General features: G+C 69.5%; 49 protein-coding genes (1 of these 49 cut by a window edge). 23 read left to right on the forward strand and 26 right to left on the reverse strand.

The genetic code is table 11. The features are described from left to right. The first annotated feature begins 44 nt into the window (after window positions 1-44). From LXT21_RS00905 to rpoZ, 4 genes are all read left to right on the forward strand, one after another. On the forward strand, window positions 45-1670 hold the full coding sequence (locus LXT21_RS00905; protein ID WP_254036191.1) for an AmpG family muropeptide MFS transporter: 1626 nt from the start codon (window positions 45-47) through the stop codon (window positions 1668-1670). 94 nt (window positions 1671-1764) lie between these two features. Further along, window positions 1765-3402, forward strand: a complete 1638-nt coding sequence (gene pgm / locus LXT21_RS00910; RefSeq protein ID WP_254036192.1) for a phosphoglucomutase (alpha-D-glucose-1,6-bisphosphate-dependent) — start codon at window positions 1765-1767, stop codon at window positions 3400-3402. Beyond that, window positions 3399-3749, forward strand: coding sequence for a DoxX family protein (locus LXT21_RS00915; protein WP_254036193.1), 351 nt, complete (start codon window positions 3399-3401; stop codon window positions 3747-3749). The genes pgm and LXT21_RS00915 overlap by 4 nt, the downstream gene beginning before the upstream one ends. 119 nt (window positions 3750-3868) lie before the next feature. Then, window positions 3869-4105, forward strand: a complete 237-nt coding sequence (gene rpoZ / locus LXT21_RS00920) for a DNA-directed RNA polymerase subunit omega (RefSeq protein WP_254036194.1) — start codon at window positions 3869-3871, stop codon at window positions 4103-4105. Window positions 4106-4118: 13 nt separating this feature from the next. Here rpoZ and LXT21_RS00925 read toward each other — a convergent pair whose 3' ends face one another. The 3 genes from LXT21_RS00925 to LXT21_RS00935 are packed head-to-tail and all read right to left on the reverse strand — an operon-like array spanning window position 4119 to window position 5903. Then, window positions 4119-4598: an NUDIX hydrolase gene (locus LXT21_RS00925; RefSeq protein WP_141325491.1), complete on the reverse strand. Its 480-nt coding sequence runs from the start codon at window positions 4596-4598 to the stop codon at window positions 4119-4121. A 45-nt stretch (window positions 4599-4643) separates the two neighbouring features. Continuing rightward, window positions 4644-5285, reverse strand: a complete 642-nt coding sequence (locus LXT21_RS00930) for a hypothetical protein (RefSeq protein WP_254036195.1) — start codon at window positions 5283-5285, stop codon at window positions 4644-4646. A gap of 18 nt (window positions 5286-5303) precedes the next feature. Continuing rightward, window positions 5304-5903, reverse strand: a complete 600-nt coding sequence (locus tag LXT21_RS00935) for a hypothetical protein (protein WP_254036196.1) — start codon at window positions 5901-5903, stop codon at window positions 5304-5306. 416 nt (window positions 5904-6319) lie between these two features. Here LXT21_RS00935 and groES point away from each other — a divergent pair, with 416 nt between their 5' ends. The 6 genes from groES (at window position 6320) to LXT21_RS00965 (ending at window position 12447) form a co-directional block, all read left to right on the forward strand. Continuing rightward, entirely contained in the window at window positions 6320-6610 is a 291-nt protein-coding gene (groES, locus tag LXT21_RS00940; RefSeq protein ID WP_013941457.1) for a co-chaperone GroES, read from the forward strand. Window positions 6611-6646: 36 nt separating this feature from the next. After that, window positions 6647-8290, forward strand: a complete 1644-nt coding sequence (groL, locus tag LXT21_RS00945; RefSeq protein WP_046714963.1) for a chaperonin GroEL — start codon at window positions 6647-6649, stop codon at window positions 8288-8290. Between the two features lie 148 nt (window positions 8291-8438). Then, a complete protein-coding gene (grxC, locus tag LXT21_RS00950) occupies window positions 8439-8696 on the forward strand; it encodes a glutaredoxin 3 (protein WP_046714964.1) in 258 nt (85 codons plus the stop codon). A gap of 100 nt (window positions 8697-8796) precedes the next feature. After that, on the forward strand, window positions 8797-9213 hold the full coding sequence (locus LXT21_RS00955) for a hypothetical protein (RefSeq protein ID WP_254036197.1): 417 nt from the start codon (window positions 8797-8799) through the stop codon (window positions 9211-9213). Window positions 9214-9814: 601 nt separating this feature from the next. Beyond that, window positions 9815-11200: a sigma 54-dependent Fis family transcriptional regulator gene (locus tag LXT21_RS00960; RefSeq protein ID WP_323394078.1), complete on the forward strand. Its 1386-nt coding sequence runs from the start codon at window positions 9815-9817 to the stop codon at window positions 11198-11200. A 38-nt stretch (window positions 11201-11238) separates the two neighbouring features. Beyond that, window positions 11239-12447: a hypothetical protein gene (locus LXT21_RS00965; protein ID WP_254036198.1), complete on the forward strand. Its 1209-nt coding sequence runs from the start codon at window positions 11239-11241 to the stop codon at window positions 12445-12447. A 139-nt stretch (window positions 12448-12586) separates the two neighbouring features. Here the strand turns inward: LXT21_RS00965 and smc are convergent, their stop codons facing one another. Then, on the reverse strand, window positions 12587-16186 hold the full coding sequence (gene smc, locus LXT21_RS00970) for a chromosome segregation protein SMC (RefSeq protein WP_254036199.1): 3600 nt from the start codon (window positions 16184-16186) through the stop codon (window positions 12587-12589). 338 nt (window positions 16187-16524) lie between these two features. On the opposite strand from smc, the gene LXT21_RS00975 reads away from it, so the two are divergent. Continuing rightward, the gene (locus LXT21_RS00975; RefSeq protein ID WP_254036200.1) at window positions 16525-17235 is read left to right on the forward strand and encodes a TapB family protein; all 711 of its coding nucleotides are present in this window, start codon (window positions 16525-16527) and stop codon (window positions 17233-17235) included. A 128-nt stretch (window positions 17236-17363) separates the two neighbouring features. Here LXT21_RS00975 and LXT21_RS00980 read toward each other — a convergent pair whose 3' ends face one another. Together LXT21_RS00980 and LXT21_RS00985 are read right to left on the reverse strand one after the other, a co-directional pair. Continuing rightward, the gene (locus LXT21_RS00980) at window positions 17364-18791 is read right to left on the reverse strand and encodes a hemolysin family protein (RefSeq protein WP_254036201.1); all 1428 of its coding nucleotides are present in this window, start codon (window positions 18789-18791) and stop codon (window positions 17364-17366) included. A gap of 3 nt (window positions 18792-18794) precedes the next feature. Further along, window positions 18795-19610 (reverse strand): tetratricopeptide repeat protein, encoded by an 816-nt coding sequence (locus LXT21_RS00985; protein ID WP_046714968.1) that lies wholly within the window; start codon window positions 19608-19610, stop codon window positions 18795-18797. A gap of 63 nt (window positions 19611-19673) precedes the next feature. Between LXT21_RS00985 and LXT21_RS00990 the strand changes: the two genes are divergently transcribed. Next, the gene (locus tag LXT21_RS00990) at window positions 19674-20873 is read left to right on the forward strand and encodes a CapA family protein (RefSeq protein WP_254036202.1); all 1200 of its coding nucleotides are present in this window, start codon (window positions 19674-19676) and stop codon (window positions 20871-20873) included. Between the two features lie 8 nt (window positions 20874-20881). Here LXT21_RS00990 and LXT21_RS44720 read toward each other — a convergent pair whose 3' ends face one another. After that, window positions 20882-21004: a hypothetical protein gene (locus LXT21_RS44720; protein ID WP_013941470.1), complete on the reverse strand. Its 123-nt coding sequence runs from the start codon at window positions 21002-21004 to the stop codon at window positions 20882-20884. Window positions 21005-21168: 164 nt separating this feature from the next. Between LXT21_RS44720 and prfA the strand changes: the two genes are divergently transcribed. From prfA to LXT21_RS01010, 4 genes are all read left to right on the forward strand, one after another. Continuing rightward, the gene (gene prfA, locus LXT21_RS00995) at window positions 21169-22263 is read left to right on the forward strand and encodes a peptide chain release factor 1 (RefSeq protein WP_254036203.1); all 1095 of its coding nucleotides are present in this window, start codon (window positions 21169-21171) and stop codon (window positions 22261-22263) included. Further along, window positions 22260-23141 (forward strand): peptide chain release factor N(5)-glutamine methyltransferase, encoded by an 882-nt coding sequence (gene prmC, locus LXT21_RS01000; protein ID WP_254036204.1) that lies wholly within the window; start codon window positions 22260-22262, stop codon window positions 23139-23141. The genes prfA and prmC overlap by 4 nt, the downstream gene beginning before the upstream one ends. Before the next feature lie 14 nt (window positions 23142-23155). Beyond that, window positions 23156-24427 carry a UDP-N-acetylglucosamine 1-carboxyvinyltransferase gene (gene murA, locus LXT21_RS01005; protein WP_254036205.1) on the forward strand — a complete coding sequence of 424 codons (1272 nt, stop codon included), beginning with the start codon at window positions 23156-23158 and terminating at the stop codon, window positions 24425-24427. A 140-nt stretch (window positions 24428-24567) separates the two neighbouring features. Continuing rightward, window positions 24568-24957, forward strand: a complete 390-nt coding sequence (locus LXT21_RS01010) for a zf-TFIIB domain-containing protein (protein ID WP_141329949.1) — start codon at window positions 24568-24570, stop codon at window positions 24955-24957. Window positions 24958-24987: 30 nt separating this feature from the next. Here the strand turns inward: LXT21_RS01010 and LXT21_RS01015 are convergent, their stop codons facing one another. Next, window positions 24988-25818: a discoidin domain-containing protein gene (locus LXT21_RS01015; protein ID WP_254036206.1), complete on the reverse strand. Its 831-nt coding sequence runs from the start codon at window positions 25816-25818 to the stop codon at window positions 24988-24990. 161 nt (window positions 25819-25979) lie between these two features. Between LXT21_RS01015 and LXT21_RS01020 the strand changes: the two genes are divergently transcribed. After that, entirely contained in the window at window positions 25980-27947 is a 1968-nt protein-coding gene (locus LXT21_RS01020; protein ID WP_407666947.1) for an ABC transporter substrate-binding protein, read from the forward strand. Then, window positions 27944-28714, forward strand: coding sequence for a DUF695 domain-containing protein (locus tag LXT21_RS45295; RefSeq protein WP_254036208.1), 771 nt, complete (start codon window positions 27944-27946; stop codon window positions 28712-28714). The genes LXT21_RS01020 and LXT21_RS45295 overlap by 4 nt, the downstream gene beginning before the upstream one ends. Before the next feature lie 13 nt (window positions 28715-28727). Here the strand turns inward: LXT21_RS45295 and LXT21_RS01030 are convergent, their stop codons facing one another. The 9 genes from LXT21_RS01030 to LXT21_RS01070 all read right to left on the reverse strand — a co-directional run bounded on the left by LXT21_RS01030 (window position 28728) and on the right by LXT21_RS01070 (window position 38427). Further along, window positions 28728-30269 carry a DOMON domain-containing protein gene (locus LXT21_RS01030; RefSeq protein WP_254036209.1) on the reverse strand — a complete coding sequence of 514 codons (1542 nt, stop codon included), beginning with the start codon at window positions 30267-30269 and terminating at the stop codon, window positions 28728-28730. Between the two features lie 3 nt (window positions 30270-30272). Next, on the reverse strand, window positions 30273-31496 hold the full coding sequence (locus LXT21_RS01035) for a DOMON domain-containing protein (protein ID WP_254036210.1): 1224 nt from the start codon (window positions 31494-31496) through the stop codon (window positions 30273-30275). Window positions 31497-32001: 505 nt separating this feature from the next. After that, a complete protein-coding gene (locus tag LXT21_RS01040) occupies window positions 32002-32787 on the reverse strand; it encodes an endonuclease/exonuclease/phosphatase family protein (RefSeq protein ID WP_254036211.1) in 786 nt (261 codons plus the stop codon). A gap of 91 nt (window positions 32788-32878) precedes the next feature. Next, window positions 32879-33529: a DUF1826 domain-containing protein gene (locus LXT21_RS01045; protein WP_254036212.1), complete on the reverse strand. Its 651-nt coding sequence runs from the start codon at window positions 33527-33529 to the stop codon at window positions 32879-32881. After that, complete coding sequence (gene zigA / locus LXT21_RS01050) at window positions 33529-34773, reverse strand: zinc metallochaperone GTPase ZigA (protein ID WP_254036213.1); 1245 nt, start codon at window positions 34771-34773, stop codon at window positions 33529-33531. The genes LXT21_RS01045 and zigA overlap by 1 nt, the downstream gene beginning before the upstream one ends. Beyond that, entirely contained in the window at window positions 34770-34934 is a 165-nt protein-coding gene (gene rpmG, locus LXT21_RS01055) for a 50S ribosomal protein L33 (RefSeq protein WP_046714983.1), read from the reverse strand. Before rpmG ends, zigA begins: the two co-directional genes overlap by 4 nt. A gap of 104 nt (window positions 34935-35038) precedes the next feature. After that, window positions 35039-35446, reverse strand: coding sequence for a hypothetical protein (locus LXT21_RS01060; protein ID WP_254036214.1), 408 nt, complete (start codon window positions 35444-35446; stop codon window positions 35039-35041). A gap of 54 nt (window positions 35447-35500) precedes the next feature. Beyond that, entirely contained in the window at window positions 35501-36922 is a 1422-nt protein-coding gene (locus tag LXT21_RS01065; RefSeq protein WP_254036215.1) for a sigma-54-dependent transcriptional regulator, read from the reverse strand. After that, on the reverse strand, window positions 36919-38427 hold the full coding sequence (locus LXT21_RS01070) for a HAMP domain-containing sensor histidine kinase (RefSeq protein ID WP_254036216.1): 1509 nt from the start codon (window positions 38425-38427) through the stop codon (window positions 36919-36921). The genes LXT21_RS01065 and LXT21_RS01070 overlap by 4 nt, the downstream gene beginning before the upstream one ends. Before the next feature lie 233 nt (window positions 38428-38660). Here LXT21_RS01070 and LXT21_RS01075 point away from each other — a divergent pair, with 233 nt between their 5' ends. Both LXT21_RS01075 and LXT21_RS01080 read left to right on the forward strand, forming a co-directional pair. After that, window positions 38661-40403: a SulP family inorganic anion transporter gene (locus tag LXT21_RS01075; protein WP_254036217.1), complete on the forward strand. Its 1743-nt coding sequence runs from the start codon at window positions 38661-38663 to the stop codon at window positions 40401-40403. 106 nt (window positions 40404-40509) lie between these two features. After that, entirely contained in the window at window positions 40510-41664 is a 1155-nt protein-coding gene (locus LXT21_RS01080; protein WP_254036218.1) for a hypothetical protein, read from the forward strand. Here the strand turns inward: LXT21_RS01080 and LXT21_RS01085 are convergent. Next, window positions 41652-44171 carry a P-loop NTPase fold protein gene (locus tag LXT21_RS01085; RefSeq protein ID WP_254036219.1) on the reverse strand — a complete coding sequence of 840 codons (2520 nt, stop codon included), beginning with the start codon at window positions 44169-44171 and terminating at the stop codon, window positions 41652-41654. The genes LXT21_RS01080 and LXT21_RS01085 overlap by 13 nt on opposite strands. Window positions 44172-44973: 802 nt before the next feature. Between LXT21_RS01085 and LXT21_RS01090 the strand changes: the two genes are divergently transcribed. Beyond that, window positions 44974-47718 carry a YncE family protein gene (locus LXT21_RS01090; protein ID WP_254036220.1) on the forward strand — a complete coding sequence of 915 codons (2745 nt, stop codon included), beginning with the start codon at window positions 44974-44976 and terminating at the stop codon, window positions 47716-47718. Window positions 47719-47721: 3 nt separating this feature from the next. Here the strand turns inward: LXT21_RS01090 and LXT21_RS01095 are convergent, their stop codons facing one another. From LXT21_RS01095 to LXT21_RS01130, 8 genes are all read right to left on the reverse strand, one after another. Continuing rightward, on the reverse strand, window positions 47722-49140 hold the full coding sequence (locus LXT21_RS01095; RefSeq protein ID WP_254036221.1) for a hypothetical protein: 1419 nt from the start codon (window positions 49138-49140) through the stop codon (window positions 47722-47724). Window positions 49141-49264: 124 nt separating this feature from the next. Further along, window positions 49265-49636: a hypothetical protein gene (locus LXT21_RS01100; protein WP_254036222.1), complete on the reverse strand. Its 372-nt coding sequence runs from the start codon at window positions 49634-49636 to the stop codon at window positions 49265-49267. Window positions 49637-49690: 54 nt separating this feature from the next. Beyond that, the gene (locus LXT21_RS01105; protein WP_254036223.1) at window positions 49691-50233 is read right to left on the reverse strand and encodes an SMI1/KNR4 family protein; all 543 of its coding nucleotides are present in this window, start codon (window positions 50231-50233) and stop codon (window positions 49691-49693) included. Between the two features lie 100 nt (window positions 50234-50333). Next, a complete protein-coding gene (locus tag LXT21_RS01110) occupies window positions 50334-51485 on the reverse strand; it encodes a hypothetical protein (protein WP_254036224.1) in 1152 nt (383 codons plus the stop codon). A 294-nt stretch (window positions 51486-51779) separates the two neighbouring features. Then, complete coding sequence (locus LXT21_RS01115) at window positions 51780-52130, reverse strand: hypothetical protein (RefSeq protein ID WP_254036225.1); 351 nt, start codon at window positions 52128-52130, stop codon at window positions 51780-51782. A gap of 57 nt (window positions 52131-52187) precedes the next feature. After that, on the reverse strand, window positions 52188-52766 hold the full coding sequence (locus LXT21_RS01120) for a DUF4442 domain-containing protein (protein ID WP_254036226.1): 579 nt from the start codon (window positions 52764-52766) through the stop codon (window positions 52188-52190). Between the two features lie 652 nt (window positions 52767-53418). After that, window positions 53419-53652: a hypothetical protein gene (locus tag LXT21_RS01125; RefSeq protein ID WP_254036227.1), complete on the reverse strand. Its 234-nt coding sequence runs from the start codon at window positions 53650-53652 to the stop codon at window positions 53419-53421. Further along, window positions 53642-54349 carry a DUF899 domain-containing protein gene (locus LXT21_RS01130; RefSeq protein WP_254036228.1) on the reverse strand — a complete coding sequence of 236 codons (708 nt, stop codon included), beginning with the start codon at window positions 54347-54349 and terminating at the stop codon, window positions 53642-53644. Before LXT21_RS01130 ends, LXT21_RS01125 begins: the two co-directional genes overlap by 11 nt. A gap of 113 nt (window positions 54350-54462) precedes the next feature. Between LXT21_RS01130 and LXT21_RS01135 the strand changes: the two genes are divergently transcribed. Next, window positions 54463-55683 carry a helix-turn-helix domain-containing protein gene (locus LXT21_RS01135; protein ID WP_254036229.1) on the forward strand — a complete coding sequence of 407 codons (1221 nt, stop codon included), beginning with the start codon at window positions 54463-54465 and terminating at the stop codon, window positions 55681-55683. 27 nt (window positions 55684-55710) lie between these two features. After that, window positions 55711-56275, forward strand: partial view of a Vgb family protein gene (locus LXT21_RS01140; RefSeq protein ID WP_254036230.1) — the 5' portion only. Its footprint extends 104 nt past the window's final position; 565 of the gene's 669 nt are visible here — the first part of the coding sequence; the start codon lies at window positions 55711-55713; the stop codon falls past the right edge of the window.

Here is a 56275-nt window from a genome sequence, read left to right on the forward strand (position 1 = left end):
GACGGCCTGGGCCCCGCACGCGGCTGGTATAGAGTCCGCCGCCTATGCGCGAGCAGGGCGGCAAGAGTGGGGAGAAGCGACCGGGGACGTGGGCCAGCCTGGCCCGGGCCATGGCCTCCTGGAGGACGGCCTCCGTCACCCTGCTCTCGTTCTCCTCGGGTCTGCCGCTGGGCCTGGTGTGGATCGCCATCCCCGACTGGCTGCGCAGCATCGGCGTGGACATCCGCGTGGTGGGCCTCATCACGCTGGCGCAGGCCCCCTGGTCCTTCAAGTTCATCTGGTCCCCGCTGATGGACCGCTACGTGCCGCCCTTCTGGGGACGGCGCCGGGGCTGGATGGCGGTGGCGCAGGTGGCGCTGTTCGCCACGACCCTGGCGCTCGCGGGGCTGGGGGAACATCCCGAGGCTGCGTGGGTGGTGGGCGCGCTGGCCATGGCGGTGGCCTTCGCGTCCGCGACGCAGGACATCGCCATCGACGCGTACGCGGTGGAGGTGCTGCGCAAGGAGGAGCAGGGCGTGGCGGTGGGCGCGCGCGTGGCGCTGTATCGCGCGGCCATGTTCATCGCGGGCTCGGCGGCGATCACCCTCGCGGGCCGCGTGTCGTGGAAGTGGGTGGTCATCGGGCTGGCGACGCTGTACCTGCCCATGCTCATCATCACCCGCTTCGCGCCGGAGCCCGAGGAGCGGCTCACCCCGCCCAAGTCCCTCAAGGACGCTGTCTGGTATCCGTTCGTGGGCTTCCTGTCGCGGCACCGCGCGCTCGAAATCCTCGCCTTCGTCTTCCTCTACAAGCTGGCCGACAACCTCGGCGGCACGCTGCTCCGCCCGTTCCTGGTGGACATGGGGTACAGCGACTTGCACCGCGGCGTGGCGCTCGGGACGATTGGCCTGTTCGGCACCATCCTGGGCACGCTGGTGGGCGGCGCGTGGACGACGGTGCTGGGGCTGGGCCGCGCGCTCTGGGTGTTCGGCGTCATCCAGATTGTGTCCAACATCGGCTACGTGCTCGTCGCCCGGGCGGGTGGGCCCAACGTGTGGCTGATGTACAGCGCCATCGGCTTCGAGCAGGTGACGCAGGGCCTGGGCACGGGCGCCTTCTCCGTGCTGCTGATGCGGCTGACACAGAAGCGCTTCTCGGCCACGCAGTTCGCGCTGCTCTCCAGCCTGTTCTCCATTCCGCGCGTGGTGGCGGGGCCCATCGCCGGCTTCCTCGTGTACTCCATCGGCTGGGAGCCCTTCTTCTGGTTCACCATGGTGGGCGGCATCCCCGGCCTGCTCCTGCTCGCGCGCTTCGTGCCGCTGGGCGTGAGGGACCCGGACTTCGACGTGCAGAGCCGCCCCACCACGCGCGCCGTGAGCCGGCCGATGATGGTGGGCAGCGCGGCGCTCGCGGCCGTGGTGGGCATGGGCCTGGGGCTGGTGACGACGGCGCTGCTCACCGCGGTGCAGAACCTGCGCAAGACGCCGCAGGCGGGCTTCGACTTCGCCACGCCCTTCGGCGCGCTGTTCCAGCCCTCGGGCGTCACCGACTGGGTGACGCTGGCGAGCATCATCGTCTTCGGGTTGACGGTGGGCCTGCTCACCGCCGCCGTGCTCGCCGCGCGCTCCGGGGCCTTCTACCTGCCCGAACAGGAGGCGCCGACCTCCCCCTCCGGCGCGCCCAGCCCGTAGCAGCGGGCCTTGGGGCGGGTCTGGGTCCACCCGAGGACAGCGCGTCGAGAAGGCTGAGCAAACTGTCGGGCCGCGCGCCTATGGTGCGGTCGACATGGCCCATCCTCTCGCTGGAAAGCTCCCGCCCGAAGACCTCCTCATCGACCCCGAGAAGCTGCGCGCGCGCTACTACGCGGAGACGCCCGACGTGGGCATCCCCGAGCAGCGCGTGGCCTTCGGCACCTCGGGACACCGCGGCTCATCGGCGCGCACCAGCTTCAACGAGGCGCACATCGTCGCGGTGACGCAGGCGCTCTGCGAGTACCGCCAGCAGCAGGGCATCGACGGCCCGCTGTACCTGGGCATGGACACCCACGCCCTGTCCGCCCCCGCGCAACAGACGGCGCTGGAGGTGCTCGCCGCCCACGGCGTGCAGGTGCGCTTCACCGACGGCGCCACGCCCACGCCCGTCATCTCCCACGCCATCCTCACGTTCAACAAGGGGCGCACCACGGGGCTCGCGGACGGCATCGTCATCACCCCGTCCCACAACCCGCCCGAGGACGGCGGAATCAAATACAACCCGCCCAACGGCGGCCCCGCGGACACGAACGTCACCGCGCTCATCGAGCGCCGGGCCAACGCGCTGCTCGGCGAGGGCAACCGCGGCGTCCAGCGCACCCCGTACGAGCGGGCGCGCACGGCCCCCACGGTGAAGCCGTACGACTTCATCACGCCGTACGTCGAGGACCTGGGCTCCGTCGTCGACATGGAGGCCATCCAGGGCGCGAAGCTGAAGATTGGCGCGGACCCGCTCGGCGGCTCCAACGTGGCGTACTGGGAGCCCATCGCCACGCGCTACGGGCTGAATCTCACGGTGGTGAACCCCACCGTGGACCCGACGTTCCGGTTCATGCCGGTGGACCACGACGGCAAGATCCGCATGGACTGCTCGTCGCCGTACGCCATGGCGAACCTGGTGAAGCTCAAGGACCAGTATGACCTGGCCTTCGGCAACGACGCGGACTCGGACCGGCACGGCATCGTCACGCGCTCGCTGGGGTTGATGAACCCCAACCATTACCTGGCGGTGGCCATCCACTACCTGTTCCAGAACCGCCCCGGCTGGAAGGCGGGCACCGCGGTGGGCAAGACGCTGGTGTCCAGCGGGCTCATCGACCGCGTGGCGCAGAGCCTCCACCGCCGCGTCGTCGAGGTGCCGGTGGGCTTCAAGTGGTTCGTGGACGGGCTCCTGGCGGGCACGCTGGGCTTCGGCGGTGAGGAGAGCGCGGGCGCATCCTTCCTGCGCCGCGACGGCACGGTGTGGACCACGGACAAGGACGGCATGCTGTTGGACCTGCTCGCGGTGGAGATCCTCGCGCGCACGGGAAAGGACCCGGGCGAGCACTACCAGGACCTGGCCGCGCGCTTCGGCACGCCCTACTACGCGCGCATCGACCAGCCGGCCACGCCCGCGCAGAAGGCGGTGCTCAAGAAACTCTCCCCGGACGCGGTGAAGGCGCAGAGCCTGGCCGGCGAGCCCATCCTCCAGCGCCTCACCCGCGCGCCCGGCAACGACGCGGACATCGGCGGCCTGAAAGTCGTGGCCCAGAATGGCTGGTTCGCCGCGCGGCCCTCGGGCACCGAGGACGTGTACAAAATCTACGCGGAGAGCTTCCGCGACGAGGCCCACCTGAACGCCATCCTCGAGGAGGCCCGCGCCATCGTCGCCCAGGCCTTCGCCGGCACGTGAAGACCGTCCTGATGTACGTGCTGGGCCTCTTCATGGTGGCCGGCGGCATCAACCACTTCGTCCATCCGCGCGCCTACGTGCGGATGATGCCGCCGTACCTGCCCTGGCACGGCCCGCTCGTCTTCTGGAGCGGCGTGGCGGAGGTGCTCTTGGGGGTGGGCCTGCTCATCCCCGCCACCCGGGTGGTGTCGGCGTGGGGGCTCATCGCGCTGTTCATCGCCGTCTTCCCCGCCAACCTCCAGATGGCGCGGGAGCCCGAGCGCTTCCGGAAGATTCCCAAGGCGGCCCTCTGGGCGAGGCTCCCGCTGCAGGGCGTCCTCATCCTCTGGGCCTGGTGGTACACCTGATCCACGAAGCGCCTGTCCGCCCGGCGGCCCTGGGGTACGTCCTTCCTTGACTCCCCCCGGGGTGCTCTTTAGGTTTCAGTGTTCTCAGGTAGCCCCACCGAAATCCCGAAGGACGTTCCATGGCTCGCGTCACAGTCGAAGACTGCCTCCCCCTCGTCGACAACCGGTTCGCGCTGGTGCTGCTCGGTGCGAAGCGCGCGCGTCAGCTGATGGCCGGCGCCCGCCCCATCATCGAGCAGTCCAAGAACAAGCCCCCCGTGCTGTCGCTGCGCGAGGTGGCCACCGGCCGCGTGAAGTTCGACCGTGACGTGCGCGAGGCGCTGTCCGGCAAGTACACCCCCGACACCGCCAAGTAGTCCGCTGTCCTTCTCAGGTTCCCTTCCCCTCGGGCCCCACGGCCGGGGAAGGGGCCTCGGGCAGGAGGCCCTGGGCGCGCATCCACCGCACGGCGCGCGCGGCCACGGCCTTCTCGCCCTTGTAGCCGAGCAGGGGCACCAGCTGTCCCACCGGCACCCATCTCACCTCGTCCACCTCCACGCGCGGCCCTGGCAGCGGCCCCAGCGCGCCTTCCTGGTAACGGAAGAGGAAGAAGTGGACGCGCTTGAAGATGCGCTGCCCCCGGAACTGGTAGACGTAGCGAATCTCGCCCAGCGGCGCGACCAGCGCGGCGGTGAGTCCCGTCTCCTCGTGCACCTCGCGGCTCGCCGTCTGCTCCGGCGTCTCCCCCGGGTCCACGTGTCCCTTGGGCAGCGCCCACAGGGGACGGCCATGCGGACGGATGACGACCACCTCCCAGGTGCCGTCACTCTCCCGGATGACAATCCCGCCTGCGGACGCCTCGCGTGGCATGCCCACCTACCCTAACCGATGGCGGCGGGACGTGGGGGCCTGGACTCACCCGCCATGGGCGAAGTGGCTCAGCTTCGCCTCCGCCCCCAGCCGGTAGGCGTACCGCAGGTCCGACAGGAGCCGCTCCAGCCGCCGTCCGGCGACGTGCGTCATCATCCGCGAGCAGAACCGCCGCGACAGCCGGTTGGCCTCCTGGTACCGCCAGCGCTCCTGGGAGGACAGCCTGTCCCGGTAGGACACCCGGTCGAACAGCCGGGTGAGCAGCTCCTGGGCCCAGGCCCCCACGCCCTCGCCCCAGCGGTGCAGCAGGCACACGGCGAACTTGTCCACCTCCGCCTGGGCCTCCAGCTCCAGCAGCGACACCGTGCGCCCGTGCGCCGCGGTGTGGGCCATGTAGAGGAAGTGGCTGACGCCCTCGGCCACCTGGCAGTAGCCGGCGAGGTCCCCGTCCAGCACGTACCCCAGCGGCCCGGCCTCGTAGGGCTTGAGCCGGTCCAAGAGCGCCGGCGACAGGTACAGCGCCAGCTCCAGCGCGTCGTCCGACTCGTGGACGAGCAGCTCCTCGTCGGTGCGCCCGGTGGCGCCCAGCCGGACGGCGGCCTCCGTGTCCACCACGAAGGTCTCCGCCCGTGCCTCGCACGTGAAGCCGTAGATGGCCTCCAGGTGGTCCTGAACGCGGCCAATCATGTGGCGACCTCCCTCACGTCAGTTGGGGAGCTGTCCCTTGGGCGCCGGCATCATCCCCGCGTCCACCAGGACCCGCTCCAGCCGGTCGCTCCCCGTGCGCGCCCAGGTCTCGTAGACCTTGAGCGCCCCGCTGGGCCCCGCCTGCACCATGCCCCGCGCGGCGATCTCCTCCAGGACCTCGGCCACCGCGCGGAACTTGTCGCGCAGCTCCCGGTACACGCCCGCGAAGCCCGCGCGGGGCGACAGGTCCGCCACCTGGCCGTACGCGGTGCCGCCCATCTGGATGTAGTAGTCGGGCCCCACCACGCCGCCCTGCAGCGCGCCGGAGAAGAACCCCACGGTGTAGAGCGAGACGTCGCCCAGCCGCCGCAGCGTCTTGATGCGCGCCTCACGCTCCTGCTGGAGGGCCTGGTGGTAGAGCACCGCCAGGGGCTCGCGCGCGCGGCGGCCGTCCTCCTGGCGGTCGAACAGATTGTCGGTGCTGGCGAAGTCCGCCAGCAGGTTCACCAGGTAGAACTCCGTCACCTCTTCCAGCGTCACCCGTTGCCGCGAGGTGACCTCGTCCAGGAGCGATTTGAAGAACTCCTTCAACGACAGGGACGCCACCAGTTGACTCATCGACACTCCCTTCCCCCCGCCCAGGCCCGCGTGGCCGGCGGGAATAAGGGAACGGTAGCAACCGGCTCACCGCGTCGCAAAAGCACCCGTCAATGATTCCAGGCACTTGCGCTAGCACTCGTGACGTCCGAGTGCCAATCCGAGCCGTGCGGGCATGCGGACGGGCTCTACCTGTCACGGACGCAACGGGAGGGGAAAAAGACAGCAATGCCGGGCAGTTGGCAGCTCACGGCACGAGCAACCCGCGTCGCTTGACGGGTCATCTTCCCTGGTTATTATCCGCCGCGCCTAGGCGTTAGCACTCGCGATGTCGGAGTGCTAATGCCGCGGGCCGTCACGGCCCTTTTTCAACCCCCAGCGGCGCCGACAGTCGCCCGGAGTCCCCGGACGGTGGGCGCCCCATCAAGGAGCAGACCATGAAGATTCGTCCCCTGCAGGATCGGCTCATCGTCAAGCGGGTCGCCGAGGAGAACAAGACCAAGGGCGGCCTCTTCATCCCGGACACGGCGAAGGAGAAGCCCCTCGAGGGCAAGGTCGTCGCCGTCGGCAACGGCAAGGTGCAGGAGGACGGCAAGGTGCGTCCCCTGGACATCAAGGCCGGCGACACCATCCTCTTCAGCAAGTACGCCGGGACCGAGATCAAGCTCGACGGCGAGGAGCACCTCATCCTCCGTGAAGAGGATGTGCTCGGCGTCATCGAGAAGTAATCCCGCCCCCACCCCTTCACTCAAGGAATCCCCATCATGGCGAAGGACCTGCTTTTCGACGTGCGCGCCCGCGAGGCCATCCTCCGTGGCGTCAACATCCTGGCCGACGCGGTCAAGGTGACCCTCGGCCCCAAGGGCCGCAACGTCGTCATCGAGAAGAGCTTCGGCTCGCCCACCATCACCAAGGACGGTGTGACGGTGGCGAAGGAAATCGAACTGGAGAACAAGTTCGAGAACATGGGCGCGCAGATGGTCAAGGAGGTCGCGTCCAAGACCTCCGACGTGGCCGGTGACGGCACCACGACGGCCACCGTGCTGGCGCAGGCCATCTTCCGCGAGGGCGCGAAGCTGGTGGCCGCGGGCCACAACCCGATGGACATCAAGCGCGGCATCGACAAGGCCGTCGCGGTCATCGTGGGCGAGCTGAAGAAGCTGGCGAAGCCGACGAAGGACAAGAAGGAGATTGCCCAGGTCGGCACCATCTCCGCCAACGGCGATGCCACCATCGGCCAGATCATCGCGGACGCGATGGAGAAGGTCGGCAAGGAGGGCGTCATCACGGTGGAGGAGGCCAAAGGCCTGGAGACCACCCTGGACGTGGTCGAGGGCATGCAGTTCGACCGCGGCTACCTCTCCCCGTACTTCGTGACGGACCCGGAGCGGATGGAGGCGGTGCTGAACGACGCGCTCATCCTCATCCACGAGAAGAAGATCTCCTCCATGAAGGACCTGCTCCCCATCCTGGAGCAGGTGGCGCGCGCTGGTAAGCCGCTGCTCATCATCGCCGAGGAGGTCGAGGGTGAGGCGCTGGCGACGCTGGTGGTCAACAAGATCCGCGGCGTGCTGAACGTGTGCGCGGTGAAGGCGCCGGGCTTCGGCGACCGCCGCAAGGCCATCCTCGAGGACATCGCCACCCTGACGGGCGGCCGGATGATCGCCGAGGACCTGGGCATCAAGCTGGACACCCTGGAGCTCAAGGACCTGGGCCGCGCCAAGCGCATCACCGTCGACAAGGACAACACCACCGTCGTCGACGGCGCGGGCAGCGAGCAGGAGATCAACGCGCGCGTGAAGCAGATCCGCGCGCAGATCGAGGAGACCACCAGCGACTACGATCGCGAGAAGCTCCAGGAGCGTCTGGCGAAGCTCGTGGGCGGCGTGGCCGTCATCAACGTCGGCGCGGCCACCGAGACGGAGATGAAGGAGAAGAAGGCCCGCGTGGAAGACGCGCTCAACGCGACCCGCGCGGCCGTCGAGGAGGGCGTGGTTCCCGGCGGCGGCGTGGCCTACATCCGGTGCCTCAAGGCGCTGGAGGGTCAGACGTTCGCCGAGGGCGAGAAGTTCGGCGTGGACATCATCCGCCGCGCCGTCGAGGAGCCCCTGCGCCAGATCGTCGGCAACGGCGGCCTCGAGGGCAGCGTCATCGTGAACAAGGTCAAGGAAGGCACGGGCGCGTTCGGCTTCAACGCCGCGACGGGCGCGTACGAGGACCTGCTGGCCGCGGGCGTCATCGACCCGGCCAAGGTGAGCCGCACGGCGCTGCAGAACTCCGCGTCCGTGGCCTCCCTGATGCTCACCACCGAGGCGATGGTGGCCGAGCGTCCGAAGGACGAGAAGGACGCGCCCGCCGGCGCCGGTGGCATGGGCGGCATGGGCGGCATGGGCGGCATGGGGATGTGATTCCCCCACCCCGGCTTCGTCCGGGGTGACTGCTGTCGAAGACGGCCTCCGGTTCCTGTTCAGGGAGCCGGGGGCCGTCGTGCTTTCATGTCCCGGGTGGCGCGGGGCAGGCCCCGCCCTTACGTTTGGGAATGAAGGAGGAGACACCGTGAAGCCCGTGAAGATCTACACCACGAACTACTGTGGCTTTTGCGTCCGCGCGAAGGACCTGCTCAAGCGCAAGGGCGTTGATTTCCAGGAGCTGGACGTCACCGGAGACGACGACACGCGCGCCAAGCTCGTGGAGATGAGCGGCGGCCAGCGCACCGTGCCGCAAATCTTCATCGGCGACACGCACGTCGGCGGCTACTCGGACCTGGCCCAGCTCGACAAGGAAGGCAAGCTGGACCCCATGCTGCAAGCCTGACCGTGTGCAAGCAGGCGGGCGGGCGCCCCACCCGGGGCCGCCCACCGCCACCGTGGCTAGCTTTCCCCCATGGCACACCACCCTTTCTCGGGAGGCGGACATGGCAGGTGAAGAGCGGCAGACGGGGACCCGGGACGCGCACGAGAACGTCATCAGCACGCTGTACCACCTGCTCAAGGGCGCCTCGACGGCCGAGCAGTTCATCCGCGACGCGGAGCAGGCGGGCGACCCGGAGCTGGCGCAGTTCTTCCGCGACTGGCAGGACGAACAGCGCCACCTGGCCGAGCGCGCGAAGAACCTCCTGGGCTCGCGCCTCGCGTCCGTGGAGAAGCCCGCTGCGGAGGCCGGGAAGAAGCGCGCGTCCGGCTCCAGCAAGTCCAGCGCATCCAGCAAGACGCCGCGAGCCGGTGCTCCTGTGAATGCGGGTGTGAAGTCCGGCGGCAACGCGTCCGACGACCTGGTCGACGAGCTGTCGAAGGAGTCCTTCCCCGCCAGCGACGCGCCGGCGACGTACTGAAGTGAAGCACGGCCTCGCGTGAGCACTGGATTCGCGCGAGGCGTTCGCATTGGATGCCGGCCGTGAGTTTCAGGAACGGCCCTTCCCTCCCCGGACGATGCGAGTCGGCGCGCCTGCCCATGTGGCGGGACGCCGGACGTGCCGTGTCTTCCGGATGGGGCCCTCGGACCCACGACGTCGTGGCCTCTCCTCCCGCGCGCCTCCCCGGGCGCGCGCTGGACGAGGCCGCGCGCCATGAGCCCGACGCGTCCTGGCGCGCGACCGGTGGTGAACGTGTCCTGGTGGACACTCGCCGCCGACCCCTGACTGGCGCCCTCCCGGTGCCAGGCGCCGCCCCTCGACGCGTCCTCCCGAAGCCCATCAGCGAGGCCGTGCTCGCGCCGCATGCGAGCGCGGAACCCTTCCTCGCCATGAAGCGTCCCCCCTCGACGTTTCCCAGGTCCCGGGCCGCGATGCCCGGGTTTTCCTTCTCGCAGGAGGCTCGCTCGCAACTGCCTTCCGGGAAGAATCTTTCACTCGTGTTGCCCCCGCGAAGTGGGGGCGCGCTGATGGTGCGTCGGGCTTGCCCGCCCGGTCCCCTCGCACCTAAAGAGGACCCATGATGGAACCCAGGCCCGAGGTCACCCAGACCACCCAGACGGACAAAGACGAAGGCCGCACGACGCGCATCCCCATTCACGAGTGGACGGTGGAGGTGGTGTCGGGCCCCGACAAGGGAAAGAAGGTGACCACCCAGGATGGCCTGGTGCGCGTGGGCTCGGACCCCGCGAGCGACCTCGTGCTGACCGACACCACGGTGAGCCGCCGTCACCTGGAGGTGGAGCGCACGCCGCGCGGCCTCCTGCTGCGCGACACCGGCAGCCGCAACGGCACCTTCCTCGACGGCCGGCAGGTGCTCCAGGCGTACCTGGGGCGCGGCGACAAGGTGGAGCTGGGCAAGACGAAGCTCGCGGTGAAGGTGGCCGCCAAGCCCACGGAGGTGGAGCTGGCCGGGGCGGAGTCCTTCGGCGCGCTGGTGGGCACGTCGGAGAAGATGCGCTGGGTCTTCACGGAGCTGCGCCGCGTGGCCCGCGAGGACATGAGCCTGCTCATCGAGGGTGAGACGGGCACGGGCAAGGAGCTGGCCGCCAGGGCGGTGCACCAGCACTCGTCGCGGCGGCACGGCCCCTTCAAGGTCGTCGACTGCAACCTCATCTCCGAGGAGAAGGCGGAGCGCGAGCTGTTCGGCGGGCTGCGCGCGAGCGACCCGGAGGACAAGGAGGCCCGAGGCGTCTTCGAGGCCGCCCGCGGAGGCACGCTCTTCCTGGACGAGGTGGGCGAGCTGCCGCTGCTGGTGCAGGGCAAGCTCCTGCGCGTGCTGGACGCGCGCGAGGTGCCCTCGCTGGACGGGCAGCCGGTGCCGGTGGACGTGCGGGTCATCGCCTCCACGCACCGCAACCTGGAGGAGGACGTGCGCCAGGGCCGCTTCCGCGCGGACCTCTACTTCCGCCTGGCCGTGGCGCGCGTGCGGCTGCCGCCTTTGCGCACGCGCCGGGAGGACCTGCCGTCGCTCGCGCAGGCGCTGTCGCAGACGCTGCGGGCCAGCGTGTCGCTCACGCCCCAGACGCTGGCGCTCTTCGAGGGCTACGACTGGCCGGGCAACGTGCGCGAGCTGCGCAACGTGCTCGAGCGCGGCGCGCTCATGGAGGAGACGGGCAACACCAGCTGGCTGGACTTCCTGGCGCAGCCCTCGCGCCGCCCGGATGGGCAGCCGCCCGGCACGCACGTGGCCACGCTCGTCACCGGCATGCCGTACCACGAGGCCAAGGACCGGGTGCTGGCCGACTTCGAGCGTTTGTATTTCGCCGAGGTGATGCGCACGGTGGGCTTCGACATGAAGGCCGCCGAGCAGCGCACCGGGCTGTCCATGCAGAGCCTCTACCGCCTGCTCAAGAAGAACGGGCTTCGCCTCAAGGACCTCAAGAACGCCGAGGGCCTGGAGAAGTGAGTGCCCCCTCGCAGTCCTACCCCAGGGAGAACAACCGCATGTTGCGTCGTCTCGTCGTAGCCTCCGTCGTCTTCACCGCCGCTTGCGCCGGTCAGCAGAAGCCCGCAGAGGATGCGGCGGCCAATGGCAATGGCGGCAAGCCCGTGAGCACCGAGGAGCGCGTGCGCATCGGCAACCAGCCCGCCTTCGACGTGGCCAGCTGCTTCCCGCGTGAGCTGGACCTGCCCCCGTCCAACCAGGGCGTGCTCGTGGGCGCCATGCTCACCACCCGCCCGGAGGTGCTCGAGTGTCTGGTGAGCCCCAGCAACCGGGGCCCCGCCGAGAAGACCGTCGTGACGGTGAAGACCACCGTGACGGACACCAGCGCCACGCACGCCGTCACCGGCGACAACCTCACCCCCACCGGCCAGCAGTGCGTGCAGGGCGTGGTGGACAAGCTCGTCAAGCCGAAGCTGCTCGCCAAGGGCGCCGCGGCCGTCGAGTCCACCGCGACGTTCGAGCACGACACGGGCAGCAGCGCCTCGGTGAAGTTCGGGATGAACGACGGCTCGGACTTCTCCGGCGCGGTGCGCCTGGCCCAGCAGGAGTGGTGTGACTGCTACGCCGGCTACAAGGGCGCGACGCCGCCCGTGCTGACGTCGCACATCACGCTCGTCAAGGCGCAGCCCACGGCGGAGGTGACGTTCGACGCCTCCGGCAGCACCGAGGGTGACCAGCTGGCCGCGTGCCTCAAGACGAAGGTGCTCGCGGTGCCCGCCAAGGTGTCCACCGACAAGCTCACCTACCCGCACCGCTTCGTGCACTTCAACTCCAACGCCACCGAGGCGACGTCCTCGCTGCCCCCGCAGCTGCGCTTCTTCCAGCTCGAGGTGGTCCGCAACCAGCGCGCGGCGGACGCGGCCATCGCCTTCGGCGCCCGCGCCGCGGCGGCCGAGGCCTTCGAGGCCGTGGTGGCGAAGTACCAGAAGACCAAGGACTACAAGCTCTTCGACGAGCTGTCCGGCAAGTGCAGCAGCCTGGTCGAGGCCGCGCAGGGCTGGGTGAAGGCGCTGGAGGCCCAGCAGGTCGTGGACCAGGCCGCCGTGTCGCTGGTGCAGGAGCTGAAGACGACGGACGCCGAGGGTTGGACGCCGGTGGAGACCGCCAGCCAGGCGGCCCTCACCAACACCCAGAAGGACCTGAGCACCGCCCAGGCCCGCGTCGAGGCCGACCAGAAGGCCTGCCCGAAGAAGAACTACAAGAAGTAGCCCCAGGCACCGCCTGAAACGCACGAAGGCGCGGGTTCCCGAAAGCCGGGGCCCGCGCCTTCTGTGTTTCTGGCCTGCTGTCCAGCGCCGCCGCCAGCATGGGGGCCGGGAGGTGTCCCCGGCCCCGGGCCCCGAGCGACTACGCGCTGATCTTGTCGTCGTTGGCCGCGTGGGCCTCGCGAATCTTCACGCTGACCAGCTTGGAGATGCCCGGCTCCTCCATGGTGACGCCGTAGAGGGTGTTGGAGACCTCCATGGTCCGCTTGTTGTGCGTAATCAGGATGAACTGCGACTGGCGGCTCATCTCCTTCACCATGTCGTTGTAGCGGCCCACGTTGCCCTCATCCAGCGGCGCGTCGACCTCGTCCAGGAGGCAGAAGGGCGTGGGCTTGATGAGGAAGATGCCGAAGATGAGGCCCACGGCGGTGAGGGCCTTCTCACCACCGGAGAGCAGGTTGACGCTCTGGAGCTTCTTGCCTGGCGGCTGCGCGACGATTTCCACGCCCGGCTCGCCATTGGGTCCGTCGTTGGTGAGCACCAGGCTGGCGCGGCCACCGCCGAACAGGCGGGGGAAGATGGCCTGGAACTTCTCGTTCACCACGTCGAAGGTCTGCTTGAAGCGCTCGCGGCTGGTCGCGTCGATGCGCTGGATGGCCTCCCGCAGCTGCCCCATGGAGGCCTGCAGGTCCGTCTTCTGCGCGGTGAGGAAGTCGAAGCGCTTGGAGAGCTCCGCGTGCTCGTCGATGGCGGTGAGGTTGATCTCCCCCATCTTCTCCACCTGGGCGCGCAGGTCCTTCAGCTCCGCCTCCGTCTCCGGCGTCAGCGACGCCAGCAGGTGGTAGCGGTGCAGCTCCAGCGCCAGGTCCACCTGGTGGCGCTCGCGGATGCCGGCCGACAGGTGCTCCAGCTCCAGGGCAATCTCGCGCTCGCGCAGCGAAATCTGCGACAGCCCCTGCATCAGCTCCTCCACCCGGCCGCGCAGCTCGCGGAACTGGGTGTCCTGCTCACGCACCTCGCTGGAGGCGAGCAGGTGCGCGGCGCGGCGGGACTCCAGCCCCTCCGCGGCGACGCGGTGCTCCTCCACGCGCTGGGACAGCCCCGCCTCGGTCTCCGTGGTGCGCTTGCCCAGCTCCTCCGTGCGCGCGCCGCCCTCGGCCAGCGTCGCCTGCAGGCGCGCCACGCGCGTCTCCATCTCCCGGCGCTGGGTGACGAGGCTGTCGAGCTCCTTGCGCGCGGACTCACCGCGCTCGCTGCCGGCGGCCACCTTGATGCGCAGGCCCGTCAGGTCCGCGTTGGCGGCCTCCGCGCGCTGGCGCAGGGACTCCTGCTCACCGGCGAGCTGCTTGACGCGCTCCTCGCGGGCCTCGCGGTCCGTCTGGCCGTGGGCCACCTCGCCGCGGCTGGCCTCCTCCTCGTGGGCCAGGGCCATGTGGCTCTGCCCCAGCTGCCCGTCCTCCTGCTCCAGGGAGCGCACCCGCTCGCGCACGCGCGCCAGGTCCTCGCCCGCCTTGTGCAGGTCCTTCTCCTGGCTGGCGAGGTTCACCTCCTCGGCGTGCTGGTTCTTGGCCAGCCCCTTGAGGACGCCCTCGGTGTGCCCCATCTGCTTCTGGAGCGTGTAGTGCCGGGTGAGGATTTCGTTGTAGCGCTCCTCCACCCGCGCCACCTCGGTGGCCAGCTCCGCGATTTCGCGCTTCTTCTGGAGCGCGCCCACCGCCGCGCCCTCGCGCTCACCGCCGACGATGGTGCCGTCCTGACGGAACACCTCGCCGTCCTGCGTGACGAGCGTGACGACGGGGCCGCCCGCCTCCGAGTACGCGCGCGCCGTCGCCAGGTCCTGGACGATGACGACGTCGCCGAGCAAGAGCCGCACGACGGGCTGCAGCGCCTCCTCGCACGTCACCTCTTTCAGCGCGTGCGCCAGCACGCCCGGGCGCTCGAAGTCCGGCTCCTGCACCGGCGGCAGGACGTCCAGCGCGGGCACGGGCAGGAAGCTGCCCCGGCCCTCCGCGTGGCCCTTGAGGTACTCCACCAGCTCCACGCCCTTGTCGCGGCTCTCGACGATGACGTGCTGGAGCCGCTCGCCCAGGGCGGCCTCCACCGCGCGCTCGTAGCGCGGCGTCACCGTGAGCACGTCCGCCACGAGGCCGAAGATGCCCTGCTCCCGGGCCACCGTGCCCGCGCGCACCATGACGGCGCGCACGCCGCGGTCGAACCCGTCGTAGTTCTTCTGGATGTCCTCCAGGGACGACAGGCGGCTCCTCTTGTCGCTCAGCTCCTCGCGCAGCGCGATGACCTGGATTTCGTTCTCCGTGAAGGCCGCGCGCGTGCGCGACAGGGCGTCCTCCTCCTGCGCCTTGTGCTCGGCCAGCTCCGCGGCCAGGTGCCGGGTGTCCTCCACCCGCCTCGCCACCTCACCGCGCGCCGACTCCAGCTGCGTCTCCTGCTCGCGCAGCGCCGCCAGCTCCGCCTGCAGCTTGGCGCGGCGGCCCTCCAGGTCCGTGCGCTGACGGGCCAGGCCCACCAGGTTGCTCTCGTGGTTGGCCAGCCGGGTGGCCACGGCGACCAGGCCCGCGCGCTCCTGCTCGAGCCTGAGGGCCACTTCGGTCTGCAGCTGGGTGACGCGGCGCAGCTCCTCCTGCGCCACCTGCATCGAGACCTCGTCCTCCTTCCACGAGCCCGCGATGCCGGACAGCTCGGCCTCGCGCGCGGCCATGGCCTCGGACATCTCCGCCTGCCGCGCCAGCAGCCCGTCCAGCTCCGTGCGGGCCTGGGCCACGCGGGCCTGCGTCTCCTCCAGGTCGCGCTTGCCGTAGGACAGGTCCTGCGTGTCGCGCTGCAGCGAGCTCTCCAGCGCGTGCACCTCGGCGGCCAGGGCCTGGAGCGCCGCGGCCTCCGCGTCCAGCTCCGCGCGGCGCCGGGCGATGGTCTCCTCCAGCTCCTTCACGCGGTCCAGGCTGTCGCGCTCCTCGGTGCCCAGGTTGGACAGGCGCGACTGGAGGACCTGCTTCTCCGCGAGCAGCTCCAGGTGGCGGTGGCTGGCCGCGTGCAGGTCGATGTCCCGCATGCGCGCCTTGAGCTTCTTGTACTTCTCCGCCTTCTTCGCCTGACGCGACAGCGCGTCCAGCCGCTTCTCCAGCTCGCTGGTGATGTCGGTGACGCGCAGGAGGTTGGCCTCGGTGGCCTCCATCTTCCGCTCGGCGGCCTTGCGGCGCGCCTTGTACTTGGTGACGCCCGCGGCCTCCTCCAACAGGTGCCGGCGGTCCTCCGGCTTGCTGGAGACGATGAGGCCCACGCGGCCCTGCTCGATGATGGAGTAGGCCTTGGTGCCCACGCCCGTGCCCAGGAACAGCTCGGTGATGTCGAGCAGGCGGCACAGCGTCTTGTTGATGAGGTACTCCGAGTCCCCGTTGCGGAACAGGCGCCGCGTGACGGTGATCTCCGAGAAGCCCTGGTACTGGGGCGCCAGCTGGTCCGTGTCGTCCACCAGGAAGGTCAGCGACACCTCCGCCATGGACAAAGGCGGCTTGTTCTCCGAGCCGTTGAAGATGACGTCCTCCATGCCACGGCCACGGAGGTTCTTCGCGCTCTGCTCACCCATCACCCAGCGGATGGCGTCCACGACGTTCGACTTGCCGCAGCCGTTGGGGCCGACGATGCCGGTGACGCCTTCGTCGAACGTGAAGACGCTGCGCTCCATGAAGGACTTGAAGCCAGTGATGTCCAACCGCTTGATACGCATGCCAGCGGGCTCCCGGGAGACGCGCGAGGTACTGAGTGAAAAGTGAGCGCGAGGCCTAGAAATCGGCCTCGGAACGATTTCTCCGAGGACTACCAGCCGCCTCCCAGGCGATCAAGCGTGACCATGCCACGCGTGGCCATACGTTCGGCTGCTTGCCCTTCGGTCGGACGGGAGTCGGCCAGGAAGGTCCTCTCTCGGACTTGCACCCTGGGCGCCCCACCCTACCTTCCCATTGACTTTTCCGGAGGTTGCATACGTTCCAGCCCTTTCTCGCCATGACGCTCCTCATGGGAGCGTCTCCTACGCCGGAGGTAGCACCCCGGTCTGACACTCCAGCAGTGGAGGCGGTTGCCCCCTGCCCCAACCCGTACTTCCCCCTCGAGGAGGGGCTGACGCTCACCTACCGGGCGGGCAGGTCCTCGCAGATGGTGCTGAGCACGCACGGCGTGACGCCCACGCCGGAGGGCCTGTCCGGCAAGGTGGCCGTGAAGCTCAAGGGCCGACAGGGCGAAACGGATGCAACCTGTAGCAGCCTGGGCATGAACACGGGCCTGGGCGGCCTGGAGGGTACGCTGCTGTCGGCGTCCGGCATGGATGTCCAGGTGGTGAGCTCCGAGGGCGTGGCCGTGCCCGCGCCGTCGACCATGGTCCTGGGCGGCACCTGGAAGAACAGCCTGTCGGTGAAGCTCCAGCCTCCGGTGGGCAAGACGGGCGGCATCCGCCCCATCATCGCGACCACGTTCGACAAGGAGTCCACGGTGGTGGGCGAGGAGGAGGTCACCGTCGCGGCCGGGACGTTCAAGGCCCTGAAGGTGAAGAACATCGTCACCGCGCGCGCCAGCCGCCCCGGCTCCGAGGGCCGCTCCATGGAGAGCTACATCTGGTTCGCGCCGGGCGTGGGCATCATCAAGTTCGCCACGCCGGAGAGCACTGACCTGGAGCTGCTCAAGATTGACCGGCCCCAGCCCGCACAGGCCAAGGCCTCCGGCCAGGAGAAGCGGCCCGTGAAGAAGGCCGCGGCCGACAAGAAGGGCTCGTCCGCGCCCTGAGCCCCGCGGCGGGACAGGGAGCGCCAAGGCAGCACGGCCCGCGTCGCGAATGAACGACGCGGGCTGTTGCGCGGGGAATCAACGCCCTCGCCACGCGAGGGCCCGACGTCACGACCGAGCGCCGAGGCTCAGGCGGACTCGCCACCCGAGCTGGAGGACGTCGGGGGCGTCTCACCCGAGGCGCTGGCGCCATCCGCCGGTGAGGCCGGCGCGGAGCCATCCACGGACGTCCTGGACGCGGCGCGGGACTGGGGCTCCACCACCACGCGCACCACGCGGGGCCCGTCCACCTCCTCCACGAGGATGCGCCACATGTCGAGCCGCAGCGAGTCGCCCTTCTCCGGCACCCGCCCCAGCTTCGACATCAGGAAGCCGGCGATCGTCGTCACCTCGCCCTCTTCGTCCTCGTCCAGGTCGAAGCTGACGTCCAGCCGCTCCTCCAAGTCATCCAGCTGCGCGGTGCCGGGCAGCTCGAAGCGTCCACCGGGCAACGAGCGCACCTCCTCCACCCGCCGGCCCAGCTCCGCCACGTCGCCCACCACCTCCGCCACCACGTCCGCGATGGTGACCAGGCCCGACGTGCCGCCGTGCTCGTCCACCACCAGCGCCGTCTGACGACGCCTGCGCCGGAACTCCGCGAGCAGCTGCTCCAGCGTCGCGTTCTCCGGGATGAACAGCACCGGCCGCTGCACCTGCGCCAGGCTGCGCAGCTCGCCGCGCGACAACAGGAAGAAGAGGTCCTTGGCGTTCACCACGCCCTCGACCTCGTCCAGGTTGCCCCGGCACACCGGCAGCCACGTGTGCCCCGCGGCGCGCGCGTCCGCGATGCACTTCTCCAGCGGCTCCTCCACGTCCAGGAACTTCACCTGGTTTCGCGGCACCATCACCTGCCGCGCCGTCTTCTGCGCCATCTCCAGCGCGCGCTCGAGCAGCTCCGCGCGCGCCGTCGTGATCGCGCCCGCCTGCGCCGAGCTGTGGAGGATGACGAGCAGCTCGTCCTCGCTGTGCGCCTCGTGCGCCTCGCCCACCGACTGCAACCCCACCACCCGCAGCACCCACGCCGCCAGCCCGTTGAGCAGGACGATGGCCGGGTAGAACAGCAGATAGAAGGCCCGCATCGGCAGCGCCACCGCGAGCGTCGTCGCCTCCGCGCGCTGGATGGCCAGGCTCTTGGGCGCCAGCTCCCCGAGCACGATGTGCAGGAACGTGATGATGCTGAAGGCGATGACCACCGACGCCGTGTGCGCCACCGTGGGGCTCGCGCCCTCGGGCACCACCCGCGTCAGCACCGGCTCCAACAGCTTCGCGAAGGCGGGCTCACCCAGCCAGCCCAGCCCCAGCGACGCCAGGGTGATGCCGAACTGGGTGGCGGACAGGTACGCGTCCAGTTGCTCCACCATCTTCAGCGCCTGCGTGGAGCCCGGCTGCCCCTCGTCCACCAGCGCCTGCAGCCGCGTGGCGCGAACCTTCACGATGGCGAACTCGGTCGCCACGAAGAAGCCGTTGGCGAAGACCAGGAGGATCGCCAGCCCCAGGAACACCCATTCCATGCCCATGGCTCAGAACAAGGCTTCGAAGTCGGTGTCGCCCTTGAGGGCGTCGAACATGGGGTCCGTCGACAACCACCCCATCACCTTCTGCCGGTCCGCCGTGAGCGCCGACTTCAGGTACTGCACCGCGTCCTTCGGCCGCCCCCACAGGGCATACAGCGCGGACAGGTTGTAGTTGAGCAGCAGGTCCTCGGCGTTGAGCGCCCGGGCCCGCTCGTACGCGCGCTCGGCCTCCGCGTAGAAGCCCTTCTGCGCGTAGCAGATGCCCAGGTCCAGCTGGGCCTCGAAGTTGTCCGGCTCCAGCCGCACCACGTCCTTGAGCAGCGTGATGGCGGAGCGGTAGTCGCCCTCGTCCATCATCAGCGCCGCCAGTTCGTGCCGGGGGAACGCGTCCTGCGGGTCCAGCTCGATGGCCGCCTGCAGCTCGCGCATCGCCTCCTCGACGCGGCCCTGGTCCGCGTAGGTGAGGCCCAGGTTGAGGTGCGCGTCCGGGTACTCGGGGTCCAGCTCGATGGCCTCCTTGTACTCCTCCACCGCCATCTCCCCCGCGTGCGTGGAGAGGAAGCAGGCCAGGTTGTAGTGCGCCGTGGCGCTCTCCGGCTCCAGCTTCAGGGCGGTGAGGTACTCGGTGAGCGCCTCGCGGAAGAGCTTCTTCTCCGCGTAGACGGTGGCCAGGTTGTCGTGGGCGTGGGCCGAGCTGGGGTCCAGCTCGATGGCCTTCTTGAACTCCTTGATGGCCTCGTCCAGCCAACCCCGGTCCGCCAGCTCGATTCCGCGAGTGTTGTGCTCGTCGGAGAGCGCGATGTTGTCCTTTTCCCGGGCCATGAGAGCGCGGGGCAATCTACGCGCCGCGCAAACACAGGTGCAAGGTAGAGTTTCCCTCCGCCCATGCGCCACGTCGCCCTGCTGCTCCTCCTGTTCTCCGCCTGTCATCCACGCCCCGTCCCGGTGACGGTGGACCCCACCCCCACCGCCCCGGCCCCGCCCCCTGGGGACGCTGGGCCCCCCGCCGCCCTGGCGCCCCCCTCCCCGCCCGCCGTCACCCGGCCCATCACCCTGCTGTTCGGCGGGGACGTGACGCTCGGCCACAACCACCAGAAGTTCTTCGACGACGAGCTGGCCAAGGGCCGCCCCCGGGACGAGCTCTTCGCCTACGGCTTCAAGGAGGTCCGGGCCCTGGGGGACGCGGCGGACCTCTTCGTCATCAACCTGGAGTGCCCCTTCACCGAAGGGGGCGAGAAGCTGCCCAAGAACTTCAACTTCCGGGCCCGCCCGGAGCTGGTGGGCGCGCTCACCGCGGGCGGCGTGGACGTGGTCAGCCTGGCCAACAACCACCTGATGGACTACGGCGCCCAGGGGCTGCTCGACACCCTGGCGACGCTGGAGGCCGCGCGCATCCCCTACTTCGGCGCCGGGCGCACCCTGGCCGAGGCGCGCCGCCCCGCCATCGTCACCGTGGGCGGCCTGCGGGTGGCCTTCCTGGGCTACTTCTTCCTGGGCGAGCGCAACATCGAGCCGCCGGAGGTCTACGCCACCGACACCACGCCGGGCGTCGCGGGCCACTTCTCCGACGTGGACGTGATGGAGCGGATGCTGCGCGAGGACATCACCGCGGCGAAGGCCCAGGCGGACGTCGTGCTGCCCTACTTCCACTGGGGCCGCGAGGGCACCCAGGTGCTGGAGCCCTACCAGGTCCGCCTGGCGCACGCCGCCATCGACGCGGGCGCGTCGGGCGTGCTGGGCAGCCACCCGCACGTGCTCCAGGGCATGGAGCTCTTCCAGGGCAAGCCCGTGGTGTACTCGCTGGGCAACTTCGTCTTCGGGGGCAACTGGAACCCGCGCGACAAGCGCAGCGCGCTGTGGAAGGGGACCTTCGGTCCGGAGGGCTACCTCAAGAGTGAGGTGCTGCCGCTGCGCACGGACCGCTTCCCGGAGCTCCCCTTCCAGCCGGTGCCCGTGACGGGGCCGGCGGCCGAGGAGGTGCTGCGACTGCTGGCCGAAAGCTCACGCTCCCTGGGGAGGATGCTCCCCGAGTTGGAGCCGTGGGCCGGGCCGACTCCCTCCCCCGCGACGGGCGGGAGGGAGTAACCGGCGCGTCAGACCTTGTTGTTGGACTGGCCCTTCTTGGCGCGGCTGCGGCGGCGCTTCAGCTGGGCCTTCCGGCCCTTGGCGCGGTTGGCGACCTTCTTCTTGGAACGATTTCCCTTCTGGGCGGGCATGGAAGGACTCCGTGTAGGTGATGTGAGACCGACCGCTCGGGCACGAGGCTCGGCGGTGAGGGCGGCCCTTCTTTCATGCTACCGCCCGAGCGGCCAAGGAATTTCTTGACTCCGTCCTCCCTTGCCAGCAGCCGGACAAAGGGGCAATACCCCCTGGAACGACGATGATTGACAAACTCGAAGACGTCGAGCGCCGGTTCGAGCGCCTCACCGCGGACCTGTCGAACCCGGACGTGCTCGCCGATTCGGCGAGGCTCCAGAAGGTCTCCAAGGAGCGTGCGGGCCTGGAGAAGCTGGTGGAGACGTTCCGGACGTACCGCCAGGTGCTCGCGGACCTCAAGGAGGTCGAAGCCTGGCTCGACGCCGGCAGCGCCGACGAGAAGACCTACGCGCGCGAGGCCCTGCCCGGCCTGAAGGAGCAGCGCGACGCGCTCGAGGCCAGCCTCAAGGTGCTGCTGCTGCCCAAGGACCCCAATGACGACAAGAACGTCATCCTGGAGATTCGCGCGGGCGCCGGCGGCGACGAGGCGGCGCTGTTCGCCGAGGAGGTCATGCAGATGTACCTCCGGTACGCGGACACCCGCGGCTGGAAGTCGGACATCATCGACATGAGCCCCGGCAACGCGGGCGGCGTGAAGGACGCCACCGTGACGCTGTCGGGCGACGCGGTCTTCAGCAGCCTCAAGTACGAGTCCGGCGTTCACCGCGTGCAGCGCGTGCCGGCCACCGAGACGCAGGGCCGCATCCACACCTCCACGATCACGGTGGCCGTCATGCCCGAGGCCGAGGAGGTGGACGTGAAGATCAACGAGGCGGACATCGACCGGCAGGCCATGCGCTCCACGGGCTCCGGCGGCCAGAGCGTCAACACCACGGACTCCGCGGTGCGCCTGACGCACCGGCCCACGGGCATCGTGGTGAAGTGCCAGCAGGAGAAGAGCCAGTTGAAGAACTACAACATGGCCCTGCGCATGCTCCGCGCGAAGATCTACGAAATCGAGCAGGAGCGCATCCGCTCCGAGCGCGACTCCACCCGCCGCTCGCAGGTGGGCACGGGCGACCGCAGCGAGAAGATCCGCACGTACAACTTCCCCCAGGACCGGCTGACGGACCACCGCATCGGCCTGACGGTTCACAACCTGCCGGCCGTGATGATGGGCGACATCGAGGACATCATCACCGCCTGCCGGACCTACTACCAGGCCGAGGCCCTCAAGGCGCAGACGGGCGGCGGTCCGAGGCCACAGCCCGAAGCATGAGCAGCGAGACCTGGACCATCCGCAAGGTCCTCACCTGGACGACGCAGCACTTCGAGAAGCGTCAGGTGGATGCGCCGCGGCTCACCGCGGAAATCCTCCTGTCGCACGTGCTGAAGACGGGCCGGGTGCGGCTGTACGTGGACCTGGACCGCCCGCTCTCCAAGGACGAGCTGGCCACCTACAAGGCCCTCATCGCCCGACGTCTGTCGGGTGAGCCCACGCAGTACCTCACCGGGACGCGCGAGTTCTACAACCGCGCCTACAAGGTGGACGCGCGCGTGCTCATCCCCCGCCCGGAGACGGAGCTCCTGGTGGAGGCCGCCCTGCGCAAGCTCCCCAAGGACGCGCCCGCGCGCGCGCTGGACGTGTGCACCGGCTCGGGCTGCATCGCCATCAGCCTCGCGGCGGAGCGGCCCCTGCTGGCGGTGACGGCCACGGACCTGTCGCCGGATGCGTGCGCGCTGGCGCGCGAGAACGCGGAGGCGCTCAAGGTCTCCGAGCGCGTGACGGTGCTGCAAGGCGACTTGTTCTCCCCGCTGCCCGCCGACGCCCGCTTCCACGTCGTCGTGTCCAACCCGCCCTACATCGCGTCGGACGAGATTGCCGGGCTGTCCGCCGAGGTGCGACGCGAGCCCCGGCTGGCGCTGGACGGAGGGCCCGACGGACTGGTCGCCCTCAAGCGCGTGGTCGACGGGGCGCGGAAGTGGTTGGAGCCTGGCGGACTCCTTGCACTGGAGATGGGGGAGACGCAGGGCCCCGCCGTCCTGGAGCTCCTGCGCGCGGCCGGCTACGAGGACGCGCGCGTGGAGAAGGACCTCGAGCGGCGGGAGCGCATGGCATTTGGGACACAGCCCGCGGGCAGCGGGCCACAGGGCTGAGGGCCGGAAGCAACATGGACAAGATCGTGATGAAGGGCGGCGCGGAGCTGCACGGCGAGGTCGTCGTCTCGGGCGCGAAGAACGCGGCGCTGCCCATCCTCGCCTCGGCGCTCCTGGCGGACGGCACCTCCACCTTCCGCAACGTGCCGGACCTGGCGGACGTCGCCACCATGCTCAAGGTGCTGCGCACCATGGGCTGCGGCGCGGAGCGGCTCACCGCGCGCAAGAAGGACATCTGCGAGGTGGGCGTCACCGGACACATCACCCCGGAGGCGCCCTACGACCTGGTGAAGACGATGCGCGCCAGCGTGCTGGTGCTCGGGCCGCTCGTCGCGCGCTTCGGGCGGGCGCGGGTGTCCATGCCGGGCGGGTGCGCCATCGGCGCGCGGCCCATCGACCAGCACCTGAAGGGCCTCAAGGCCCTGGGCGCGGACATCCACCTGACGGAGGGCTACGTGGAGGCCCGCGCCAAGCAGCTCAAGGGCGGCACCGTCAACTTCGACGTCATCACCGTCACCGGCACGGAGAACGTGCTGATGGCGGCCGTGCTGGCCAAGGGCCGCACCATCATGGAGAACTGCGCGCGCGAGCCCGAAATCGAGGAGCTGGCGCGGGTGCTCAACAAGATGGGCGCGCGCATCGAGGGCGCCGGCACCTCCATCATCACCGTGGAAGGCGTGGAGGGCCTCAAGCCCGTCGAGCACGCCATCCTCCCGGACCGCATCGAGGCGGGCACCCTGCTCGTCGCCGCGGCCATCTCCGGCGGCAACGTCCTGGTGAAGCACGCCGTCCCCGAACACCTGGACGCCGTCATGGACAAGCTGCGCGAGGCCGGGTGCACGCTCACGGCCGAGGCCGGCGGCATCCGCTGCAAGGCGCCTCGCACGCTGACGTCCGTCAACATCACGACGACCGAGCACCCGGGCTTCCCCACCGACATGCAGGCCCAGCTCATGGCCCTCATGTGTGTGAGCCAGGGGACATCCGTCATCAGCGAAAACATCTTCGAGAACCGCTTCATGCACGTGCCGGAGCTGCACCGTCTTGGCGCCGACATCACCATCCAGGGGCACACCGCGGTGGTGAAGGGCGTGAAGCACCTGAGCGGCGCGCCCGTCATGGCCACGGACCTGCGGGCGAGCGCTTCGCTCATCCTGGCGGGCCTGCGCGCCGAGGGACGCACGGACGTCAGCCGCGTCTACCACCTGGACCGAGGCTACGAGCGGCTGGAGCGCAAGCTGCGCGCCCTGGGCGCGGACATCCGCCGGGTCAAGGCGAAGGCCTGAGGAGCACGGGGCCTTTCGACCCCAGACGGCGCGTTGCCAACAGAAGCGGCAACCTGGGTTGCATCCCAAAATTCGCGCGACCTATCATTCTCTGACCACTGGGGACGTGCGTCCCCCATTGCAGGAGAATGAACCGTCCCATGGATTGCCCCAGCTGCAACGTCGAGATGGCCGATCTCGTGGGGGATGACCAGACGTTGCGAAAGTGTGGAGACTGCGGCGGGCTGTGGATCGACGTCGCGGACCTGAACCGGGTCCTGCTCCACAACAACCTCCAAGGGCTGGAGCATCAGGGCGGCAAGGTGGACGCGGAGGCGTTGACCGGCCAGTGCCCCGAGTGCCATGTCGACCTCGTCCGAGTGGACGGCGGCGACCGCCAGCACCCGCTCCACTACGACACCTGTGAGTCCTGTGGCGGCATCTTCCTGGAGTCGGAGTTCCAGGACGCCACCGACGTGAAGGTCGCGGAGAAGGAGATCATCGACTTCTTCCGCCGCTTCAGCGCCAAGAAGAAGGTGGCCGCCCTCTAGTCGGGCGGCGCGCCGGACGGACGGCTGGACCTAGGGTTGGCCGCGGAAGGCGCGGCCCCACTCCTCGGCGAGGGCCCCCTCGGGCTCCAGGGTGGCGCCCGCTTCGTCCGAGCCGCCCTTCTGCAGCTTCAGCGTCACCTTGCCCCGCTTGGGCACCTCCAGCGTGAGTCGGGAACCGGACAGGGCATACGTGCCCGTCACGGCGCTGGGCTCGCCGCCCTCCAGCGGCTCGTGCGCGAAGCGGTAGGTCCCATCCACGTAGAGGGAGAGGAAGCGGTCCGGCGCCCCGTCCAGGCCGCTGAACCACGTGCCCAACAGGGGCGCCAGGCGCGCGTCGTAGCGCAGCCGGGGCGCCAGCCACGTGCCGTTGAGCGCCTTGCCTCCCGAGTAGAAGATGAGGTCGGTGATGCACACGGGGCCGTCCTCCTGGGCGCCGGGGAAGCGCTCGGGGACCTCCAGCGTGAAGCGGTTGCCCGTCATGGCGGGGCTGATGGGGACGGCCTGGAGCCCGCGCTTGTCCTCCACCTTGAGGCTCTTGGACGCGTCCACGGTGGTGAGGGTGAGCTTCTTGGCCCGCGCGTGGGCCTTGTACGCGGCCTTGTCGGTGCCGTCGCCCGTGTAGACGCGCACCTCGTCGATGGTCACCACGTCCTTGAAGCCGATGGTGACGGCGGCGGGCGAGGCCCCCGTGGCGCACCAGGCCGTCGTGTCGCGTCCATCCAAGAGGTGCAGGGGCGAGTAGCGCTCCGGTTGGCGCTCGCGCTCCAGGTAGTCGGAGGCCTGGGCGTAGCCCGGCGGGGCGGTGGACGCGGCGGGCGCGGCGCTCGAGAGCAGCAGCAGGGCGAGGGGGAGGCGGCTCATGGCGCCATCTTGGATCGCCCCGCGCCGATGGCTCCAGTCCCCGACCTGAAGTCTTCGCGGTGAATCCAGCGACAGCGGATCCCCGGCCAGGGGGATGAAAGCGCCCGGCGCGATGTTGGCGTGCTTGACACTCGGACGCCGCGAGGAAGTGATGCGGCACGATGCGGAGAATGAACGTGACGCGACGTTGGGGGTGGGTCTGTGTGCTGGCCGCGACGCTGGTCGCCTGCAAGGACGACAAGCCGAGCGAGGTGCCCGACGCGGGGCCCGTGGAGACAGGGCCCGCGGCGCTCACGGAGCAGGAGCCCAATGAACGGCCCGAGCAGGCGCTCGACATCACCCGCGACAGCGTGGTGACGGCGGAGCTGACGGCGCAGCCCAACAAGGCGGACGAGGACTGGTACCGGCTGGCGCCCGCGTCGCCCCGGGTGGTGGACCTCACCGTGTCGGGCCTTCCCGGCGGGGACATCACCTTGGAGGTCCACGACCGGGACAGAAACCGCCTGGCCGCCATCAACAGCGAGGGGGACGGCAAGCCGGAGCGCTTCCCCAACCTCTACGTGGAGAAGGAGCGGTGGGTGCGCGTGGCGCCCGCGCGCAAGGGCGTGGGCGGGGCGTACACGTTGACGGTGAAGATGCGCGCGCCCAACGACGGCGAGGAGCACGAGCCGAACGACCGGGCGGTGGACGCGATTTCGCTGCCCCTGGGGCAGACGGTGACGGCGTTCCTGGGCCACGCGGGCGACGAGGACTGGTACCGGGTGGAGCTGCCCGAGGCCGCCGTCCCCACGCCGCCGCCGGGTGAGGGCGTCCCCGCGACGAACGACACGCAGGGCTCCGCGCCCCAGGGAGCCGACGCGCTCCAGGGCGCCGTGGCGCAGGGCGCGGCCGCCGCGCAGGGTCAGACGCCCTCCCCCGCCCCGGGCTCGGAGAGCGGCACGGCCACGGGCACCCCGGAGGAAGGCGCGGCGCCGCTGGACACGCCGCCCGCCCCCACGGGCACCTTCGCGGGAGGAGAGCCTCCCGCCGTGGCGCAGGCGACGGACGCGGGGGTCGCCGTGCCGCCCGAGCCTCCTTCCGTGGCGTTGAAGATCGAACTGTCCGCGGTGGAGGGCGTGCGGCCGGAGATCTCCGTGCTGTCGGCGGCCGAGGCGCCGCTGTTCTCGCTGCGCGGCAAGGAGGGCGAGGCGCTGTCCCTGCGCAACATCGGCGTGCGCGCGACGGACCGGGTGGTCTACGTGGTGGTGAAGGGCGGCTGGACGGGGACGGGCAAGGAGGCGCGCCGCACGTTCAACTCGGGCACGCCGTACACGCTCACCGTGACGCAGGAGGAGGCGGGCGCCAACGCGGAGCTGGAGCCCAACGACGAGCTGTACAAGGCGACGCCGCTGACGGCCGGCAGCTACCGCGAGGGCTTCATCTCGCCCAAGGGCGACGTGGACCACTTCGTGCTGCGCACGACGGAGCCGGTGCTGGCGAAGGTGGAGTTGTCGGGCGTGGAGCGGCTGGACCTGGTGCTTTCCATGGTGGAGCCGCCCCAGGGTGACGGCCAGCAGGAGACGGTGCTGCTGCGCGCCAATGACGGCGCGCTGAAGGAGCCCGAGCGCCTGAACAACGTCGCGTGCAGTGGCTCGTGCTGGTTCCGGGTGGAGGGCGCGTCGCGCAAGGTGGAGGGCAAGTGGGTGAAGGACTTCGAGAACGCGGAGCAGCCCTACCGCATCAGCATCACCACGGTGCCGGACAACGGCGGCGAGGAGCGCGAGCCGAACAACAACCTGGAGCGCGCGCAGGAGCTGACGCTCGGCAAGGCGGTGCGCGGCACGGTGTTCCCGGTGAAGGACACGGACTTCTACCGGTTGGATTTGTCGGACCGTCCGGTGCGCACGCCGCTGAAGGCGACGCTGCTGGGCATCCTCAAGGTGGACGTGGGTCTGTACCTGCACCGCGTGCAGCCGGACGGGAAGCTGTCGCTCGTACAGACGGCGGACCGGGCCAAGGGCGACCAGCCGGAGAGCATCCGCTTCAGCGCGGAGCCCGGCGTCTACATCTTCGAGGTGCGTGACGCGAAGAACCGCGAGGCCAACTTCCAGGACTCGTACCAGCTCACGGTGGAGGAAGGTGAGCAGTGAGCAACGCGGTGAAGTCGTGGGACGAGAACTTCGACACGTATCTCATGGAGCTCGAGGACGGCCCCACCTCGTTCCTCCTGGACATGACCGCGGCGGCCCATGCGCCGCTGACGAGCCACCCGCTGCGGCTCACCGTGCGCGTGGTGATGAAGTCGCCCCGGCCGGATGGCCTGCGCTCGCGTGAGGAGTCGGAGGCCCTCTTCAATCTGGAGGACGGGCTCGTCCCGGCGCTCGGGACGCTGGGGTTCCACTTCGTGGGCCGCAGCGTGGGACAGGGACTCACGGAGGCGTTCTTCTTCGGTCCGCGGGGCGTCGAGCAGTCCGAGGTCCAGCGCAGGGTGACCCCCGTGCAGGGTGACTACACGCTGGAGCTGGAGCTGGAGGAGGACCCGGAGTGGTCCGTGTACTTCGACTGGCTCTACCCTCCGGAGCTCCATCGCCACCTGATGTCGAACCGGAGCCTGCTGGACCTGCTGGCGAAGCAGGGAGACCGCAGCGAGGTGGCGCGCGAGGTGGACCATCTCGCGCACTTCCCCAGTGAGGAGCAGGCGCTCCGCGCCGGGGCGCAGCTCACGAAGCAGGGGTTCAAGGTCTCCGCGCCGCGAGCGCCCGAGGCCCCCTCGGCGCGGTGGGCCGTGTCCTTCACGCGAGAGGACTCGCTGGCGGAGGGGCGCGCGGACGCGGTGACGGTGGAGATTCTGGAGGTCCTCCAGGCCCACGAGGGTGACTACGACGGCTGGGGCTGCGTGCTGACGACGATGCAGTAGCCCTGCCCTCGCGTCAGTCCCTGGAGCCATGGCGGCGGTACTCGTCGATGCTCGGCGGGTACTCGGTCCAGAACATCAGGGCTCCGCTGTGTGTCATCAGCGTCTCCTGCTTGCCTCGCGTGTCCGCGTCGGAGACCGCGAGCGAGAAGCCGAAGGAGACCCGCGACGCCTCCACACCGAGGTCCGACAGCGGGAGCGTGAGCGTCATCTCGTACCCCTGAGGGCGCTTGCGCCAGGTGCCCTGGATGGACGGCAGGGGCGTGTTCGCCTCTCCCGTCCAGTCACGCGCCTCGACGCTTCCTCCCGCGGCCAGCAGGACCCCCAGCTTGAGGTTGGAGCCTCCCGACGGTCGCACCGCGAGCTCCACGTGGTCCGAGTGCACGCCGGTGCCCGTGCTCGAGGGAACCACCTTGTCATCGTGCACCTCGACGTGGAGGGCGAGCGCCCCGCCCACGCGCGCCAGTCGCCACGCGAAGGCCAGGTCGTCCTGTCCCGTCCAGCCCGAGAGCCCCCAGGAGATGTGAGTCCGCGTATAGGCTTGCGCCGTGGGCGCCAGTGCGAGCGCGGCCTCCGCGGAGCGCGCGGACCGCACCGGGTACGGCGAGATTCCGTCGACGACGGCGCCCACCGTGTCGCTGAACACCATGTAACCCGGCCGGAGGCGTGAGAGCGTCTCCATGGGCTCCATCGCGCCGCGAGCGCCGACGGGACCCGACACGACGTACGCCGTGGGTGACACCTCGACCTCGGCCCCCTCCTCGTCGAACCCGAGCGACTGGAGGTCCTCCCCCTTCACCACGAGGCCACAGACCGGTCCCCGGATTCCGTCCGAGGGCGCGGGGGAGACCTCCTCGGTGTCTGACTCGGACGAGGGCTCGACACCGGAGAGCAGCAGCAGGCACGCCCCATCCCGGCAGGCGTAGTCCACGGGAGTGAAGCGCAGGTCCTTGCGACACAGGGCGCGAGCCCGAGCGAGGAGCGCGTCGTCCACGGGCCGTGACTTGGGAGGCTTCGAGACAGCGCGGGCATCCCCACGGCGAGCGGCGGGCTTCGTCCACTTCGGCGGCGGAGCGGAAGCCGCGATGAATCGCGAGCCATCCGGCGCGACCTTCAGGACCTGCCGGGACACACCCAGCGGGTCCAATGCCTCGGCGGGGATGTTGAAGGGCTCGTTCCTTCGGGTGGTGACGACCTCGACATGCTCCGCGTCGATGAATCGCAGGGCGTTCGAGGCCCACGCGTCGAGGTCCTCCGCCGCCCCCAGGAACCGCCCCTCCAGGTCCGACAAGACCATCTGCTGGTTCGTGCAAAGTCCATAGAAGCAGGGCCCCAGACTCTGGACCACGTGCCACAGGCAGAGCCGGCCCTCGCAGCCGATGCGCTTCTGCGTATCCATCCCGTAATACGCGCCGTCGTCGGGCGTCGCGACCAGGACAGTCCCCTTCTCGAACCAAGGCTCATTGGGGGCGGCCAGGGCCGTCGTGCACCCGAGTGCCAGCGCGAGCGACAGGATTGACGGGCAGACGCGGAACAGGTGGGTCACGTGAGCGCTCATTCGTCAGTTCATCGAGTGAAAGAAGTCACCGCTGTATTCGAGGATCGTCGGTGGGTATTCGGACCAGAGGTTCAGCCCCCCCAGCTGCTCCATCAGGGTCTCCTGCTTGCCTCGGGCGTCCGCGTCCGAGACAGCCATCACGAACCCCACTCGGGTCACCGGATTCGTCAGGCCGAGGTCCGCCCATGGCAGCACGAGCGTCACCTCGTACCCCTGGGGACGCTCGCGCCAGGTGCCCTGGAGGAAAGGGAGCATCACGTTGGCCTTCTCCGTCCAGTCACGCACCTCGACCTCACCTCCGGCTCCGAACAGCACCCCGAGCTTGCGCTTCTCCGGACGCGGACCGCTCCATCCCCTTTCCTGCCAGAGGGTCAACTCCAGATGGTCCGAATGGACCCCTGTGCCCGTGCCATGGGGAACCACCCTCTCGTCGTTCACCTCGACCTGAAGCACGAGCGAGTCCTCCACGCGCGCCAGTCGCCATGCGAAGGACAGGTCCGCCGCGTCCTTCCAGCGCTCGAGCCCCCAGGTGATATGCGCCTGCGTGAAGGCCTGGACGGTGGGAGCCAGGGCGAGCGCGTCCTCGGCGGACGGTCCGAATCTCACGGGATAGGGCTGGCTCCCATCGACGACCACGCCCGCGGTGTCGGCCAGCACCATGTAGCCCGGCTGGGTTCGTGAGAACTCGATCACCGGCACGAACCCACCGCGAACCGCCATCCCGCCCCAGAATCGATAGGACGCGGGCAGCACCTCGACCGAGGACCCATCATCCGCGGCGGAGAGCAGGGTCAGCTTCTTTCCCTGGACCACGATGGAACACAGCGGTCCCCGGACGCGGCCGTCCAGCGTCCAGGTCGCCTCTTCGGGAGGGCCGTCTGGCTCGGGCTTGAACCCGGAGAGCAACAACAAGCACCTCCCATCCCGACAGACATACTCCACCGGCTCGTAGCTCGCGTCCTTGGGGCACACGGCGCGCGCTCTCTCGAGAAGCGCGCCATTCACCGCCCGAGGCTTGGGAGGCTTCGGGTGACTGGACGTGTTCCCGGACCGAGCGCCGACAATCGTCCAACCCGGCGCGTGTCCCGGCACGTCGATGAAGCGATCTCCATCCCTCGACACCTTCAGGACCTGCCTGTCCACACGGAGCGGGTCCAACCCCGTGTCGATGACTTGGAAGCGCGTATCCCGGGTCCAATTGACGACCTCGATATGCTGAGGGTCCACGAACCGCAGGGACCGCGAGGCATGGTCGTCGATGCCTCGACTCGCCCCCAGGAATCGCCCCTCCCGGTCCGACACCATCAACTGCACGTGGGAGCAATACCCGCTGGCACACGCCCCAAGTTCCTCTGTGACAAGCCAGAGACAGAACCGACCTTCGCAGGTGAGACGCTGAACCGAGCCTGTATTCCATCCGGGCTCGTCAGCCTTCTCGACCAGGACCGTGCCTTTCGGAATGGGGAGTTCGATGGGAGTCGCCAGCGCGGCCGTGCCCCCGAGCCCCAGGCAGAGCAACAGGACACGGACACCGGGGTGTCTGGACACGCGCTCCCACATCCCTCGAGTCATCGGCATCCTTGGCGAGATTGCAGACGGCATGCCGCCGCCACGCCCCGGTGAAACCGACGCCAGGGAGCCTACCCAGGCAGAAACGTGGCTCCGGGACCACGCGCAGAGGGCCCGCGGACACACTCGCATCGAACGCGACGCGGAGCGGACCGGCGCTGCCTCACGCGCGCCGCAGCGTCGCGACCAGGGGCAGATGGTCCGAGGGCTCCTGCTCCGAGGGCAGCGGTGTCACGTCATCGATGACCGGCGGCGCCACGGGCCGGGCGTTCAGGGCCCGCGAGTGGAAGATGAAGTCGATGGCCTTGGCTTCCCCATTCGCGTTGCACGTGGGCGCGTGCTGGCCCTGGTAGGCGTCTTCCAGCCCGGCCTCGGTGAACGCGCGAACCAGCGGCTCGCCGGGGCGTGCATTGAAGTCACCACAAGCCACCCACAACGCACCCGGGTCCGCCTGGACGACCTCCTCGAGCAACTCCGAGGTCTGCTGCATCCCCTGGTGCAGCGCCACCGGCCTGTCGGGCCGGTCCCATCTCAGGTGCGTACACGCCACGCGCAAGCGGTCCTGTCCCATCTCGAAGTCGACGACCAGCGCCAGATGCCCCGAGACGCGCCCGTCCTCCAACACGTCCTTGAAGTAATGGGCCCGGTGCCCCACGGAGCGCACGACGCGATGGAACACCGCGCAGCCATCGGGCTTGCCTTGCTGCTTCAACGCGAGCACGCCCGAGTACCCGTGCGGTGACAGGGATTGCTGGAGCGCGTCGAAGGTGGGGGACTCCACCTCCTGGAGACAGACGATGTCCGCGTCCAACGACAGGATGCGGTGGGCGAGGGCCTCCTGCCGCCTTCGTGGCTCGAAGAGGTGCGCGGGCGTGTTCGGGAACCACTCGGGCCGGATGTAGGAATCCGCGAGGATGTTGTACGAGGCCACCCGAAGTTCCCACGCCATCGGCGACTCCTTTTGACGCCACCGCCTCGCGCCGGGTGCAGGTGCCCGGCCCTGGGGACAGGGCCCGCCCGTTATCGCAGGCCATGCCCTTTCAGTCGACGGCGTCGATGGAGAGCATGATGCGCCGCTGCCCCGACTCGAGCGCCGGAGAGCGGTGGACGACGCCGTTCCCCGCGTTCGCCGGCCACGCCTCCCCTTTCAACAGCGCCACATCGAAGCGCTCCAGCCGCTGCACGCGCCCACCCGACCGGAGCACCTCGCCCTTCGGCCCCAGCCCCTCGCGCAGCGCGTCCGCGTTCTCCAGCCACTCGGTGGCGGGCCCCGCATAGGTGCAGAGCAGCCGCACCCCGACCCGGTCCACGTGGAAGCGCGGGCACATCTCCCGCTCCGACGTGGTGAGTCGCACGCCCAGCCATCGGCACTCGAGGAGGTCCGCGTACACCTGACAGAGCTGGCGGAGATCCTCACACCAGGCCTCGCGCTCCTCCACCTCGGGCAACTCCGCGAGCGTCCGTCGGAAGTCCAGGCGCCTTGCGTCCACGCGCTCGACGACGTGGAGCGTGTGTCGGGCACAGACGCGCCCCAACCACCGGCTGAGCTCGGAGCCCAGGCCCCGTCGCCACACGCACAGATTGAGCCCCTCGCGGTAGATCTCCGCGAGCTCCGAGGGCTGCCAGACGAGGACGTGCGAGGCGGACCACGACTCGGGAGGCCGTGAGCTCCACGACGAGGCGGTCTCCATCAGACGCTCCGCTCCTCGGCGGCCGCGTCCTCTTCGCGCACCACCTCCCACGCCGGGAAGGGGTCTTCCAGCTCCGCCCATCCCGAGGGCCCCAACGCGAGCTCCGCGGGCGTCAGCAGACAGGCCTCGAGCTGCCCCAGCACCTCCTCGGGGTCCGCCTCCCGGGTGATGAAGACCAGCTCCTGACGCCGGTCCCCATGCGGCCCCACCATCTCGCGCTCGAGCTCGGCCCGGACCTCGGGTTCCTCCGGCCACTCCTCGCGAGGCACCGCGTCCCACCACAAGCCCGCGGGCTCGAAGCTGCAAGCCCCGCCGGCCTGGGCCCACACCCCCGTGATGTCCATCCGGGTGGCGAGCCAGAAGAAGCCCTTGCTGCGCAGCACGCCCTTCCAGCTCCCATGGATGAAGTCCCAGAAGCGCTGGGGATGCAGCGGGACGCGGCCGCGGAAGACGAAGCTGCGGATGCCGTACGTCTCGGACTCCGGCACATGCTCGCCGCGAAGTTCCTTGAGCCACCCCGGCGCACGACTCGCGCGCTCGAAGTCGAAGCGCCGGGTGTCGAGCACCTCCGCGAGCGGCACCCTGCCCCGCTCCGCCAACACCTGCCGCGCCTCCGGGTTGAGCCTGCGCAGGATTTCGCCCAGCTCCTCCACTTGCGACGCGGAGACCAGGTCCGTCTTGTTCAGCACCAGCACGTCCGCGAACTCCACCTGCTCCACCAGCAGGTCCACCACGGTCCGCTCGTCCTCCTCGGCGACGGCCAGGCCACACTCGGCCAGCCCCTGTGCGCCCTCCCAGTCGCGCAGGAAGTTGAAGGCATCCACCACCGTCACCAGCGTGTCCAGCCTCGCCACGTCGGACAGGCTGCGGCCGGACTCGTCGGCGAAGGTGAAGGTCTCCGCGACCGGCAGCGGCTCGGAGATGCCGGTGGACTCGATGAGCAGGTAGTCGAAGCGCTCCTCACGGGCCAGCCGTCCGACCTCCTCGAGCAGGTCCTCCCGGAGCGTGCAGCAGATGCAGCCGTTGGACAGCTCCACCAGCCTCTCGTCCACGCGGCTGAGCGAGGCGCCACCCTGGACGAGCCGCGCGTCGATGTTCACCTCGCTCATGTCGTTGACGATGACGGCGACGCGCAGGCCCTCACGGTTGTTGAGGATGTGATTGAGCAGGGTCGTCTTCCCCGCGCCGAGGAAGCCGGAGAGGACGGTGGTGGGCAGGCGGCGCTTCACGGCGGGCGCGCTCATGGCTTGCCCTCCACGAACAGCACATGCTTGCGCACGCGCGGGTCGTACTTCTTCAGCTGGAGCTTGTCCTGCGACTTCCGCTTGTTCTTCGTCGTCGTGTAGAAGTAGCCGGTCTTCGCGGTCGAGACGAGATGGACAATCGTCCGGTTGCCCTTGGGCATGATGAATCCATGGAGAAAGAGGAATTGAAAGAGGCGCGCACCAGGGCGCGACGAGGCGCCAGGCGCATGGCCCAGGCCCACGACAGGTGACGGAGTGCCGCGACTCAGCGACCGGGCGGAGAGCCCTTCGGTGCGAGCGCCAGCAACGGAACGCCACAGCCCTCCCCCACGGACTCCCCGAGCAGGAGGAGCTGTCGCGAAGGAGGGAGCGTCAGCAGGAGTCCGGAAGGAAGGAACTCCACCTGACGCGCCTGTGCCCAGGCCAGGGCACACCGCGCATGCGAATCCCCACCCGCCTCGCCATCCGCGAGCGCGACCGCGGACTCGGTCCCCGGGCGCGCGAACGAAGCGAGGAGGCCCTCATCGTCCAGCTCCTCGAAGGCCCGATGCTCGGCACAGTAGCGGTGCGCGTGCTCGCCCGAATGGAGCGCCCCCACCAGCGGCAGCGCCAGCCACAGCACCGCGAGGGTGGCCGCGCAGGCACGCACTGGAATGGACAGGGAGCGGAGCATCGGACGCTTACGTAACTCGATTGCAAAAACCAATCAAGCCCGACGTCCCCCTCCCTACTTGAACTCCGCGGGTGAAAGCCCGTGCCGGCGCAACAGCTCGTAGAAGTCCGTCCGGTTGCGGCTCGCGGTGCGCGCGGCGGCGGCCACGTTGCCCTTCGAGCGGCGGAGCACCTCGGAGAGGTAGCGCCGCTCGAAGCGGTCTCTCGCCTCGCGCAGCGTGGGCAGCTCCCCTTCCGCGCTCAGCCAGTCCTGCTCCTCCTCGCGCGCGGCGTCCGTCGGCGCGCGTGAGGACGTCGGAGGGTCGAACATGCGCGCCACGTGCTCGGAGCGGACGTCGTCCTCGGGCGCCAGCAGCACCAGCGCCTCCATGGCGTTCACCAACTCCCGGACGTTGCCCGGCCAGGCGTGCGTCCGCAGCAGGTCCATCACCTCCGGCGCCAGCCGTGGCATGCGCATGCCGTTGCGCGCGGCGGCCTGCTCCAGGTGCCGCGTGGCGAGAATCGGGATGTCCTCCAGCCGCTCGCGCAGCGGTGGCATCACGATGGGCAACACCGCCAGGCGGTAGTAGAGGTCCTCGCGGAAGCGCTTCTCCTCGACCTCCTCGCGCAAGTCGCGGTTGGTGGCCGCCACCACGCGCACGTCGGCCTCCTCCTCCACCGTGCTGCCCACGCGGGAGAAGCGTCTCTCCTGGAGCACGCGCAAGAGCTTCACCTGCACCCGGAGCGCCGCCTCGCCAATCTCGTCGAGGAACAACGTGCCGCCGCGCGCCGCGCCGAACAACCCCTCGCGCGTCTGTGTGGCCCCGGTGAAGGCGCCCTTCACGTGGCCGAACAGCTCGCTCTCCAAGAGCTCCGGCGGCAGCGCTCCACAGTTGACCGCGACGAACGGCCCGCTCGCGCGCCGCGACAGCGCATGGACCTGCCGCGCCGCCAGCTCCTTGCCCGTGCCGGACTCCCCCAGGATGAGGACCGTGGCCTCGGACGGCGCCACCCGCGCGATGCGATCTCTCACCTCGGCGATGGCGGGGCTCGTGCCCAACAGCCGCTCGGGCGTGGTGCCCGCGACGATGCGACGCAGGTCCGCCAGCTCCCGCCGCAGGTCATTGCGCTCCGTCGCGTGCAGCAGCTTCTGGACCAGCTCGTGGTCCTGGAAGGGCTTGGTGAGGAAGCCGTACGCCCCCCGCTGCATCGCCTCCACGGCCGTCTCGATGGTGCCGTGCGCGGTGAGGATGACCACGGGCAGGTCCGGCGAGCGGGCGCGCATCTGCCCCATCACCTCCAGCCCATCCACCCCCTCCAGCCGGAGGTCGAGCACGACGGCGTCCACCTCCTCCTGCTCGAGCAGCTCCAGGCCCCGGGCCGCCGTGAGCGCGGTGGTGACCTTCATCCCGCGCGCTTCCAGTCTCAACGAGATGAGCTCACACAGCTCCGCGTCGTCGTCCACCACCAACACATGTCCACCGCGGGGGCGCTTCATGCTTCGTACCTCTTGGACTTCGTTTCCGTCGTCGCCGGGACGGGTGTCCCCAACCCCAGCGGGAACACCAGCACGAACCGCGCGCCGGGGTTCGCGTTCTCCAGCACCAACACGTCGCCGCCCAGGGCCCGCATCATCCGCTGCGCCAAGGGCAGCCCCAACCCCAACCCATCCGCGGCGGCGGCGCCCACCGCGCGGGTGAAGAAGGGCTCGAAGACCCGCGGGCGCACGTCGTCGGGCACCCCCGGCCCTTCATCCCGCACCTCGATGCGGGCCCACGTCCCGGGCTGTCCGTCCGGCCCCCGGGGCAGGAGCGTGCGGGTGACGTAGACCGTCTGTCCGGGCGCGGAGACGCGCACACCATTCGTCATCAGGCTCACCAGCGAGCGCTCCACCAGCGCGGCATCCAACGAAGCCGGAGGGGTCGTCCCCTCGGCCTGGAGCACGAGCTTCGTACCGCGTTCCTCCGCCAGCTCGTTGACCTCCTCGACGGCGCGCGCGATGACGTCGTCCAACCGACACCCCTCGTCCCGCCGCACGGCCTTGCCCGCCTGGACCCGCGTCAAATCCAACAGCGCGGTGACCAGTCGGATCTCCCGCTCACACGCCACCTGCGCCAGCGCCACCACGCGCTGCTGCTGCGCCGTCAAGGGGCCCGCGGTGCCGTCCGCGAGCAGACCGATGGCCGTGCGCAGTCGCGCCAGCGGCGTGCGCAAATCATGGGACGCGGAGGCCACGAAGGCGTCCTTGAGCTGGTCGAGTTCCGACAGTCTGCCCCGCATGCGGTCCAGGTCCGCCCACAGCGCGCGAATCTCGCTGGGCCCGGAGACCTCGGGCAGCGGCGCGAAGTTGCCGTCCCCCACCCGGTGCGCCAGCGCGGACAGCTGCCCCAGGGGGCGTGTCACCCCTTGCGCCACCCACCGCGCCACCGCCCACGCGGCCAGCACCGCCAGCGCGCCCAGCAGCAGCCCCACGGCAATCGCCGACGAGCCGATGTCGTGCGCGCGCATCTCGCGCTGACGGATGGCCGAGTGCAGCGCGAGCGTGGTGTTGATCCACGCATCGGTGAGCTGCTCCGCCAGGTGCAACCGCTGGTTGCGCAGCGCCGCGTTCTGCAGTCGCTCGCACGTGTCGCCCTGGAGGATGTGGCTCGCGTAGTTCCTGAACCCCTCGGCCGCGCGCAGGAGCAACGGTTGTGTGGCGGCGCCGTGACGTTTCAGGAGGGCTTCCAGGTGGGTGAGCCGTTGCCCGAGCGTCGCCGCGGCGGCGGGCACCTCTTGAGGACTGTGCTCACAAGCAAACAGGCCTTGCCGAGCGGCGACCTCCACGGCCCAGGCGGCCTGGTGGACGGCCTCCTCCTTGATGACTCCGCCGAGCTGCTCCTCACGCACCTCCGTGAGCAGGGACGTCATCCGGACGATGGCCACCCCCGAGAAGGCAGCCGCGCCCAGGAGCGCGGCGGTCATGAGCGAGTGGGAGATGAGCAGTCGGTGAGCGAGTCGCATGAGGCCGATTCATACGCACGTGAGGGCGCGCTTGTTCCGGAAGTCTCACTACCGAGCTGGCGAGCGTCGCGCAGCATTTTCGAGCGGATGTTCCCCCGTGAATCTTCATGTCGGTTCCGACAGACAGGTGTCGGCCAACAGGTGACGACGAAGCGTCGGCCTTGGCCGACAGGTGAATCAGGATTCAGAGTGGGGAGGCCGTCGGCACGGTCCATGTAAACGGCACCGGCATCATGGTCGAGACTCCTACGCTCAAGACGCCCCGTGGATGGACTGAAGGTCCGAAGCGGTTGTGGACGGACTGGAAGCAGATGGTGTCACGCCGGACGCTCCCGGGTGACGCGAGCGCCGCACTGACAGTGGCGTGTGTCGCGCTTCCTTTGAATCTGGCGCTGGCGGTGGCTTCGGGTCTACCCCCCGAGGTGGGCCTCATCAGTGGCGCTGTCGCCGGCGTCATCGCGGCGATGCTCGGTGGCGGTCGGCTCCAGGTGACGGGCCCCGAGGCCGCGCTCGTGCCCACCGTGCTGCTCATCTCGATGAAGCACGGCGTGGCCGGTGTCATCGTGGCCACGCTCGCTTGCGGCGCGCTCCAGGTGGTGCTCGGTCTGTCCCGCGCGGGCAGGCTCGCGCAGTTCATGCCCGCCGAGGTGACGCGCGGCTTCACCGCGGGCATCGGGTTGTTGCTGCTCGACGGGCAGATTCCCCGGCTGCTCGGCGCGGTGACGGAGGGCACGTCCTCCGCACGAGCGCTGCTCGCCCCCTCGAGCTGGTCCACCTGGTCCGTGCACGGCGCCTCCGTGGTGGTGGGCGTGCTGGTGGTGGCCTGCATGCTCCTCATCCCCAAGCTCCACCGCGCCATTCCGGCGGTGCTGGTGGGTCTGGTGGTCGCCACCGCGGCGTCGGGCCTGGGCGTGTTGTCGGAGGGCCTGGCTCGCGTCGGCGCGCTGCCCACGGGTCTGCCCATGCCCGTGATGCCCTCCTTCGAGGGACTGAGCCTCCAGGCGCTCCTGCCGGACATCCTGGCGCTGACGGTGCTCGCGTCGTTGGGCTCGCTCTTGTCCGCGCGGGCGCTGGACCAGCTGCCGGGGCTGGAGAACCACCGGACGGATGGGGACCAGGAGCTGGTGGCCCAGGGCTTCGCCAACGCGGCGTCGGCGATGTTCGGCGGCATGCCGGTGATGGGCGCCATCGTGCGCTCGTCCGTGTCCGTCCAGGCGGGGGGCCGCACGCGCGCCGCCTCCGTGCTGCACGCGGTGATGCTGCTGGGCGCTTGCATCATCGCCGGCTCGCTGGTCGCGTTGATTCCGATGTCCGCGCTCGCCGCCATCCTGCTCGTCGTCGCCACGCGGTTGTTGGACTTGCGCGGGCTGCGCGCGCTGATGCGGCAGAACGCGGGCAAGGCGGCGGTGTCCGTCGCCACCGCGCTGCTCATCGCCACGGTGGGCTTCCTGCCGGGTCTGGTCGCGGGGGTGATGCTGTCGCTGGCGTGGAGCTTCTTCTCGCGGCCCAAGGCCCACGTGCGCAGCCTGCTGCTTCGCCCGGATGGCCGCCCGCTCTTCCGCCCGCTCGGCTCGGAGGGACAGGACGTCTACGCGCGGCCTCCCGTGCAGCTGCTGCGCGTGCGCGGCGACCTGGATGTCCGCTCCTGCGGCAACGTGAGCGCGGCGCTGCAGGCCCCGCCCTGGCCGGACTTCCTGGTGCTGGACCTCTCCGAGGTGAAGTTCATGGACGCCGCGGGCCTGCGCACGCTGCGCGAGCTGACCGACGCGCTGGCCGTCCGCCGAGGCCGGGTGCTGGTGGCGGGCGCGCGCAACGGCGTCGCCAAGATGATGGAGACGGACGGGACGTGGTCGGACACCAGTCCGCACTCGATGATGGCGACGATGGAGGACGTGCTCGAGCACATCAAGCAGGAGAGCACCCAGATGCCTCCCGCGAAGGTGACGAGCACCTCACGAGCTCCGCAGCCCACGTGAGGCGCGGCGCCACCTGCTGCACCCAGGTGGCGCTCGCGCGATTCGCGCGGGTAAGGTGACTCCCGGGGGACGCTCGCGGCCGTGCCGCCGCCACCGGGAGCACCTCATGAAGCCGCTGTGGCCCGTCGCCCTCGCGTTGCTCGCCCTGTTCCTCCCCTCGCTCGAGGCCCGCGCGCAGTACCTCGACCGCCGAGGCGAGTGGGTGCTCGTCGAGACGGACACGATTCAGTCCACCGAGGACGACCTCGTCCTCGTGTCGCGGGCGAACACGCCCCTGGTGCTCCTCTCGCGGACGCTGGAGGTGAAGGCGGGGGACCTGGTCATCCTCAAGGGCCAGGTGCTCGCGACGGAGAACCGGTTGGATGGCGCCATGGGGCGGGCCACCGTGTGGCTGGCGAAGGGTGGCGCGCGCGTGTCGCCGCTCGCCCACAAGGACCTCAAGCGCTACGGCGGCAACCACCATGGTGGGCTGGAGGTGGATGGCTTCCTGCTGGCCGACCACGACCAGACGCTCCAGCTCGACCTGGGTGCGCGCGCACTGACGGACCGCTTCTACCTGACGGCGCGAGGCTCGGCCGAGGTCCTCCCGGGCACGACGCTCATCGACATGTTCGGAACGGAGGTCTTCTTCAACAACCAGCGGCTCTCCGTCCGGACGGAGAACGCCACGGTGGAGAACCATCGGCTGACGCAGAGTGCCTTCGGCTGGGCCTCGCCGCGCAACGAGACAGAGGCCCGCTCGTCCATCATCAAGGCCCAGGTCCATGGCGCGAATGGGAGGGGGCTGCTCACGGACCGTCAGTTCGCGAACCTCCAGGCGCTCGTCTTCACCCGCCAGGGTCCGGGGATGCCGCTGGTGCGCGTCCAGCGCGTCTATCCGTCGCGCGACGTCGAGGTGCCCCCGGACGGCCTCGAAGTCCCGCTCGAGGCCACGCCCGTGGAGGTCCAGCACCGCGCCGTCCTCCGGGTCGCCGCGCATCTTCAGGGTGAAGGCATCGGTGGCACGGCGCCGATGAGCTGCTATCTGCGCATCGAGGTCCTCCAGGACGGCGTCGTCCAGGCGCGCTCCCCCTTCGCCACGCGCTACATCGGCGCCAACTACCGGGGCATGGCCCTGCGCAATGAGCACCTCTTCGAGCTGCCCCGGGTGGGCCGCTACCAGGTGCGGCCCCACGTGAAGTGCTTCGGCTCGGCGGCCAGCGGCACGCTGAAGCTTTTGCCGAGCGGAACCTGGACCACCGTCGACACCTACGCGGACTGAGGGTCCTTCGATGTGGAGGGCACAAGCCCCTTGCCCCCAGGCGCATGGGGCGGAATGGAGGGTCCACTCGTGGGGACTTCCGGTGCCACATCACGTGCAGCGGCGACCATCGACGTGGTGAGCGTCTGCGAGGCGGTCTTCGGTTGCCCGCCCTCCTCCGGCAGTTCGTCCCGCAGATGGAACGAGAAGCGGCAGACGACTCCGAGCCAGTAACGAATCGAGTCGATGGGCAGCGCATCCAGGTCCTGCTTCAGGACGAGTTGGTCCAGGGCATGGGAGAAATGTTCGAGCCCGGCCGTCCGTGCGAACACCTTCTTGAAGTCGGCCCAGGTCTTCTCCGTCGCCCCCGGGTTCTTCGCCAACTGCAGGACCTGCGAGAACTCCTCGGGGAAGCCAATCATCGTCGCGAGCAGGATGACCACCAGGGGATACTCCGCGGTGCGCCCCTTGCCGAGGAACGCCGCCTCTCGAGACTCGGAGAGCCGCACGCGCAGGAGCCTGTAGCTGTTCGCGAGGCGGTGGGTCGCGCGCGGCGTGGGGATGAGTCGCCACGTGCACTTGATGACCTCGACCTCGTCGGAGGAGAGGTGAAGCAGCCGAGGCCGCAGCTTCGGCGCGGGCGCGGGCGTCCCCGCGGTGGGAGACGTCGCCACTCCCTTCGAGGGCCCAGGCACTGGCGCTGTCGGTCGAACCGGCGCGGAGGGGAGGATGGGTGCAACCGCCACGTTCGGGGTGGGCAGCGGAGGCTGCGCGGGAGGATGGACGGCAACCACCTCGGGGGATGGCTGCGCGGTCGGCAGGAGGAAATCGATGAGCTTGCCGAAGCCCTGCTCTTCCATTCGATGGAGCGTGAAGGGAATCTGGAAGATCTTCTCGAGGTACGCCTGCGGCGTCGCCGCGTCCTCCGCCGAGAAGGCCGCGTAGCGCTTCTTCAAGGCATGAAGCAGCCAGCGTGAATCCACCCCCACGACCACGACGAACAGCGGGAAGGCGAGCAGGAGGTGGACAGCCTCCAGCACCTGGACGATGCGGTCCTCGGGACAGCGGTCGAGGTCGTCGATGTAGAGCACGATGCGGTCGACGGCCGGCAGCCCCACGCTCTCGGTGTCCCGCGCGTTTCCGAGCAGATCACTCAGGGCGGCAAGGTCATTCCGGATGAGCGAGATGAGGCCCAGGTGCTGCCGGTAGTCGCTGCTCTGGTCCCTGTCGGCGAAGAAGTCACGCAGGCGCTGGGAAGGATGCGCCTTGACCAGCTCCGCCTTGAGGCGTTCGACTTCGAGGCCCGCCTTCACCGCGACCTCCTGAGCGCGGGCTTCTTCCTGCTCGAGCTCGCTCAACGTCGCCTGCACCTCATCGACGAGCTGCTGGTTGATCCTACCGAGCTCGGCCCGTGCGTCATCGAGGGTCGCGACGACCTTCCGCACCTTGGGAAGGACGAAGGGGCCCCAACTCGCCAGGGTCGCCAGGGGACCGAACACCGCGCCCAGGACCTTGCTCCACGACTCGGTGCCCACCAGCGTGGCGACGGCCCACGGGCTCAGTGTGGTGACGAGCGCGCCGAGGATGAGCAGGGCCGCGCGGGTTCGTCCACCTTGCCGGACCCACGCCCAGAGCTCCGTCAGCCAACCCCAGCCCCGATGAACCTGTTCGTGCCACTTCAGCAATTCCTTCGGGCCGAACTCGGGCCACCGTGTGGCGATCTGCTCGGAGAGCTGCTTCTTGACCTCGACGAGCACTCCCGAGCCCAGCCCCTGGACGAAGCGGGCCTCCACCTGTCGCTGGCGCTGCTGGACGTCCCGACCGTGCTGCTCGGCCTGCTGGCGTCGGGCCTGCGCCACGGCGATGCGGCCCTGCGCGTCGCCGAGCACCAGCTCCGCGCTGCGAAGCTGAGCACGCAGCTTCTCCTCCACGTCCGAGCGCCCGTTCTCGATGCCATAGCGTGACAGGCCCTCGAAGAGCCGGGCCATCAAGCTGGCCCAGAGGTTTCCGTCGGAGTAGTGCCAGGCATTGAAGCGAATCTGCGCGATGTCGCGGAAGTAGTAGGGCTTGCCGCTCGAGTCCTCCGCGGGGGACGGCTGTGCGCAGATCTCCCGGAGTCGCTTCTCCATCTTCGACATGAAGAAGCTCTTGCCCGTCCCCCAGTCACCGAAGAGCCCGATGGCCAGCGGCGGCTCGACGGAGCGGGCGGCGATGATGGAGCAGAGGGCGTTCACATCGGGCTCGATGTTCAGCCGGTCCGCCAGGTCCACGCCGTCCACGATGTCCGAGCGGATGCCCGCGACCGGCTCCAACAAGAAGTCCGAGCCACTCGATGAGGCAATCCCGGGCGCCTCGGAAGGAGCGCGCTGGCTGGCGGGGGGCGACACCTCGGGGCTCGGCGCCTCGGAGGCCAGCCCGCTCAGGATGGAGGGAAGATTGAAGACGATGCGCCAGGCGCCGGGAGGGTCGTACGAGGCGGCCGCATCCTCGAGCAACCGCTCCATCCCCCGACGGAGGCTGCGAAGCACAGCGAAAGCCTCCTCGATGGAACCCAGGTGTTCGGCCAGCGCCAACTCGAGCGCGGAGTGCCCCTTGGGCACGGGCGCGATGAGCGCCGCGGCAAGATGCCGGGCGTGAACCTCCCTCGGGCTGAGGCCCATGAACCCGGCGTAGATCCGAGCCGCCCTGAGAAAGGGAGCCAGGGACTCATGCATCAAGACCCCGGAGACGTTCGACGGAGGAGGACCCGAGAGCCCCAGCCATGGATGCAGCGGGGGAATCTCGACAGCGACCTGATGGAGATAGGTCGCGGCGGTGTCCCGGTCGTGGGAACCCACCCAGAAAAAGCCCTTCAGCAAGTGGAGGGGGGACATCGCGGCTCCCCCCGCGTGCGCCCATGCCGTCTCCAGCACGGCATCCGCCGTGAAGCTGAGCTTGAGGTCGGAAGGACGACTCGCCCCTCGTGCCCGCCCAAGCATCGCCGCGAGCGCTCGCGCTCGATTGGCATCGCTCAAGAGCGGGTCCCCGAATCGACGCTTCCCAAGCACTTCGAAGACACGCTCCGGTAACGGGTCTTCTGGATTCACGCCTGGCCACTCGCTCATGAGGTCCCCCCAGCGCGGCAAGGACAGAGTCATCACACGTCCGTGCCACTGCGGAGGCCCATGCTAGCGGTTGGAAGGGAATGGGCGCGACCCGCTCCCTACGACGCCCCGCAACACGCGTCAGCGGGCCGTGCTAAAGACTCATTCATCTCAGGATATCCTGTTTTAGCAGTTAAAAACGAATTCTCCATCCATGCGCGAACGAGCGTGTCGCGCGGGAGGTTCCATGCCCTGTGTCCGAGAGGTGCGGCTCTCGTTGTTGCTGTGCGTGGTGCTGGTGGCGAGCGTGGCGCGGGCCCAGTCACCGGGCTCGTTCGTGAACTGGGAGCATCCCCACGTCCACCCGCTGGAGCTGACGCCGGACGGCACGCGCCTGCTCGCGGTGAACACGGCGGACAACCGCCTCATGGTGTTCTCCGTGACGGGCGGCACGCCGGTGCTCACAGCCTCCATCCCGGTGGGCCTGGACCCCGTGTCCGTGCGCGCCCGGAGCAACACCGAGGCCTGGGTGGTCAACCATGTCTCCGACAGCGTCAGCATCGTGGACCTCACCACGCTCAACGTGCGGGCCACCCTCCCCACGGATGACGAACCCGCGGACGTCATCTTCGCGGGCGCTCCTCAGCGCGCGTTCATCTCCTGCTCCCAGGTCAACCGCGTGCTGGTGCTGGACCCGGCCAATCCGCTCGCCACGCCCACGCGACTGGCGCTGCTCGGAGAGGAGCCGCGCGCGCTCGCCACCAACGCGGCGGGCACCCACGTCTACGTCGCCTTCTTCGAGTCCGGCAATCGCAGCACGGTGCTCGGCGGTGGCAACGCGATGGGCGGCGGAGGATTTCCTCCCAACGTGGTGAGCGGCGGGCTCGGCCCCTACGGCGGCGTCAACCCTCCCCCCAACGCTGGCAACGCCTTCAACCCGCCCAGGCGCAGTGGCACGCCCGCGCCTCCTCCCGTGGCGCTCATCGTGAAGAAGAACGCCAGCGGCCAGTGGATGGACGACAACAGCCGGGACTGGACGAGCGTCGTCTCGGGCAGCAACGCCTCCGCGTCCGGACGACGCCCCGGCTGGGACCTCCCGGACCGCGACGTGGCCATCATCAACGCGTCCACGCTGGCCGTCACGTACGCCAGCGGGACGATGAACCTGAACATGGCGTTGGCCGTCCACCCGGGCGGCCATGTCGTCGTGGTGGGCACGGACGCGGTGAACGAGGTCCGCTTCGAGCCCAACATCAAGGGCCGCTTCCTGCGCGTGCTCGCCGCCGCGTTCGACCCGAACAATCCCTCCGTCGTCTCCCGCTTCGACCTCAATCCGCACCTGACGTACACCACGGGCACCGTGCCGCAGGCGACGCGGCGGCTCGCGATGGGAGACCCGCGGGGGCTCGCCTGGAACGTGGACGGCAGCCGCGTCTACATCACCGGCATGGGCTCCAACAACGTCGCCGTCATGGACGACGCGGGCGGCCGGATCACCCAGGTGACGGTGGGCGAGGGCCCCACGGGCGTGGTGCTCTCCGGGACGCGGCTCTACGTGCTCAACAAGTTCGCCGCGAGCATCTCACTGGTCGACACCACCTCGAACACCGAGGTGGCGCGGGTGCCGTTCTTCGACCCCTCCCCTGGCGCCATCAAGGTGGGCCGCAGGCACCTCTATGACACGCACACGGGCTCGGGCCTCGGACACGTGTCGTGCGCGTCGTGCCACATCGATGGCCGGCTCGACCGGCTCGCGTGGGACCTGGGAGACCCCGCCGGCGAGATGAAGGCCGTCACCGGACAGAACCTGGGCATGGGCATCCCCGGGCTCACGTCGAACTTCCAGCCGTGGCACGCGATGAAGGGCCCGATGACCACGCAGACGCTCCAGGACCTCATCGGCAAGGAGCCCCTGCACTGGCGCGGAGACCGCGCGGGCATCGAGGAGTTCAACGGCGCCTTCGTCAGCCTCCAGGGGGACGACACGCAGCTCACCGTCATCGAGATGCAGCAGTTCGAGGACTTCCTCGCGACGCTCACCTTCCCGCCCAACCCCTTCCGGAACCTCGACAACTCGCTGCCCACGAGCCTGCCCTTGCCCGGGCACTTCACCACGGGGCGCTTCGGCGCCGCGGGGCAGCCGCTGCCCAACGGGAACGCGGTGAACGGCCTGCGCATCTATCGGCCCCCGCGCCTGCTGGACTCAGGCGTCTTCGCCTGCTCGACGTGTCACACCCTGCCCACGGGCCTGGGCGCGGACGTGCGATGGAACGGGAGCCAGTTCCTGCCCGTCAACGCGGGGCCCAACGGCGAGCGTCACACGGGGCTCGTCTCCGTGGATGGCTTCACCAACGTGACGATGAAGATTTCGCAGCTGCGCAACCTCTACGAGAAGGTCGGCATGGAGTTCACCCAGACGTCGAACCTGGCGGGCTTCGGCTTCTCGCACGACGGCAGCGTGGACTCCATCGCGCGCTTCATCACCGAGCCGGTGTTCACGCTCCAGAGCGACCAGGAGGTCGCGGACATGGTGGCGTTCATGCTGGCCTTCTCCGGCTCGGACCTGCCCAAGGGCTCCACGACGACGGTGGCGGAGCCGCCCGGGCCGGACAGCAAGGACACGCACGCGGCGGTGGGCCGGCAGGTGACGCTGACCACGGCGAGCCCCACGCCCGCGCAGGCGAGCACCCTGGCCTCGTTCCAGGCCCTCGCCGACAGCGGCAAGGTGGGCCTGGTGGCGAAGGGCAACCAGGGTGGCATCGCGCGCGGCGCCACCTACGTGGGCGGAGGGCTGTTCCAGTCCGACCGCCTGGCGGAGACCGTCACCGCGGCGCAGCTCCAGACGATGGCGCTGCCCGGCAACGAGCTGACGTACACCGTGGTGCCCAAGGGCTCGGAGGTGCGCATCGGCATCGACCGGGACCTGGACGGCATCTTCGACCGCGATGAGCTGGACCGGGGAACCCGGCCCGATGACCCGCTGAGCCGATAGCGTCTACAGGGATTCGGCCACGCCCGGAGGACACGAAAACGACGCCGGCACGGACCAGAGCTGCTCCAGGCCGGTGTCATCGATGGCGGGGAAGAACACGCGGCTGCCCGCGCGAACGAAGGGCTCGGGCCCCAGCCCGAGCACCGCCGGGACGTCGACCTGCGCGAGCTGTCCCGTCGTCGCCGGCGTGCCTCGCGTGAACCAGGGCCGCGGGGCCGTGCCGTCCCGTGAGCCGGTGAAGAGGACGGCCCCCGAGCCCGTGGCGAACACGGGTGAAGAGGAGGTGTCACCGCGATGCAGTGAGCGGAAGAGCTCCTGGGTCCCCGCGGCCGTGCCGTTCGTCACCCAGAGCCGCACGTCGTCGGGCACGGGACTCAGGCCGTTGAGGCCGACCGAGAAATACAGCGAGTCTCCGGAGGCCGTGGTCCGCAGCACCTCGGGGAGCTGGTCCGGGTTGTCGCGCGGCAGTGTGGCGACGAGCGTCCTTCCACCGCCACTCAGCGAGAGCCCGTAGAGCTGCGCAGCCTGGGCCACGTACACCTTCGAGCCCAGCCCTCCCACCAGGCGGACGCGCTGGCCGAAGGTGTCCAGTCGGAGCGTGCCCGCGGCCGTGCCATTCGTCCTCCACACCTCGTGGTTCGCCCCGTCGAGAAGAACGAACAGCCCCTGGCCCTCCGCGTGTCCCACCTGCTCGATGCCCACGGGGCCCGCGTCCAGTTGCTTGAGGGGCGTGGTCCCCTCCTTCGTGCCGTCCGTGCGCCACAGCGTCGTGGCCGCGCCTTGCGAGCGGAAGAACAACAGCGCATCGCCGACGCGCAGGGTCCTTTCGAAGGAGAGCCCCAGGACCCCCGGGAGGTTCGAGAGAAGCACCGTCCCCGCGCTCGTCCCATCCGAGCTCCACAGCGCCGGGCCTCCCGAGGCGCCCAGGTGGAAGAAGACCAGCCGGCCGTGGATGCCTGTCACGGCGCGCAGCGCGGGGCCGTTGAAGTCCGGCGTGAAGGCCTTGACGAAGCGGGTTCCCGCCGACGTCCCGTCACTGGTCCACAGCTGGACCATTCCCGTCGCCGTGTCGGCGAGCTGGAAGAAGAGCGTGTTGCCCACCGCCGCCGGAGTGCCCTCCGCGAAGACTCCCGCGGGGAAGGCCCGCACCTGGACGGTGCCCGCCTCGGTGCCATCGCTTCGCCACAACACCAAGCCACCCCCGGGCGCGGCGAGCGTGAAGTAGAGCGTCCCCTGGACGTCGGTGAGGCCGTCCAGGTGAGTGAAGCTGGAGGCCCCCGGTGGATTGACCACCCGCGTCCTCGAGGCCACACCGGGCGGGCAGGCCTGGGCCGTCACGTCATGAGACTCCACCGCGAGTCCCCCGCAGCCCATGGCCATCAAAGCCATCCACCCCAGGGCACCACCATTCCTGACACGCATGTCCGCTCCTTCCGAGGCCAGCGGCGGAAGGTAGGGATTGAGGCCCGGCTCCTCAAGTGCGCCCGAAGGTGTGGGACCCGTCGCGGTGGGACTCCGAGCAGTCAGCGCATCAGGACCAGGGCCCTCAGCTGTCGCGGTACGTCCGCCAGAGCTCGCCGCCCATGCTCTCGAGCTGGACCGGGACATCGGGCGCCGAAATCCCACGGCGGGCGTCGAGCCTGTTGAGCACCCGGATGATGATGTCCCGCATGTCGCCGTCGCCGAGGGGGAACACGCCGCCACCATAGGCCGCGAGGTCGACGCTCGGGTCATGGAGGAGTTGCCGCAAGCCCAGCAGCAACCAGGGCAGGTCGCCCGAGGCCTGTGCACCGTAGCGCATCGTCTCGATGTAGCTGTCGAGCTCACCGAGGTCTTCGGGCATCTCGGAGTGGTCGACGAAGTAGGTCAGGGTGACCTGGCCCAGATGGTAGCGAAGCATCGCGGTGCAGACCTTCATGGGACTCCCCCGTTGGCGCGGCGGGGAGCCCCCGCACGCGCCTGGCGCCGAGGACTACGCCTCCGCGTAGGTCTCGATGAAGTCGTCGATGACCTTGACGATGTGGGTCGAGAAGTCGCGGAAGTCCTCCGCGTCGGCCTCGCCCTCGGGGAGGCTGAAGGCCTCGTCATGGCTGTACGCGACGACGGCCAGCTCGCCTTCCGCGGAGCGGGCGCGCGGGTTGAAGCACCAGAAGTTCTCCACCGAGTCGTCATCGCGACGCTGGAAGAACAGGGCCTGGTTGATGGCGTCCGCGACCTCGGAGTCGTCGCCGTCCACGGCGTCCGAAGGGTCCGGCGCGGCGGCGCGCAGCAGCCCCGGCTCCTCCATCCCGATGAGCTCCTGCCCGCCATACTCCACCTTGAAGGTGCCGAGCGTGGTGATGAAGCGCACGTAGCTGGGGGGCAGCTTCAGCTTGTACTTCGCCTCCAGCCCCGCCACCGCCTCGGCGTCCACCGGCGCGGAGAACTCCACGGACATGCCCTCCTTCGTCTCCACGAAGGACTTCAGCCGCTCCACCGCCTGCGTCACCGTTCCCTCATTCGACTGCGTCGCCATGCTTGCTCCGACCACGAGCCAGGAAGATGCCTGGTGCACCGACGCTATCCGCCGCCACTTGCCCTGTCATGCGGCCCGACACCTCCCGCACCATCGGAATTCAAGAATCGATGGGATACCGTTCCCGCAGCTCGGCCCACAAGGCTTCGGAGAGCCCCCAGGGGCCACAGACGAGCCGCCGCAGTTGGGGGAAGCGGTCGCGATGACGGAGGAGCACGAGCGCGCCCTCGTCCGAGAGGATGGCCCCGGTCAGGTCGAGCACCTCGAGCTGGGAGGCGTGCTTCATGCGGACCAGCTCGCGACACAGCACATCGCCGAACTCGCAGTTGTGCAGCTCGAGCTGACGCAGGGCGGGCAGCCCGTCGGCGTCGAGGAGCGGCGCCAGGTCTTCTGGGGTCCACGCGATGTACCACGCGTATTGGAAGTCGACGTGCAGTCTCTCGAGTCGCGGGAGCCGGGCGTCTCGCAAGAGCTGGAGCCCGCTCCCCTTGGGCACCGGCGCGCGCTTCCATTGCGACAGGTCCGAGGGACCACAGGGCGTGAGGCCCAGCCAATGGAGCGACAGCTCACGCAGCTCCGAGTGCTCGACGTGCTCCGTGGGGAGCTCCGCCATGGGGAGCACGAGTGTCTGGAGCACTGGGTACAGGGACAGCAGGCGCGCGAGGGAGCCGAGCTGGACCCAGCGAATGCTCTCCTTCCCGCTGGGACTGGAGAACGACAGGCGCCAGTCACGCAACGTGGGCCGCGGGCCCGCACGCTCCAGCGTCTGGAGGAGCGCGTCGAAGGAGCTCTCCCCGCGCGCGAGGAGTTGGACGTCGAGCGTCTCGAGCCGCGCGGCCTCGGAGTCCCCGAGCGCGATGTCCAACAACTCGAGCCCCGCGTGGGGACGGGAGAGGTCCTGGACGTCCAGTGAGAGCCCGAGCACTCGCGTGCCCTGCCGTTGTAGCTGGAGCTCATCATCGGAGATGACGTCCCAGTAGTTCTTCCGGTCGACGAGGAGTTGCTCCAGAGAGGGAGCAAGACCGGCCTGACGAATCTCCTCGAGGAGCAGCGGGAGCTCCACCTCGGAGCCCGTGAAGTCCACGAGCAGGCGCAGCGCACGAACGGGTTCGTGACGGACGAGTCGTGCGTAGACGCCACGGGCGCGGCGTGCGTCCAGCGTGACGTGGTCGACAAACCCCCGTGAGAACACGGCATCCCCCGGGAGCAACCCGAGCTCCGCGAGCCATGACGCCTGGTGTTCGGCGAGCAACGCGGCCTCTTCCTCCCGGAGCCGAGCGGGAGACTGCGCCCCAGCGCGGGCGAGCGCGCACTGCACTTCGATGAACGCGCCCCGAGGGTCACCCCGTCCAAGCAGCCTCCGAGCGAGACGAAGACGAACGGTGTCTGTCTCATCGGAGGCGAGCGCCGCCAGGTCGTCGGGAGAGAACCTCACGCGCGGGAGTGTACGCGCGAAGCGAGCAGGGCAAAACACACCGGTGCCCTGGAAGGCCGGGGACGCAAGGCAGGACGCCCGAGGTCCCCGGCCCGGTGCACGGCTCAGGCGCTAGTTACACGCGTCGCTGCACTGCGCGAGCTGACAGCCGTAGCTGGCCGCCTTCGCGTCGGCGTCCTGGCGCGCGAACCGGCACGCCTTCTTGCAGCCCCCCAGGAACGTGGTGGAGCCGAAGCCGACGACGTTGCAGGTACCGCCGCTCGCGGTGACGCCCGAGCAGGTCGTCTTGCAGTTGCGCGCGAACGCCTCGACGGGTCTGTCCTCGGACGAGACGTCATCCGAGACAGGGGGTTGCGACGTCTCACCCGCGGGGACTTCGGGGGCCTCCGTGCCGGGGCCGCAGCCCATGAAACCAGAACCCAGCACGGCGAGGATGGCCAGCCAAACGACATGTCGCTTCATGACAGCTCCTTCAAGCCTTCCTGAGGGGACAACCGCATCCAGGAGGCGAGGAATTGTCTAGATATCCTCGCGCGACCCGTCAACGCGTTCGGCCACCGATGTGTTTGTCATTGATGCACGTTTGTGAGAGCCCGAGAGAACGAGCGGCTGCGGGGTGTGCGGTGCGGGGCGTGGGCTCTCCCGCCGTCGGACGTAGAGCGTCTTGTGCACGCGGGCGACGGCCTCGCCCGCGGCGTCGAGGATCTCCAGCGTCCGTCGAGGTTCGAACTTCTCCCCGCCCTTCGTCTTCTCGCGAATCTCCTCGAGCTGCGCGTCGCTCCAGTCGAACACGGCGGTGACAGTGCCCCGCGCGGGCTTGAGGAACTCGATGCTCGCCGCCTTGTCCCAGATGACGTAGCCGCGTCCGAGCAGCGGAATCAGCAGCAGCGCGTAGTGAGGGTCACACATCGCATAGAGGCTCCCGCCGAAGTGGGACCCGAAGGCGTTGGCGTTGTAGAAGCGCTGGCGCAGGCGCACCGTCGCGCTGCGCCAGCGGGGGTCGACCTCCTCGACGGCGATGCCAGTGCCCCAATAGGGAGGCCAGACACGCATCGCCGCCTTGAAGAGTCTCGGGCCGCGGAAGATGACGGAGCTCATGCCCGACACTCTGCCCACGGAGGCATCCGCCGCGCGATTACCCGGGACGTCATGACGCCCCCTCGAAAGCGTCAGGGAGGATCCGAAGGGAGCTCCCCAATCTCGGGCCAGGGGATCACCATGGCCACATCGGCGCACTCTCACATGCGTTGCAGGTGTGCGTGGAGTCCTTCAGGACTTGACGTGCGAATTCCACACATCTGATTCAAACAGGACCTCCTGGCGTTTGACAACCTGCGCCTCCAGCCGCGCAGCGGATGCGCCCCCTTGAGCGATTGCGTCAGTCGCTGGCCGTGTCTGTTGGAAGATGACAGAGTCAGGGACTCCGGAAAGGAGCTGTACATGTCTTTCACGTGGATGCGATTCCTCGGAGTCCCGCTTGCCGCATCGACCTTGTGGGCCCCTCCCGCGCTGGCGGACACCTGCGAGGAACAATACGCCTACTGCTATTACCTGGCCTCACTGGAGGGGGACGAACGCGCTCGCGACGCGAAGCAGAACGACTGTGACAACGAATATGGGGTATGCACCTCACAGCCCCCTGGCGGGTTGGCGCCCCCGGCGGAATTGGCCACGAGCGCGGAGTAGAACCCGGGCCGCCTCGCGCCGCGAAATAGACGGCGGTCCGCGGCATGCCTCCGCCCTGGACCGCCTACCTGCGCCGCCGCAGACGCCGCGCGAGGAGGAACCCCAGGGAGACCACCGCCACGCAGGTGCCCAACGGGCGGACCATCGTCCCGATTCCGCCGGCGACGCCCGCAGTGAAGCCGAGCAATGACAGCCAGGTGGCGATGCACAGGGGACACTTCGGGAGGAGCGCGGCCAGCAGCCCCAGGACCAGCGACACGCCCGGCACGCGTCTGGCCGCCGCGCGGTCAGCGCCCATACTGGTCCCGCAAACGGACCCAGCTCATCGAGAAGGACAGCCCGTCCTCGTCGCGCCCCTTCGGCACGAAGTCGAGCAACTGATAGGTGGCGTTGGCGACCTCGATGCCTCGCCCGTAGGTGCCGTAGGTGTGGAACACGTCGCCGCGCGCGTCCTTCGCGAAGACGCTGAACCCCGGCATCTCCGTGTCGGAGTGTTTCAGCGGTTCGTAGTTGTAGACGGCTTCGCCGCTCGCCAGCGCTTCCGGAGGGAAGGACACGTTGAAGTCGAAGTTGAAGCCGCTCGTCTGGGACGACACCCACGGGAAGCTCCACCCCATCCTTCGCTGGAACGCCTGGAGCTTGGACAACGGTGCACGGGAGACCGCCGTGAAACGGACGTCGCGTTGAGCCAGGTGCTCGACGGCGCCGTTGAAGGAGTCCGCCCAGAAGGAGCAGCTCTTACAACCAACCTCCCACTCCGGAGCGAACATGAAGTGGTAGACGATGAGCTGGCTCTGCCCTTCGAAGAGCTGTGACAGCGTCCTCGGTCCATCGGCGCTGTCGAACGTGTAGGGCTCCGTCACTCGCAGCCACGGCAGGATTCGACGCTCGGCGCTCAATTCATCGTGCATCCGGGTCAGCGCCTTCTCCTTCGCCAGCAGCGCCTTGCGCGCGGCCAGCCACTCACTCTTCGACTCCATCAGGTTCTGGGGCATGGGTCCCCTCCTCGGGTTGGATGTCCCCAGACGTAGCGGTCCGAGCGCGTGGGTCGGGAGTAACAAAGACGACGGGCTTCCCAACGTGGAAGGACTGCCGGAGGATGCTCCGCATGGATGCGCTCGTCAGCGTGGCGGCCCGAGCCCTTCGCGAAGGAGACCCCTTGGGTGCGCTCCAACGGGTGGCGCTGCGCGAGGACGCGCCCGCGTTGGCCCTGAGGGGCATCGCGATGGCGCAACTGGGTGAGCTCACCCAGGCGGCAGCGCTGCTGAAGCGGGCCGCGCGGGCGTATGGCCCCGGGGACGCGCTCGCACGGGCGCGCTGTGGCGTCGCGCGGGCGGAGGTGGCGCTCGCGGCTCGGGAGCTCGAGGGCATCGACCTCGCGCTCGACGAAGCCCTTCTCGTCTTCACACACCACGGGGACACCGAGAACGCTCGCTACACGCGGCTCCTGCGGGCGCGACATGCCCTCTTGCTGGGACGCATCGAGGAGGCGGAGCGAACCCTGTCCGCGCTGGAGCGGGAGGGCCTGCCCGCGATGCCGTCGACACTCGCGTGGCTCCTGACGTTCGAGGTGGCCGTGCGCAGAGGAACACCTCGCGTCGCGCGCCCAGCCCTGGAGCAGGCACGTACCTCCGCGAGGCGCGCCCGCATTCCCGCGCTCTTCGCGGAGGTGGAGCAGGCCGCCCGCGCCCTGGACCTCCCCGCGGCGCGAGTCCTCTCACGAGGTGAAGCCCAGCCCGTCGTGCTCGATGAGGTCGAAGCCCTCCTCGAGTCGGAGCACCTGGTCGTCGACGCCTGCCGTCGAGTGCTCCGCGCCGGCCCACGCGTCGTGACGCTGTCCACGCGCCCCATCCTGTTCTCGCTGCTGCGGGTGCTGGCCGAGGCCTGGCCGAAAGACTCCTCGCGCGAGGAACTCGTCCGGCAGGTGTTCGGCGCGCGGAGGATGAACGCCTCACATCGCGCGCGGTTGCGCGTCGAGATGGGCCGGCTGCGCGCCCAGGTGCACGAGGTGGCGGGAATCCAGGCCACGCCCCAGGGCTTCGTCCTGGAGCCTCGGCGAGCGGTGGAGGTCCGCGTCCTGGCGCCCCCCGTCGAAGGCGCGGGAGGGGCTGTCCTGGCATTGCTCGCGGATGGGGAGCACTGGTCGACCTCCGCGCTCGCACTCGCGCTCGGAGCCAGTCAGCGCACGGTGCAGCGCGCGCTCACCACCCTGGAAGCGACCGGACAGGCCCGCGTGTTGGGACGAGGCCGGGCACGGCGCTGGGTGGCCCCTCCGCTCAGTGGGTTCACGACGACATTGTTACTCCCCGCCTCGCCCCTGCCGGGCTAGAGCGGGACGAAGGGGATGGAGCGGGCCATGGACAAGCATCGGGGCGAAGTCGAGGAGACGCAGCCGGCGGAGGTCCTCCGCGAGTACGGCCCCTTCGACGGCGCGGCGCGCGTCCATGGCGTCACGTATGACGGCGCGCGCGTCTGGTTCGCGGGAGACGAAGGACTCCAAGCCTTCGACCCCGCGAGCGGCCAGCCCGTGCGCACGCTCGCGGTGGCCTGTGACGCGGGGACCGCCTTCGATGGGCGCCACCTCTACCAGCTCGCCGGGGGCGTCATCCGGAAGGTGGCCCCCGAGACGGGCCAGGTGCTGAAGACGATTCCCGCGCCCGGCAAGGGTGATGACTCCGGGCTCACCTGGGCCGAGGGCTCGCTGTGGGTGGGCGAGTACCACGCCCGGAGAATCCATCGCATCGACCCCGAGACAGGGGCTGTCCTCCGCACGCTCGAATCCAACCGCTTCGTCACCGGTGTCACCTGGGCGCAGGACGAGCTGTGGCACGGCACGCTGGAGGATGGCACGAGCGACCTCCGGCGACTCGACCCGGTGGACGGGCGCGTGCTCGTCAGGCTCACGATGCCCGAGGGCGTGA

Source organism: Myxococcus guangdongensis, from assembly GCF_024198255.1.
Lineage (GTDB): Bacteria > Myxococcota > Myxococcia > Myxococcales > Myxococcaceae > Myxococcus > Myxococcus guangdongensis.

What these genes read in the sequence shown, in the direction of transcription:
- LXT21_RS00905 (WP_254036191.1), top strand. Translation starts at nt 45, where the DNA reads ATGCGCGAGCAGGGCGGCAAGAGTGGGGAGAAGCGACCGGGGACGTGG.
- pgm (WP_254036192.1), top strand. Translation starts at nt 1,765, where the DNA reads ATGGCCCATCCTCTCGCTGGAAAGCTCCCGCCCGAAGACCTCCTCATC.
- rpoZ (WP_254036194.1), top strand. Translation starts at nt 3,869, where the DNA reads ATGGCTCGCGTCACAGTCGAAGACTGCCTCCCCCTCGTCGACAACCGG.
- LXT21_RS00925 (WP_141325491.1), bottom strand. Translation starts at nt 4,598, where the DNA reads ATGCCACGCGAGGCGTCCGCAGGCGGGATTGTCATCCGGGAGAGTGAC.
- LXT21_RS00930 (WP_254036195.1), bottom strand. Translation starts at nt 5,285, where the DNA reads ATGATTGGCCGCGTTCAGGACCACCTGGAGGCCATCTACGGCTTCACG.
- LXT21_RS00935 (WP_254036196.1), bottom strand. Translation starts at nt 5,903, where the DNA reads ATGAGTCAACTGGTGGCGTCCCTGTCGTTGAAGGAGTTCTTCAAATCG.
- groES (WP_013941457.1), top strand. Translation starts at nt 6,320, where the DNA reads ATGAAGATTCGTCCCCTGCAGGATCGGCTCATCGTCAAGCGGGTCGCC.
- groL (WP_046714963.1), top strand. Translation starts at nt 6,647, where the DNA reads ATGGCGAAGGACCTGCTTTTCGACGTGCGCGCCCGCGAGGCCATCCTC.
- LXT21_RS00955 (WP_254036197.1), top strand. Translation starts at nt 8,797, where the DNA reads ATGGCAGGTGAAGAGCGGCAGACGGGGACCCGGGACGCGCACGAGAAC.
- LXT21_RS00960 (WP_323394078.1), top strand. Translation starts at nt 9,815, where the DNA reads ATGGAACCCAGGCCCGAGGTCACCCAGACCACCCAGACGGACAAAGAC.
- LXT21_RS00965 (WP_254036198.1), top strand. Translation starts at nt 11,239, where the DNA reads ATGTTGCGTCGTCTCGTCGTAGCCTCCGTCGTCTTCACCGCCGCTTGC.
- smc (WP_254036199.1), bottom strand. Translation starts at nt 16,186, where the DNA reads ATGCGTATCAAGCGGTTGGACATCACTGGCTTCAAGTCCTTCATGGAG.
- LXT21_RS00980 (WP_254036201.1), bottom strand. Translation starts at nt 18,791, where the DNA reads ATGGGCATGGAATGGGTGTTCCTGGGGCTGGCGATCCTCCTGGTCTTC.
- LXT21_RS00985 (WP_046714968.1), bottom strand. Translation starts at nt 19,610, where the DNA reads ATGGCCCGGGAAAAGGACAACATCGCGCTCTCCGACGAGCACAACACT.
- LXT21_RS00990 (WP_254036202.1), top strand. Translation starts at nt 19,674, where the DNA reads ATGCGCCACGTCGCCCTGCTGCTCCTCCTGTTCTCCGCCTGTCATCCA.
- LXT21_RS44720 (WP_013941470.1), bottom strand. Translation starts at nt 21,004, where the DNA reads ATGCCCGCCCAGAAGGGAAATCGTTCCAAGAAGAAGGTCGCCAACCGC.
- prfA (WP_254036203.1), top strand. Translation starts at nt 21,169, where the DNA reads ATGATTGACAAACTCGAAGACGTCGAGCGCCGGTTCGAGCGCCTCACC.
- prmC (WP_254036204.1), top strand. Translation starts at nt 22,260, where the DNA reads ATGAGCAGCGAGACCTGGACCATCCGCAAGGTCCTCACCTGGACGACG.
- murA (WP_254036205.1), top strand. Translation starts at nt 23,156, where the DNA reads ATGGACAAGATCGTGATGAAGGGCGGCGCGGAGCTGCACGGCGAGGTC.
- LXT21_RS01010 (WP_141329949.1), top strand. Translation starts at nt 24,568, where the DNA reads ATGGATTGCCCCAGCTGCAACGTCGAGATGGCCGATCTCGTGGGGGAT.
- LXT21_RS01015 (WP_254036206.1), bottom strand. Translation starts at nt 25,818, where the DNA reads ATGAGCCGCCTCCCCCTCGCCCTGCTGCTGCTCTCGAGCGCCGCGCCC.
- LXT21_RS01020 (WP_407666947.1), top strand. Translation starts at nt 25,980, where the DNA reads ATGCGGAGAATGAACGTGACGCGACGTTGGGGGTGGGTCTGTGTGCTG.
- LXT21_RS01030 (WP_254036209.1), bottom strand. Translation starts at nt 30,269, where the DNA reads ATGAGCGCTCACGTGACCCACCTGTTCCGCGTCTGCCCGTCAATCCTG.
- LXT21_RS01040 (WP_254036211.1), bottom strand. Translation starts at nt 32,787, where the DNA reads ATGGCGTGGGAACTTCGGGTGGCCTCGTACAACATCCTCGCGGATTCC.
- LXT21_RS01045 (WP_254036212.1), bottom strand. Translation starts at nt 33,529, where the DNA reads ATGGAGACCGCCTCGTCGTGGAGCTCACGGCCTCCCGAGTCGTGGTCC.
- zigA (WP_254036213.1), bottom strand. Translation starts at nt 34,773, where the DNA reads ATGAGCGCGCCCGCCGTGAAGCGCCGCCTGCCCACCACCGTCCTCTCC.
- rpmG (WP_046714983.1), bottom strand. Translation starts at nt 34,934, where the DNA reads ATGCCCAAGGGCAACCGGACGATTGTCCATCTCGTCTCGACCGCGAAG.
- LXT21_RS01060 (WP_254036214.1), bottom strand. Translation starts at nt 35,446, where the DNA reads ATGCTCCGCTCCCTGTCCATTCCAGTGCGTGCCTGCGCGGCCACCCTC.
- LXT21_RS01065 (WP_254036215.1), bottom strand. Translation starts at nt 36,922, where the DNA reads ATGAAGCGCCCCCGCGGTGGACATGTGTTGGTGGTGGACGACGACGCG.
- LXT21_RS01070 (WP_254036216.1), bottom strand. Translation starts at nt 38,427, where the DNA reads ATGCGACTCGCTCACCGACTGCTCATCTCCCACTCGCTCATGACCGCC.
- LXT21_RS01075 (WP_254036217.1), top strand. Translation starts at nt 38,661, where the DNA reads ATGGTCGAGACTCCTACGCTCAAGACGCCCCGTGGATGGACTGAAGGT.
- LXT21_RS01080 (WP_254036218.1), top strand. Translation starts at nt 40,510, where the DNA reads ATGAAGCCGCTGTGGCCCGTCGCCCTCGCGTTGCTCGCCCTGTTCCTC.
- LXT21_RS01090 (WP_254036220.1), top strand. Translation starts at nt 44,974, where the DNA reads ATGCCCTGTGTCCGAGAGGTGCGGCTCTCGTTGTTGCTGTGCGTGGTG.
- LXT21_RS01095 (WP_254036221.1), bottom strand. Translation starts at nt 49,140, where the DNA reads ATGCGTGTCAGGAATGGTGGTGCCCTGGGGTGGATGGCTTTGATGGCC.
- LXT21_RS01100 (WP_254036222.1), bottom strand. Translation starts at nt 49,636, where the DNA reads ATGAAGGTCTGCACCGCGATGCTTCGCTACCATCTGGGCCAGGTCACC.
- LXT21_RS01105 (WP_254036223.1), bottom strand. Translation starts at nt 50,233, where the DNA reads ATGGCGACGCAGTCGAATGAGGGAACGGTGACGCAGGCGGTGGAGCGG.
- LXT21_RS01115 (WP_254036225.1), bottom strand. Translation starts at nt 52,130, where the DNA reads ATGAAGCGACATGTCGTTTGGCTGGCCATCCTCGCCGTGCTGGGTTCT.
- LXT21_RS01120 (WP_254036226.1), bottom strand. Translation starts at nt 52,766, where the DNA reads ATGAGCTCCGTCATCTTCCGCGGCCCGAGACTCTTCAAGGCGGCGATG.
- LXT21_RS01125 (WP_254036227.1), bottom strand. Translation starts at nt 53,652, where the DNA reads ATGGGCGCTGACCGCGCGGCGGCCAGACGCGTGCCGGGCGTGTCGCTG.
- LXT21_RS01130 (WP_254036228.1), bottom strand. Translation starts at nt 54,349, where the DNA reads ATGCCCCAGAACCTGATGGAGTCGAAGAGTGAGTGGCTGGCCGCGCGC.
- LXT21_RS01135 (WP_254036229.1), top strand. Translation starts at nt 54,463, where the DNA reads ATGGATGCGCTCGTCAGCGTGGCGGCCCGAGCCCTTCGCGAAGGAGAC.